Annotated in this window: 51 protein-coding genes and 2 pseudogenes; 29 read left to right on the forward strand and 24 right to left on the reverse strand. The window is 70.8% G+C overall.

The annotated features are described in order from the left end of the window. Window positions 1–431: 431 nt before the first annotated feature. The 3 genes and pseudogenes from ABZ656_RS23000 to ABZ656_RS23010 form a co-directional block, all read right to left on the reverse strand. Window positions 432–800 (reverse strand): annotated as a pseudogene (locus ABZ656_RS23000) (ANTAR domain-containing protein); the annotation flags it as partial. A gap of 78 nt (window positions 801–878) precedes the next feature. After that, a complete protein-coding gene (locus tag ABZ656_RS23005; RefSeq protein ID WP_360270159.1) occupies window positions 879–2189 on the reverse strand; it encodes an ABC transporter permease in 1311 nt (436 codons plus the stop codon). 3 nt (window positions 2190–2192) lie between these two features. After that, entirely contained in the window at window positions 2193–2984 is a 792-nt protein-coding gene (locus ABZ656_RS23010) for an ABC transporter ATP-binding protein (protein WP_360270161.1), read from the reverse strand. A 161-nt stretch (window positions 2985–3145) separates the two neighbouring features. Here ABZ656_RS23010 and ABZ656_RS23015 point away from each other — a divergent pair, with 161 nt between their 5' ends. The 3 genes from ABZ656_RS23015 to ABZ656_RS23025 are packed head-to-tail and all read left to right on the forward strand — an operon-like array spanning window position 3146 to window position 5426. Further along, window positions 3146–3826 (forward strand): ABC transporter permease, encoded by a 681-nt coding sequence (locus ABZ656_RS23015; protein WP_067360371.1) that lies wholly within the window; start codon window positions 3146–3148, stop codon window positions 3824–3826. Beyond that, entirely contained in the window at window positions 3823–4494 is a 672-nt protein-coding gene (locus tag ABZ656_RS23020) for an ABC transporter permease (protein WP_101402478.1), read from the forward strand. The genes ABZ656_RS23015 and ABZ656_RS23020 overlap by 4 nt, the downstream gene beginning before the upstream one ends. Beyond that, complete coding sequence (locus ABZ656_RS23025; RefSeq protein ID WP_360270164.1) at window positions 4491–5426, forward strand: ABC transporter substrate-binding protein; 936 nt, start codon at window positions 4491–4493, stop codon at window positions 5424–5426. The genes ABZ656_RS23020 and ABZ656_RS23025 overlap by 4 nt, the downstream gene beginning before the upstream one ends. Window positions 5427–5441: 15 nt before the next feature. On the opposite strand, the gene ABZ656_RS23030 is transcribed toward ABZ656_RS23025, so the two are convergent. Beyond that, a complete protein-coding gene (locus tag ABZ656_RS23030; protein ID WP_101402480.1) occupies window positions 5442–6281 on the reverse strand; it encodes a DUF1206 domain-containing protein in 840 nt (279 codons plus the stop codon). 337 nt (window positions 6282–6618) lie between these two features. Between ABZ656_RS23030 and ABZ656_RS23035 the strand changes: the two genes are divergently transcribed. The 3 genes from ABZ656_RS23035 to ABZ656_RS23045 are packed head-to-tail and all read left to right on the forward strand — an operon-like array spanning window position 6619 to window position 8236. Next, window positions 6619–7227, forward strand: coding sequence for a hypothetical protein (locus tag ABZ656_RS23035; RefSeq protein ID WP_129592173.1), 609 nt, complete (start codon window positions 6619–6621; stop codon window positions 7225–7227). Then, window positions 7224–7622: a hypothetical protein gene (locus tag ABZ656_RS23040; RefSeq protein WP_101402482.1), complete on the forward strand. Its 399-nt coding sequence runs from the start codon at window positions 7224–7226 to the stop codon at window positions 7620–7622. Before ABZ656_RS23035 ends, ABZ656_RS23040 begins: the two co-directional genes overlap by 4 nt. A gap of 29 nt (window positions 7623–7651) precedes the next feature. After that, window positions 7652–8236 (forward strand): alpha/beta hydrolase, encoded by a 585-nt coding sequence (locus ABZ656_RS23045; protein WP_101402483.1) that lies wholly within the window; start codon window positions 7652–7654, stop codon window positions 8234–8236. A 100-nt stretch (window positions 8237–8336) separates the two neighbouring features. Here the strand turns inward: ABZ656_RS23045 and ABZ656_RS23050 are convergent, their stop codons facing one another. The 7 genes from ABZ656_RS23050 to rhaI all read right to left on the reverse strand — a co-directional run bounded on the left by ABZ656_RS23050 (window position 8337) and on the right by rhaI (window position 17348). Next, window positions 8337–9491, reverse strand: a complete 1155-nt coding sequence (locus ABZ656_RS23050; RefSeq protein WP_360270168.1) for a betaine/proline/choline family ABC transporter ATP-binding protein — start codon at window positions 9489–9491, stop codon at window positions 8337–8339. A 22-nt stretch (window positions 9492–9513) separates the two neighbouring features. After that, the gene (locus tag ABZ656_RS23055) at window positions 9514–10161 is read right to left on the reverse strand and encodes a lactate utilization protein C (RefSeq protein ID WP_360270170.1); all 648 of its coding nucleotides are present in this window, start codon (window positions 10159–10161) and stop codon (window positions 9514–9516) included. After that, the gene (locus ABZ656_RS23060; RefSeq protein ID WP_360270172.1) at window positions 10158–11654 is read right to left on the reverse strand and encodes a LutB/LldF family L-lactate oxidation iron-sulfur protein; all 1497 of its coding nucleotides are present in this window, start codon (window positions 11652–11654) and stop codon (window positions 10158–10160) included. Before ABZ656_RS23060 ends, ABZ656_RS23055 begins: the two co-directional genes overlap by 4 nt. Beyond that, window positions 11651–12406: a (Fe-S)-binding protein gene (locus tag ABZ656_RS23065; protein ID WP_101402486.1), complete on the reverse strand. Its 756-nt coding sequence runs from the start codon at window positions 12404–12406 to the stop codon at window positions 11651–11653. The genes ABZ656_RS23060 and ABZ656_RS23065 overlap by 4 nt, the downstream gene beginning before the upstream one ends. A 141-nt stretch (window positions 12407–12547) precedes the next feature. Further along, window positions 12548–13996 carry a rhamnulokinase family protein gene (locus tag ABZ656_RS23070; protein WP_360270174.1) on the reverse strand — a complete coding sequence of 483 codons (1449 nt, stop codon included), beginning with the start codon at window positions 13994–13996 and terminating at the stop codon, window positions 12548–12550. After that, complete coding sequence (locus ABZ656_RS23075) at window positions 13993–16032, reverse strand: bifunctional aldolase/short-chain dehydrogenase (RefSeq protein ID WP_360270176.1); 2040 nt, start codon at window positions 16030–16032, stop codon at window positions 13993–13995. Before ABZ656_RS23075 ends, ABZ656_RS23070 begins: the two co-directional genes overlap by 4 nt. A gap of 146 nt (window positions 16033–16178) precedes the next feature. Beyond that, the gene (gene rhaI / locus ABZ656_RS23080; RefSeq protein ID WP_101402488.1) at window positions 16179–17348 is read right to left on the reverse strand and encodes an L-rhamnose isomerase; all 1170 of its coding nucleotides are present in this window, start codon (window positions 17346–17348) and stop codon (window positions 16179–16181) included. 329 nt (window positions 17349–17677) lie between these two features. On the opposite strand from rhaI, the gene ABZ656_RS23085 reads away from it, so the two are divergent. From ABZ656_RS23085 to ABZ656_RS23135, 11 genes are all read left to right on the forward strand, one after another. Next, window positions 17678–19195, forward strand: coding sequence for a sugar ABC transporter ATP-binding protein (locus tag ABZ656_RS23085; protein WP_101402489.1), 1518 nt, complete (start codon window positions 17678–17680; stop codon window positions 19193–19195). Beyond that, a complete protein-coding gene (locus ABZ656_RS23090; RefSeq protein ID WP_129592174.1) occupies window positions 19192–19377 on the forward strand; it encodes a hypothetical protein in 186 nt (61 codons plus the stop codon). Before ABZ656_RS23085 ends, ABZ656_RS23090 begins: the two co-directional genes overlap by 4 nt. Continuing rightward, the gene (locus ABZ656_RS23095; protein WP_101402490.1) at window positions 19374–20414 is read left to right on the forward strand and encodes an ABC transporter permease; all 1041 of its coding nucleotides are present in this window, start codon (window positions 19374–19376) and stop codon (window positions 20412–20414) included. The genes ABZ656_RS23090 and ABZ656_RS23095 overlap by 4 nt, the downstream gene beginning before the upstream one ends. After that, window positions 20407–21399 carry an ABC transporter permease gene (locus tag ABZ656_RS23100; RefSeq protein ID WP_101402491.1) on the forward strand — a complete coding sequence of 331 codons (993 nt, stop codon included), beginning with the start codon at window positions 20407–20409 and terminating at the stop codon, window positions 21397–21399. Before ABZ656_RS23095 ends, ABZ656_RS23100 begins: the two co-directional genes overlap by 8 nt. Before the next feature lie 33 nt (window positions 21400–21432). After that, on the forward strand, window positions 21433–22515 hold the full coding sequence (rhaS, locus tag ABZ656_RS23105) for a rhamnose ABC transporter substrate-binding protein (RefSeq protein ID WP_101402492.1): 1083 nt from the start codon (window positions 21433–21435) through the stop codon (window positions 22513–22515). 17 nt (window positions 22516–22532) lie between these two features. Next, complete coding sequence (locus ABZ656_RS23110; RefSeq protein WP_360270209.1) at window positions 22533–22853, forward strand: L-rhamnose mutarotase; 321 nt, start codon at window positions 22533–22535, stop codon at window positions 22851–22853. A 53-nt stretch (window positions 22854–22906) separates the two neighbouring features. Further along, a complete protein-coding gene (locus ABZ656_RS23115; RefSeq protein ID WP_360270180.1) occupies window positions 22907–24331 on the forward strand; it encodes a BNR repeat-containing protein in 1425 nt (474 codons plus the stop codon). A 76-nt stretch (window positions 24332–24407) separates the two neighbouring features. Next, window positions 24408–25433 (forward strand): LacI family DNA-binding transcriptional regulator, encoded by a 1026-nt coding sequence (locus ABZ656_RS23120; protein ID WP_067360334.1) that lies wholly within the window; start codon window positions 24408–24410, stop codon window positions 25431–25433. A gap of 134 nt (window positions 25434–25567) precedes the next feature. Then, window positions 25568–26869, forward strand: coding sequence for an alpha/beta fold hydrolase (locus tag ABZ656_RS23125; RefSeq protein WP_360270182.1), 1302 nt, complete (start codon window positions 25568–25570; stop codon window positions 26867–26869). Between the two features lie 31 nt (window positions 26870–26900). Then, the gene (gene sigJ / locus ABZ656_RS23130; protein WP_360270184.1) at window positions 26901–27788 is read left to right on the forward strand and encodes an RNA polymerase sigma factor SigJ; all 888 of its coding nucleotides are present in this window, start codon (window positions 26901–26903) and stop codon (window positions 27786–27788) included. A gap of 290 nt (window positions 27789–28078) precedes the next feature. Beyond that, on the forward strand, window positions 28079–28927 hold the full coding sequence (locus ABZ656_RS23135; protein ID WP_360270186.1) for a pentapeptide repeat-containing protein: 849 nt from the start codon (window positions 28079–28081) through the stop codon (window positions 28925–28927). Here ABZ656_RS23135 and ABZ656_RS23140 read toward each other — a convergent pair. Then, window positions 28889–30373, reverse strand: coding sequence for a cytochrome P450 (locus tag ABZ656_RS23140; RefSeq protein WP_101402497.1), 1485 nt, complete (start codon window positions 30371–30373; stop codon window positions 28889–28891). The genes ABZ656_RS23135 and ABZ656_RS23140 overlap by 39 nt on opposite strands. 122 nt (window positions 30374–30495) lie before the next feature. Here ABZ656_RS23140 and ABZ656_RS23145 point away from each other — a divergent pair, with 122 nt between their 5' ends. Both ABZ656_RS23145 and ABZ656_RS23150 read left to right on the forward strand, forming a co-directional pair. Beyond that, window positions 30496–31113 carry a TetR/AcrR family transcriptional regulator gene (locus ABZ656_RS23145; RefSeq protein ID WP_101402498.1) on the forward strand — a complete coding sequence of 206 codons (618 nt, stop codon included), beginning with the start codon at window positions 30496–30498 and terminating at the stop codon, window positions 31111–31113. Window positions 31114–31211: 98 nt separating this feature from the next. Next, window positions 31212–31937 (forward strand): DUF2470 domain-containing protein, encoded by a 726-nt coding sequence (locus ABZ656_RS23150; RefSeq protein ID WP_360270211.1) that lies wholly within the window; start codon window positions 31212–31214, stop codon window positions 31935–31937. Here ABZ656_RS23150 and ABZ656_RS23155 read toward each other — a convergent pair. The 3 genes from ABZ656_RS23155 to ABZ656_RS23165 form a co-directional block, all read right to left on the reverse strand. Next, entirely contained in the window at window positions 31905–33134 is a 1230-nt protein-coding gene (locus ABZ656_RS23155) for a lactonase family protein (protein WP_180362217.1), read from the reverse strand. The two genes, ABZ656_RS23150 and ABZ656_RS23155, sit on opposite strands and share 33 nt — an antisense overlap. A 137-nt stretch (window positions 33135–33271) precedes the next feature. Then, window positions 33272–34312, reverse strand: coding sequence for a hypothetical protein (locus ABZ656_RS23160; RefSeq protein WP_101402499.1), 1041 nt, complete (start codon window positions 34310–34312; stop codon window positions 33272–33274). A 51-nt stretch (window positions 34313–34363) separates the two neighbouring features. Next, window positions 34364–35635 carry an aromatic acid exporter family protein gene (locus tag ABZ656_RS23165; protein ID WP_101402500.1) on the reverse strand — a complete coding sequence of 424 codons (1272 nt, stop codon included), beginning with the start codon at window positions 35633–35635 and terminating at the stop codon, window positions 34364–34366. Window positions 35636–35752: 117 nt separating this feature from the next. Here ABZ656_RS23165 and ABZ656_RS23170 point away from each other — a divergent pair, with 117 nt between their 5' ends. Continuing rightward, the gene (locus ABZ656_RS23170) at window positions 35753–36349 is read left to right on the forward strand and encodes a TIGR03086 family metal-binding protein (RefSeq protein ID WP_360270189.1); all 597 of its coding nucleotides are present in this window, start codon (window positions 35753–35755) and stop codon (window positions 36347–36349) included. A 78-nt stretch (window positions 36350–36427) separates the two neighbouring features. Here the strand turns inward: ABZ656_RS23170 and ABZ656_RS23175 are convergent, their stop codons facing one another. Next, a complete protein-coding gene (locus tag ABZ656_RS23175; protein WP_360270191.1) occupies window positions 36428–37054 on the reverse strand; it encodes an ABATE domain-containing protein in 627 nt (208 codons plus the stop codon). A 134-nt stretch (window positions 37055–37188) separates the two neighbouring features. Between ABZ656_RS23175 and ABZ656_RS23180 the strand changes: the two genes are divergently transcribed. The 5 genes and pseudogenes from ABZ656_RS23180 to ABZ656_RS23200 all read left to right on the forward strand — a co-directional run bounded on the left by ABZ656_RS23180 (window position 37189) and on the right by ABZ656_RS23200 (window position 41167). Continuing rightward, window positions 37189–38187 carry a zinc-binding alcohol dehydrogenase family protein gene (locus ABZ656_RS23180; protein ID WP_360270193.1) on the forward strand — a complete coding sequence of 333 codons (999 nt, stop codon included), beginning with the start codon at window positions 37189–37191 and terminating at the stop codon, window positions 38185–38187. A gap of 161 nt (window positions 38188–38348) precedes the next feature. Next, a complete protein-coding gene (locus tag ABZ656_RS23185) occupies window positions 38349–39167 on the forward strand; it encodes a DUF3626 domain-containing protein (RefSeq protein ID WP_101403977.1) in 819 nt (272 codons plus the stop codon). Window positions 39168–39183: 16 nt separating this feature from the next. Further along, a pseudogene (locus tag ABZ656_RS23190) lies at window positions 39184–39474 on the forward strand (hypothetical protein); the annotation flags it as partial. A 268-nt stretch (window positions 39475–39742) separates the two neighbouring features. Then, on the forward strand, window positions 39743–40963 hold the full coding sequence (locus ABZ656_RS23195; protein ID WP_101403978.1) for an RNA-guided endonuclease TnpB family protein: 1221 nt from the start codon (window positions 39743–39745) through the stop codon (window positions 40961–40963). 72 nt (window positions 40964–41035) lie between these two features. Next, on the forward strand, window positions 41036–41167 hold the full coding sequence (locus ABZ656_RS23200; RefSeq protein ID WP_360270195.1) for a hypothetical protein: 132 nt from the start codon (window positions 41036–41038) through the stop codon (window positions 41165–41167). A 78-nt stretch (window positions 41168–41245) separates the two neighbouring features. Here the strand turns inward: ABZ656_RS23200 and ABZ656_RS23205 are convergent, their stop codons facing one another. From ABZ656_RS23205 to ABZ656_RS23220, 4 genes are read right to left on the reverse strand one after another with little or no spacing between them, the layout of a single operon-like run. Continuing rightward, the gene (locus ABZ656_RS23205; protein ID WP_360270197.1) at window positions 41246–42604 is read right to left on the reverse strand and encodes a GH1 family beta-glucosidase; all 1359 of its coding nucleotides are present in this window, start codon (window positions 42602–42604) and stop codon (window positions 41246–41248) included. 29 nt (window positions 42605–42633) lie between these two features. Then, a complete protein-coding gene (locus ABZ656_RS23210) occupies window positions 42634–43527 on the reverse strand; it encodes a carbohydrate ABC transporter permease (RefSeq protein ID WP_101402505.1) in 894 nt (297 codons plus the stop codon). Continuing rightward, window positions 43520–44521: a sugar ABC transporter permease gene (locus ABZ656_RS23215; protein WP_101403979.1), complete on the reverse strand. Its 1002-nt coding sequence runs from the start codon at window positions 44519–44521 to the stop codon at window positions 43520–43522. The genes ABZ656_RS23210 and ABZ656_RS23215 overlap by 8 nt, the downstream gene beginning before the upstream one ends. A 14-nt stretch (window positions 44522–44535) precedes the next feature. Then, the gene (locus ABZ656_RS23220; protein WP_360270200.1) at window positions 44536–45852 is read right to left on the reverse strand and encodes a sugar ABC transporter substrate-binding protein; all 1317 of its coding nucleotides are present in this window, start codon (window positions 45850–45852) and stop codon (window positions 44536–44538) included. Between the two features lie 169 nt (window positions 45853–46021). On the opposite strand from ABZ656_RS23220, the gene ABZ656_RS23225 reads away from it, so the two are divergent. Further along, window positions 46022–47392 carry an ROK family transcriptional regulator gene (locus ABZ656_RS23225; protein WP_360270202.1) on the forward strand — a complete coding sequence of 457 codons (1371 nt, stop codon included), beginning with the start codon at window positions 46022–46024 and terminating at the stop codon, window positions 47390–47392. A gap of 147 nt (window positions 47393–47539) precedes the next feature. On the opposite strand, the gene ABZ656_RS23230 is transcribed toward ABZ656_RS23225, so the two are convergent. Together ABZ656_RS23230 and ABZ656_RS23235 are read right to left on the reverse strand one after the other, a co-directional pair. Continuing rightward, on the reverse strand, window positions 47540–48091 hold the full coding sequence (locus ABZ656_RS23230) for a DUF3455 domain-containing protein (protein WP_101402508.1): 552 nt from the start codon (window positions 48089–48091) through the stop codon (window positions 47540–47542). 370 nt (window positions 48092–48461) lie between these two features. Further along, window positions 48462–48941, reverse strand: coding sequence for a hypothetical protein (locus ABZ656_RS23235; RefSeq protein WP_180362218.1), 480 nt, complete (start codon window positions 48939–48941; stop codon window positions 48462–48464). 143 nt (window positions 48942–49084) lie between these two features. Between ABZ656_RS23235 and ABZ656_RS23240 the strand changes: the two genes are divergently transcribed. Together ABZ656_RS23240 and ABZ656_RS23245 are read left to right on the forward strand one after the other, a co-directional pair. Next, complete coding sequence (locus ABZ656_RS23240) at window positions 49085–49450, forward strand: MerR family transcriptional regulator (protein ID WP_101402509.1); 366 nt, start codon at window positions 49085–49087, stop codon at window positions 49448–49450. Between the two features lie 214 nt (window positions 49451–49664). Further along, window positions 49665–50498 (forward strand): alpha/beta hydrolase, encoded by an 834-nt coding sequence (locus ABZ656_RS23245; protein WP_360270204.1) that lies wholly within the window; start codon window positions 49665–49667, stop codon window positions 50496–50498. Window positions 50499–50511: 13 nt separating this feature from the next. On the opposite strand, the gene ABZ656_RS23250 is transcribed toward ABZ656_RS23245, so the two are convergent. Further along, entirely contained in the window at window positions 50512–51471 is a 960-nt protein-coding gene (locus tag ABZ656_RS23250) for an SDR family NAD(P)-dependent oxidoreductase (RefSeq protein ID WP_101402511.1), read from the reverse strand. Between the two features lie 494 nt (window positions 51472–51965). Then, window positions 51966–53003: a PHP domain-containing protein gene (locus ABZ656_RS23255; RefSeq protein ID WP_360270207.1), complete on the reverse strand. Its 1038-nt coding sequence runs from the start codon at window positions 53001–53003 to the stop codon at window positions 51966–51968. A gap of 127 nt (window positions 53004–53130) precedes the next feature. On the opposite strand from ABZ656_RS23255, the gene ABZ656_RS23260 reads away from it, so the two are divergent. Next, on the forward strand, window positions 53131–53394 hold the full coding sequence (locus ABZ656_RS23260) for a hypothetical protein (protein ID WP_054233491.1): 264 nt from the start codon (window positions 53131–53133) through the stop codon (window positions 53392–53394). The last annotated feature ends 87 nt before the right edge of the window (window positions 53395–53481 follow it).

The following is a 53481-nucleotide window of genomic DNA, read 5'->3' on the forward strand; positions in this document are numbered from 1 at the left end:
AGGGCCTGTGCCCGGCACGCCGAGAGCACGCACCTGACGCCGCAGGGCCCGCCCTCCGGGCGGACGACGGGAATTTGACGACAGGACCTAGGCGTATTGATCACGAGCGTTGTTGACACTGGCCGGCTTGATCATGGCGAAGACCTCCGGTGTGGTGGAGCTGTCCATGACTGCACCGCAAGGAGGTCTGCGTGTCTCACCGTAATGTCCGGCTGACCGTTCGCGGCAGGCGGCTTCCGCCGGACAGGCCTCAGGGCCTGTCCGGGCGGTTGTGGCCGGTGGGCAACACCCGACCGCCCGGGGGGTTGCCCCGTCCGGGCGGTCGGAGGCGAGCTCACTGCCGAACCCTCCCGGGAGCGGTTGGCCAGCGGGCCACCTCTCTCTGAACTACCTGGGTGGATCAGATCCAAACAAATTCCGCGGCTACGGGGCGGGGGACTGTCGGGGATTCGCGCGGGCCCGTACTTGTCGAGCGTGTCCTCCAGGGCCACGCGAATGTCGGGCGGCAGATCTCGGTGCCGCCCCCGGACGAGAATCATTTCCGCGACAGTGCGCAGCTTGATGTTCGTATGCTGTGAGACTTCCCGTAGGACGGTCCAGCCCTGGTCGGGCGACACCCGGCCGCGGGCGGCCATCATGCCGATGGCCTGGTCCACCGTGGCGTGCGAGGTGACGGCTTCCTTCAGCTGGTCGACCTCTTCCCGGAGCTCGACGATCCGGCCCGGGGTGTCGGAGGGGGAGGCCGGCTCCTGCGGGGCCTCGCACGGTTCGGCGCTTCCCGAACAGGCGTCTGACGTCATCGTCCCCTCCGGCGCCGGGATCCTGGCGGCGGAAACCGTCGTCCTTCGAGTGCACCGCCCCCACCGTCCGCCGCCCGCTCACGCGACCAGGGTCACCGCCGCCACGGCCGGCGTCCGCAGGATGCGGCGGGCCGTGAACAGCGCGGTCCCCAGGGTCACCGCCGCCGCGACCGCGACGACGGCGAGCCAGATGCCAGGTCCCTGGCCCGGCCACGGGGAGTCCGTGCGCACGGCGCTGAACGCGAGGACCCCGGAGAGCCCGGCCAGGGTGCCTAAGAAGACGCCCGTCACCGTCAGGATCAGTCCCTCGGTGCCGACCACCCCGAGCACCTGCCCCGGCGTGGCACCCGCCAGCCGCTGCTGCCCGAACTCCCGGCTGCGGTAAGTCGTCGCCGCGTACAGGGAGTTGATCAGCATGACGCAGCAGAAGACCACGATGACGCCGACGACCGTGAGGTTGAGCGTCTCGAGGTTCTTCGCATCGACCGACTTCGGAACACCGGAGGCCTTGATCGCGTCACTCTCGACCGCCTGCATGGTCAGCGTCGCGGACGCCATGCAGGTGAAGAGGATCAGCGGCATCAGGACACCTGACATCTCCGCGGCACGCCGACGCAGGTTCCGTACGGCCAGATACCCGCTCGGGCCCGCCAGGGGCAGCCGGTCGAGCAGGCCCTCCAGCAGCCGCGGCGCCAGCAGCGCGCACCCCACGGACAGCAGGATCGCCCCGTACGCGGGAGGCGCCATCAGCGCGGCGTCCTCGGCCGAGAACGCGAAGGTGGAACAGACCGCCGCACCGCCGACGAGCAGAGCCGTGTACGCGAGGAACGTCCGTGCCCGACTCCTGGGGCGACGGCGGAGCGTCATCCGCCGCACCGCGAGCAACGCCGCGCCCGCAGCGGCCGGCACCGTGATGCCGATGCCCGACCCGAGGGCGACGGGACCGAAGGAGTAGTCGACGGACCGGGCCACCTGGCCGCTGTCCTGGAAGACGCCCAGCAGGGCGCGTCCGCCGAGCATCGCCGGACCGATCGCGAGTACCGCGCCCACCACGGCGATCGCCACCGCCTCCCCCACGACCATCCGCCCGATCTGTGCGGGAGTTGCCCCGGAGCACCTGAGCAGCTCCATCTCGGCGCCGCGCTGACGAACGTTCACCGTCAGGGTCGAGGCGACCGCGAAGAACACCAGCAGCGTGCCGTAGCCGCCGACGACGCTAGCCGCGGTGGACAGCGAACCCGCGCTCACGGAGTCCACGCCCGGCTGCGCCGCCGTGTCGTGCAGGGAGTCGAAGGTCATGACGATCGCCGCGCCGAGGAAGGCGGACAGCAGGGTCGCCGTGGCGCGCCCGGGGCGCTGCCGGAGGGAACGCAGGGCCAGAGCGAACACGGCTCACACCCCCACCCTCGCGTCGTCGCCGAGGTGTGCCAGGCGCTCGGCCACGGCGTCCGCCGTCGGCGTGTGCAGATGGCCGGCCATCCGCCCGTCCGCGAGGAACACGACCGCGTCGGCGTACGAGGCGGCGAGGGGGTCGTGCGTCACCATGACGACGGTCCTGCCGTGCACCCGTACCGCCTCCTGAAGCAGCCGCAGCACATCCCGTGCGCTGCGGCTGTCGAGCGCGCCGGTCGGCTCGTCCGCGAAGATCACCCGAGGCTCGGCGACCAACGCCCGGGCGATCGCCGCCCGCTGCTGCTGCCCGCCGGAGAGCTGGTCCGGGAGGCTGCCGAGCCGGTCGCCCAGACCGACCGCCGTCAGGACCCCCCGCGCCCCGGCCCGGTCGACGCGCCGCCCGGCGAGCTTCAGCGGCAGGATCGTGTTCTGGGCGACGGTGAGCGTCGGAAGCAGGTTGTACTGCTGGAAGACGAAACCGATCCGGCCGCGCCGGAACTTCGTCAACTCGGCCTCACCGCCGCCCGTCAGCTCCACTCCGTCGACCCGCACGACGCCGCTGTCGGGCCGCTCCAGCCCGGCCGCGCACCGCAGCAGCGTGGACTTGCCGGACCCCGAGGGCCCCATGACCGCGGTGAAGCTGCCGCGCGCCAGGCCGAGGCTCACCCCGTCCAGCGCGGTCACGGCGCTCTGCCCGGCGCCGTAGGTCTTCGCGACCTTGACCAGCCGCAGCGCCTCCTGGGCCGGTTCCGATTCGTTCGTACGTCGCGAGGTGCGGCGAAACATCGTCATCACTCTCCGTCCGGCACGCCCTGTGCCTCGCTCACGACGCTACGGAGCGAACGCTCGACCCACAGGGGGCGCAGAACCCGTATCGCGGGGTGTACCCAGTGACACCCCGTACGGGTCACCAGAACGCGCCGACTCCCGCCCGCCCCCGGTGGAATGGACGCGTGACCGCGCCCCCGGACGACTGTCTCGCCCGCAACGAGTGGATCTGCGGTGAGTATCTGAGCACGCGCCGCCAGATCCTCCTGGACGCGGTCGTCCAGCACCTCCAGCTCACGGCGGTCTCCGTACTCGTCGGACTCGTCATCGCGGTGCCGCTGGCCGTCCTCGCCCGTCGCTGGGGCTGGGCGGCCGGACCCGTCCTCGCGGTGACCACGATCCTCTACACCATCCCGTCCCTGGCGATGTTCTCGCTGCTCCTGCCCGTGTACGGGCTGTCGGCCACGCTGGTCGTCTCCGGACTCGTCCTCTACTCGCTGACCCTCCTCGTCCGGAACATCCTCGCGGGCCTGCGCGCCGTCCCCGAGGAGACCCGGCAGGCCGCCCGCGGCATGGGATACGGGCCCATCCGCCTCCTGCTCACCGTGGAACTGCCGCTGGCGGTGCCCGCGTCGATGGCCGGACTGCGCATTGCCACCGTCTCGGCCGTCTCACTGGTGACGGTCGGCGCGATCGTCGGTTTCGGGGGACTCGGCAACCTCATCTACGCGGGCATGAACACCTACTTCAAGGCGCAGGTCCTCACCGCGTCCGTACTCTGCGTCGTCATCGCCGTCGCCGCGGACCTCCTCCTGCTCGCGGTGCAGCGGCTCATCACCCCCTGGACCCGGGCGGCCCGCGGGTGAGCACCCTGACCGGGGCCTGGGACTGGCTCGGCGACCCCGCGCACTGGTCCGGGGACGACGGCGTCTGGCACCGCCTCGCCCAGCACCTCGTCCTGACCGTCGTCTGCCTCGTCATCAGTTGCCTCATCGCGCTGCCCGTCGCCCTCGTCCTGGGCCACCTGGGCAAGGGCGGCGCGCTCGCCGTCAACATCTCCAACATCGGCCGCGCCGTCCCCACCTTCGCGGTGCTGGTCCTCCTGCTGCTCACCCCGCTCGGCAAGTGGGGCGAGGGTCCGACCGTCGTCGCGCTGGTCCTCTTCGCCGTACCACCGTTGCTCACCAACGCCTACGTCGGGATGCGCGAGGTCGACCGGAGCGTGGTGCGCTCGGCGCGAGGGATGGGGATGACCGGGCGACAGATGCTGCTTCACGTGGAGCTGCCCCTTTCGCTCCCGATGGTCATGAACGGCGTACGGATCGCCGCGGTCCAACTCGTCGCGACCGCCACGATCGCCGCGCTCGCGGGCGGCGGCGGACTCGGCCGGATCATCACCGCGGGCTTCAACCTGGCGAGCACCCCGCAGGTCGTCGCCGGCGCGATCCTCGTCGCCGTCTTCGCCCTGATCGTCGAGGGGATCTTCGAGATCGCCGAACGGCTGGCACCTCGCTGGGCGAGGGGCGCCCGATGAGGCGAGGCGGCGCCCTGCTGGGCCTGGTCCTGCTGACCGGCTGCGGCACCGGCCCGTCCCTGGAGAACCGCGGTGCGGTCACCGCGCCGCCCGGCGACAGCAAGCACCTGACCATCGGCTCGGCGGGGTTCACCGAGAGCGACCTGCTGGCCCAGATGTACGCGCTGCTGCTCGGCCAGGCCGGATACAAGACCTCCATGCTGACGGTCGCCAACCGCGAACTCTACGAACCCGCCCTGGAATCCGGTCAGATCGACGTCGTACCGGAGTACGCGGCCACCTTCGCGGACTGGCTGAACGCCAAGACCCACGGTGCGGGCGCGTCACCCGTCGGCTCACCCGACCTCGCCACCACGATGAAGGCGCTCCGGTCGCTCGCCACACCGCGGGGCCTCACCGTCCTCGACCCGGGCAGGGCCGTCGACCAGAACGCCTTCGCGGTGACGGCGGCGTACGCCGGACAGCATCACCTGAAGACGCTCAGCGACCTCGGCGTGTCCCGTCTTCCGGTACGGCTCGCGGCGGGCGACGAGTGCGTCCAACGGCCTTACTGCGAGCCCGGGTTGAAGAAGACGTACGGCATCGACATCACCGGCGTCGACCCGAAGGGGGTGGGCACCACCCAGGCGAAGCGGGCCGTGCAGAGTGGTCAGGACCAGATGGTCCTGACCACGACGACGGACGCGACGCTCGACGAGTTCGGTCTTGTCCTCCTCGCAGACGACAAACATCTGCAGAACGCCGACTACATCGTGCCCGTCGTCAACCGCTCGCGCGCCGGCGGCGAGGGCGTCACCAAGGCACTCGGCAAGCTCAACGACGTGCTCACCACCGCGGACCTCGCATCGATGAACCAGCAGGTGGACAGTTGGCGACGGCTGCCCGAGGACGTGGCGCGGACCTATCTGGAGGACAAGGGCCTGCTGAAGTGACGCCCTCGGATGCCGTCAGACCCGGCGCCAGCGCGCCATCGCGAAGGAGAACAGGCCGAACAGTACGAGTCCGGCGGCGACGCACACCAGCAGCCACGGTCCCGCCGGGGTGTGGGCGAACGAGCGGATCGTGTCGTCCAGCCCCTTAGCCCGGTCGGGTTCGTAGTCGATCGCCGCGCGCACGGCGAAGCAGCCCGCCGCGGCGAACACCAGCCCGCGCGCCGCGCCGCCGCCCACGCCGGTCACATCCACCAGCCGTCGCGTGCGCGCCGACATCTGACCGAGCTTCAGCTTCTTGTGGTACTTGCGCAACACGGCCCGCCCGCCGATCAGCAGACCCGCCACGACGATGCCGACTCCGGCGGCGCCGACGATCCACTGCCCCGCCGGCAGATCCAGCACCTTGGCCGTCACATCCCGCGACTGCCGGTCGCTCGAACCCTGTCCACCACTGCCCGAGCCCGCCGCGAACGAGAGCACCGAGTAGGCGACGAACGCGTAGAACACGAACCGCACGGCCGACAGCAGCCGCTTCTTCGCCGCCCGGCCGTCCGCTCCGGCGGAACCGAAGCACGCCTCGGACAGCCGCCACAGCGCCATGCCGACGAGGCCGACACCCAGCGCCCACAGCAGCACCGCGCCGAAGGGCTGCTGCGCGATCTCCGCGACGGCGCCGTTGCGGTCCGCCTGGCTCTTCCCGTCCCCGAAGGCGATCCGCAGCGCCAGCACACCGACCAGCAGGTAGATCACGCCCCGTGCGGTCAGCCCCGCCCGGGCGGCGTACTCCACCCCCGAGCCCCTCGCCGCGCGTCGAGCCTTGATGCGTCCGGTCCGTGCCGTCGCACTTGCGTTCATGTGGACCTCCCGCGGAACGGGTGCCCTCGCATCGGAGAGACATACGTGTGCGGGAGTGGCCAGATTGCGGTGTTCCGATGCTGGATGAGGCCTTCCTCCTTGCCTTTGGCTCGCTACCCTTCAAGTAGGGGCTTTGCCACGGGGGGTTCACATGGCCAGTGCGGGATTCCGGTACGAGGACGAGCGCCGTGACTCCAGCATTCGGTCCCAGCCCGCGAGGGAGACCGTGCCTGAGGCGGGGGAGTCGATCAGCAGCCGGCGGGCGCCTGAGGCTGAGGTATCGGCAAGGACGCCGCATCGTGAGCCGCCGACGGCTGAGTCGGCACAGACGTCGGCTGTGTCTCCTGAAGTGGGCTCCAGGTTCATCGAGCCCTCAGGCACTGCCGAGGGTTTGTATGAGGCGCTGCGCACCACCGGGCCCCCGCTCATCGACTACCGCGACTACGAGTCCTTGCTGCGCCTGGCCCGTGAGCCGAGTCCCGAGCAGATCAGCCCCCTGCATCCCGACGAGCCGACGACTCCGTTGGTCTATGTCTTCGGCCCGATCACCGGCAGCCAGGTGGCGATCAACTCCCAAGGGAATGTGACCCAGAATCGGACCGACGTACGGCCCGAGCAGTTCTACCGGGCGCAGTTCCGGCCGGCGCGTCGTGCCGACCCGGTACAGGTGGTGGAAACTCTGCGGGTCGAAGTCGATCGGCTGAGGCTGGACCTCTACGCGCAGTACGTGATTCGGCAGGCCGCAGCGGTGATCAAGGTGGAGCTGGCCCGCCCCCCGGTCAACGAGGCACGTGTCCGCGGGGCCGTCGAGGACATCCTCGCCTGCCTGGCCCGGCAACCCGGCGGCTCCCCACTCACAGCCCGTCTGTCGGCCCTGGCCGCTCGCCTGGATGCCGTCCTCCCCAACGCGGCGAAGGGGAACTCCGGTTCAGGAGGCGTACGTTGACGAGTTCGGGCGGTGCCCAGTTCCACGGGCCCATTCACGGCAGCCAGATCGCGATCGGCGGTCACCTCGTCACCCGGCATCAGTACGTGACGGCCGACGAGGGGACGAGCGCCCGGCTCGCCGAGGCCGTGCGGTCGGTGCTCGCGGCGCCGGAGACGCCCGGCCTGGCCGCCGAGGACGAGACGGCCGTGCGCCAGGACGCGCAGGCCGCTCTGGCGGAGGCCGCCCGGTCGCAGCCGGACATGGGACGCCTGCGCGGTCTGCTGGGTCGGATCAGGGCCGTACTCGCATCGGTGGCGGCCGGCGCGGCCACGGGGGCTGCCACAGGCGCCGGCACCGGAGCGGCCGAGCCGGCACACGCCGTGCTCGTCGACCTGCAGAACGCCCTGCCCTGAACCCGGCCCCTCCTGGCCGATAATGAAGGGTGACTTCGAACTCGCGTTCCTTCCTCATCCTGCACGGCTGGCAGAACCACCGCCCCGTGGACCACTGGGAGCACTGGCTGGCGAACGAGCTGACCGCCCGCGGCCACGCCGTCACCTACCCGCAGCTCCCGGACCCCGACCACCCGGACCTGGCGGTGTGGCTCGACCGGCTCCACGCACACCTCGACTCCCTCGGGCACGAGCACGAACGGGTGGTCGTCTGCCACAGCCTCGCCGTCCCGCTGTGGCTGCACGCGGCGGCCCGCGGCCGGGCCCGCGCCGACCGGGTCCTTCTCGTCGCACCGCCGTCCGACGAGGTCATGGCCGGCTACGAGGACATCACCGGGTTCGCCGGTTCCGGCGCCACCGCCGCGCACCTGCGCACCGCCGCCCCCGTGACCCGGCTCGTGGCCGCCGACGACGACCCGTACTGTCCGGGCGGCGCGGCCAAGGAGTACGGCGTACCTCTCGACCTCGACACCGACGTCATCCCCGGCGGCGCCCACCTGGACCTCGACGCGGGCTACGGCCCCTGGCCGTCTGCCCTCGACTGGTGCCTGACCCCCGAGGTACGCCTCACGTGACGGGCGCGCGTCCCAAAGGGGCGCGGGGTACTGCGCGCCCGGCCCCATCGGACCCGCAGCGTCGAACAACCCGCATCCGCCGCCCAACCCAGCGGAGCGCTCACGCATCGGAGATCGAGTCGAACGACACCTGCCCCCGCCGCACCCCCCGCGCATCCGCGTCCACCGACCGCCGCAGCGCCTCGTGCAGTTTCGCCGGGGTGAGTACGCCGAGGAAGCGGGCCCCGTCCAGTACCGCGACCCAGCCCGCGTCGTGCTGGAGCATCACACCGAAGGCCTGCTTCAGCGGGGCGCCCACCGGGACCCATGAGTTCATTCGATGCGCTCGGTCGCCGACGGACCCACCCGCCGCCAACTCGTCGACGCCCGCCCACCCGTGCAGATCACCCTCCGCGTCCAGGACGACCGCCCATCGCGCGCCCTGCGCGTGCAAGCGGTCGACCGCCGTCCCGGCGGGCTCGTCCAGGCGGGCGACGGGCGGCTGTTCCAGGTCGTCGGGCTCGATCTCGGTGACCGACAGCCGCTTCAGCCCGCGGTCGGCGCCGACGAACTCGGCGACGTAGGCGGTGGCCGGGGTGCCGAGGACGGCCCCCGGCGTGTCGAACTGCTCGATGCGGCCCTGCCCGTACACCGCGATGCGGTCGCCGAGCCGTACGGCCTCCTCGATGTCGTGCGTGACCAGCAGTACCGTCTTGCGCACGGCCTCCTGCATGCGCAGGAACTCGTCCTGCAACTGTTCCCGGACCACCGGGTCGACGGCCCCGAAGGGCTCGTCCATCAGCAGCACGGGCGGATCGGCGGCGAGCGCCCGGGCCACTCCGACCCGCTGGCGCTGGCCGCCCGACAACTGTTCCGGATAGCGCGAGCCGTACGTCTTCGGGTCCAGGCCCACCAGATCGAGCAGCTCCGCGGCGCGCGTGCGCGCCCTCGCCTTCTTCCAGCCGATGAGCGTCGGCACGGTCGCCGTGTTGTCGAGGATCGTCCGGTGCGGGAACAGGCCCACCTGCTGGATGACGTACCCGATACGCCTCCGCAGCCGCACCGGGTCGACCGTCGCGATGTCCTCGCCGTTCACGAAGATCTGGCCCGAGGTCGGTTCGATCAGCCGGTTCACCATCATCATGGTCGTCGTCTTGCCGCAGCCCGACGGGCCGACGAGCGTGACGAGTTCGCCCTCCGCGACCTCGAACGAGAGGCCGTCCACGGCCGTCGTGCCGTCCGGATAGCGCTTGGTGACCTGTTCGAACCGGATCATCCCCTCACGCTAACCGCGCAGGTCACTCCCCGCTCACCAGCACCACTTCCAGGGTGCGCGGACCGTGCACCCCCTCGACCCGGTCGAGCTCGATGTCGCTGGTCGCCGACGGGCCGGAGATCCAGGTCAGCGGGCGGGTCGGGTCGAGCCGCTCCAGGGCCTGGGGGACGGAGGAGACGACCTGGTCGGGGACACGGACGACACAGATGTGGTGATCGGGGACCAGCGTGATGCGACGGCGCCCCTGATCCGGGCCGCCGTCCAGGACGAGGGTGCCGGTCTCGGCGATCGCGAGCGCGCACGCGCTCACGACGCTGTCGACGCGGTCCACCTCGCCCGAGGTGTCCTCGGCCCGGTCCGGGACGCGCGTCACCTCCGACGCCGCCAGCCACTGCGCGTCCAGGCCCGCCGGTAGGACCACCGACGTCGAACCGTGTCCGGCGAGCAGCCCGGCGATGGTCGCGGCCAGCTCGTCGGACGCGCAGCGGTGCACCAGCGCACGGTAGTCGGCGAGGTTCTCCGCCAGCAGATCCACCGTCTCCGCGACGCTCCGCTCCCCGTGCTCGCGCAGATACCCGCGCTCAATGGCCTGCTCGTACGGCGTGTCGTCGCGCGGCACGTCGGCGAGTGCGCGCCGCACCCGCCCCAGGATCAGGTCCCTACTGCTCACTTGTCCGTGTCCTTTCCGCCGTGCGTACGCTGCCACCAGTCGCGGAACGGCTCCGCGGGCACTGTCGGGAGATCCCGGGTGCCGCTCCACGCCTTGCCCGGACCGGGCAGCGTGCGTGGGTGGAAGCGGCGCGTCCGGGAGGCGAGCCGCTGGCCGGTGCGCAGCGCGCCGGGGTGGCTGAATGCCCAGCGTGCCGCCCGCATCGCCGCCCGCTCGGCGGCGTGCCCCTTGGCGGGCTTGAGGACGACCTTGTTGCCCTCCCGCGTCACCTGACCGCCCTCGGCGATCCGTTCGCGCAGGTGGACGAGGACCTCCGGGATGTCGATGGCGACCGGACAGACCTCGTAGCAGGCGCCGCAGAGCGAGGAGGCGTACGGGAGCGAGGCGTCGATCTCGCTTGCGGTGCCCCGGAGTTGGGGGCTGAGGATCGCGCCGATCGGGCCGGGGTAGACCGAGCCGTAGGCGTGGCCGCCCGCGCGCTCGTACACCGGGCAGACGTTGAGACACGCCGAGCAGCGGATGCAGCGCAGCGCCTGGCGGCCGACCTCGTCGGCGAGCGTGTCGGTGCGGCCGTTGTCGATGAGGACCAGGTGGAAGGTCTGGGGGCCGTCCCCTTCCCCGGCTCCGCCGTCCCTCGTGCCCGTCCACATCGAGGTGTAGGGGTTCATGCGCTCGGCGGTCGAGGAGCGGGGGAGGGTCTGGAGGAAGACCTCCAGGTCCTGCCAGGTCGGCACGATCTTCTCGATGCCGACGACGGAGATCAGCGTCTCGGGGAGGGTCAGGCACATCCGGCCGTTGCCCTCGGACTCCACGACCATCAGGGTGCCGGTCTCGGCGACCATGAAATTGGCGCCGGAGATGCCGACCTTGGCGCGCAGGAACTTCTCGCGCAGGTGCAGCCGGGCGGCCTCGGCCAGTTCGGCGGGCGTGTCGGTGAGGCCTTCCGGGGCCGGGCGGCCCCACTCGCTCATCTCGCGCGCGAAGATGTCGCGGATCTCGCCGCGGTTGCGGTGGATGGCCGGGACGAGGATGTGGGAGGGCCGGTCCTTGCCCAACTGCACGATGAGCTCGGCGAGATCGGTCTCGTAGGCGTGGATGCCCTCGGCCTCCAGGGCTTCGTTGAGGCCGATCTCCTGCGTGGCCATCGACTTGACCTTGACGACCTCGCTCTCCCCGGTCATCTTCACCAGTTCGGTGACGATCCGGTTGGCCTCGTCGGCGTCGGCGGCCCAGTGCACGATGCCTCCGGCCGCGGTGACCGACTCCTCCAACTGCACGAGGTAGCGGTCGAGATGGCGGAGTGTGTGGTCCTTGATCTGCTTGCCGGCCTCGCGCAGGGCGGCCCAGTCGTCCAGTTCGGCGACGGCGACCGCGCGCTTGGCGCGGATCGTGTGGGTGGCGTGGCGCAGATTGCCGCGCAGGGTCGGGTTGTTGACCGCCTCGTGCGCCGCCTTGGGAAACGCGGGCATACCGACGAACGTGCCACCGCTCATGCGCTCGGCTCCTCTTCCGTACTGGCCAGGATCTCCGCGATGTGCACGGGCCGCATCCGCGTCTCCAGCCGGGCCATCGTGCCGCCGATGTGCATCAGACAGGAGTTGTCGGCGGCGCACAGCACCTCCGCGCCCGTCGACTCGGCGTTGCGCACCTTGTCGGCGCCCATCGCGGCCGAGACATCGGGGTTCTTGACGGCGAACGTGCCGCCGAAGCCGCAGCACTCGTCCGCGCCGGGCAACTCGCGCAGTTCGAGCCCCTTGACGGCCTGGAGGAGCCGGCGTGGCCGGTCGCCGAGCCCGAGACTGCGCAGCCCGTGACAGGTGGGGTGGTAGGTGACGGTGTGCGGGTAGTACGCGCCGACGTCCGTCACGCCGAGCACGTCCACCAGGAACTCGGTGAGCTCGTACGTCTTCGGCACCACCGGAGCGAGGGTGGCCGCGAGGGTGTCCCCGCGGCCCTCCGCCCGCGCCCGCTCACCCATCCGCGGATACAGCTCCCGCACCATCGCGCCGCACGACCCGGAGGGCGTCACGATCGCCTCGTACTCACCGAAGACATCGGAGAAATGCCGGGCCAGTGGCTCGGCCTCATGCCGGTATCCGGTGTTGTAGTGGGCCTGCCCGCAGCAGGTCTGCGCCATCGGGAAGTCGACCTCGACGCCCAGCCTGGTCAGCAGTTTCACCACGGCGCGGCCGGTGTCCGGATAGAGCGTGTCGTTGACACAGGTCAGGAACAGGGCGACACGCATCGCAGCTCCTTGGGATCGATCATCGGATGAGTGCAGGGTACGCGGAGGGCGAGCGGCATGGGAGCCCCCGTTCATGGACACGGGCGAGTCCCCGTCGCGGACGGGTGAAAGGCCCCCGTCACGGCGGGTGGGAGTTCCCTTTCACCCGAGGGTGAGCCGGTCTTCCGCGGCGCGCCAGGCCGCTGGGTCGCCCCGGGGCTCGTACCGCCGCAACGGCTGCGTACGGGCGAGGAGTCGCCGCATCGACGTACGGTCGCCGACCAGACCGTGCGCACGGGCCTGTACGAGGACGTTGCCGAGCGCGGCGGCCTCCGCCGGGCCGGCCACGACCGGCAGTCCGCAGGCGTCGGCCGTCAGTTGGCACAGGAGCTCGTTGCGGGTGCCGCCGCCCACGATGTGGACGACGTCGACCGGGTGGTCGGCGAGAGCCTCGGCTTCGCGGATCGCCCTGCGATGGGCGAGTGCGAGGGAGTCGAGAATGCAGCGGGTGATCTCGGCGCGCGACTCGGGCACGGGCTGTCCCGACTCCCGGCAGGCGTCGGTGATCCGGTCCGGCATCCGGCCGGGGGCCAGGAAGGCGGCGTCGCCCGCGTCCACCACCGACCGCAGCGCGGGCACCTCCGCGGCGGCCCGCAGCAACTCACCCAGGTCGGGCCGGCCCCATTCCCGTACACACTCCTGGAGCAGCCACAGTCCCATGATGTTGCGCAGATAGCGGACCGTGCCGTCCAGGCCCAGTTCATTGGTGAAGTTGGCCGCGCGGCTCGCCTCGGTGAGGACCGGCCGCTCCAGCTCCAGGCCCGCGAGGGACCAGGTGCCGGTGCAGATGTACGCGAACCGCTCACCCGCCGCCGGCACGGCGGCCACCGCGGACGCGGTGTCGTGCGAGCCGACGGTCGTCACCGGGACCGGGCCCCTCAGCCCGGTCTCCTCCAGGACCCGCGGGAGCAGCAGACCGGCCGGGTCGCCCGGCTGCCGCAGCGGCGCGAACAGCGTGAGGTCGATGCCGAGCAGGTCCGCGAGGTCGTGGGACCAGTCACGGGTGCGCGGGTCGATCAGCTGGGTGGTCGAGGCGTTGGTGATCTCCGTGCCCGCCTCGCCCGTGAGCCAGTACGTCAGCAGATCGGGAATGAGCAACAGTCGCTCGGCGGCGGCGAGTTGCGCCGTCGAGCGGGCCGCCGTGAGCTGGTACAGGGTGTTGAAGGGCGCGTACTGGAGCCCGGTCGCCGCGTACAGCTCGGCGGCGGGCACGGTGGCCCACACCTTCTCCGCGACACCCTCGGTGCGGGCGTCGCGGTAGTGCACCGGGTTGCCGAGCAGCGACCCGTCGGCGTCCAGCAGCCCGTAGTCCACGGCCCAGCTGTCGATGCCGACGGAGTCGACCTGCCCGGCCGCCCGCAGTCCCTCGAGCACGCCCGCGTACAGCGAGAGAATGTCCCAGCGCAGCCCCTCCGGAACCCGCACCGGCCGGTTCGGGAAGCGGTGCGCCTCCATCAGCTCCAGCGCCTCCGGGCCGACGCGGCCGACCATGACGCGCCCGCTGGACGCGCCGAGGTCGACCGCGGCGAAGCTCTTCACGTGCTCGCTCATCGCAGGAATGCCGCCGCGACACCCGCGTCGACCGGGACGTGCAGACCGGTGGTGTGGGTCAGGTCCCCGCCCGTCAGGGCGAACACGGCGTTCGCCACGTGCTCGGGCAGCACCTCGCGCTTGAGGATGGTCCGCTGGGCGTAGAACTCGCCGAGCTTCTCCTCCTCGATGCCGTACGTCGCCGCGCGCTGCGCGCCCCAGCCGGCCGCGAAGATGCCCGAACCGCGCACGACCCCGTCGGGGTTGATGCCGTTCACCCGGATGCCGTGCTCGCCCAACTCGGCCGCGAGGAGCCGGACCTGATGCGCCTGGTCGGCCTTGGTCGCGGAGTACGCGATGTTGTTCGGACCGGCGAAGACCGCGTTCTTGGACGCGATGTAGACGATGTCCCCGCCCAGCTTCTGCTGGATCATCACCCGCGCCGCCTCCCTCGACACGAGGAAGGAGCCACGGGCCATGATGTCGTGCTGGAGATCCCAGTCCTTCGCGGTGGTCTCGAGCAGCGGCTTGGAGATGGAGATACCGGCGTTGTTCACCACCAGGTCGACGCCGCCGAAGGCGAGCGCCGCCGCCTTGAAGGCCTCAGCGATCTGCTCCTCGGAGGTCACGTCGACAGTGACGGCGACGGCCTTGTCGGGCCCGCCCAGCGAGGAGGCGACCTCTGCGGCGTTCTCCGCGTTGAGGTCGGCGATCACCACGCACGCGCCTTCGGCGACGAGCCGCCCGGCGATCGCCTTGCCGATCCCGCTGCCCGCCCCCGTCACCAGCGCCACCCGGGTGGCGAGTGGCTTCGGCTTCGGCATCCGCCGGAGCTTGGCCTCCTCCAGCGCCCAGTACTCGATGCGGAACTTCTCCGACTCCTCGATCGGCGCGTACGCCGAGACCGCCTCGGCGCCCCGCATCACGTTGATCGCGTTGACGTAGAACTCGCCGGCGACGCGCGCGGTCTGCTTGTCCTTGCCGAAGGAGAACATGCCGACGCCGGGGATCAGCACGATGGCCGGGTCCGCGCCGCGCATCGCGGGGGAGTCGGCGTCGGCGTGCCGCTGGTAGTAGGCCGCGTACTCCTCGCGGTACTCGCCGTGCAGCTCTTCGAGCCGCGCGATCGCCGCGTCCAGTTCCACGGTCGGCGGCAGGTCGAGGACGAGCGGCCGGACCTTGGTCCGCAGGAAATGATCGGGGCAGGAGGTGCCGAGCGCGGCGAGGCGCGGGTGCTCGGCGCTCGCGAGGAAGTCGAGGACGACCTCGGAGTCGGTGAAGTGGCCGACCTGCGGCTTGTCCTGCGAGGCGATGGCCCGGACGTACGGTGCCAGCGCCGCGGCCCGCTCCCGGCGCCGGGAGGCCTCCAGGGCCGCGTACCCCTCGACGACGGGCCCGAAGGGCTCCGCCTTGCCACGCTCGACCAGGAAGGCCTCGGCGGTGCGGATGATGTGCAGCGAGTTGCGCTCGCACTCCTCCGCAGTGTCGCCCCACGCCGTGATGCCGTGCCCGCCCAGGATGCAGCCGATCGCCCGCGGGTTGGCCTCCTTGACCGCCGCGATGTCCAGACCCAGCTGGAAGCCGGGCCGGCGCCACGGCACCCACACCACGCTGTCGCCGAAACACTCGGCGGTCAGCTTCTCGCCGTCCGCCGCGCAGGCCAGCGCGATTCCGGAGTCGGGGTGCAGATGATCGACGTGGGCCGCGTCCACCAGCCCGTGCATCGCCGTGTCGATGGACGGGGCCGCGCCGCCCTTGCCGTGCAGGCAGTAGTCGAACGCGGCGACCATCTCGTCCTCGCGCTCCACCCCCGGGTAGACCTCCGTCATCGCCCGCAGCCGGTCCAGCCGCAGCACGGCGAGTCCCGCCTCGGTCAGGGTGCCGAGATCCCCACCCGACCCCTTCACCCACATCAGCTCGACATCACCGCCGGTCACAGGGTCGGTGTCGGTGCCCTTCGCGGAGGCATTGCCGCCGGCGTAGTTCGTATTGCGCGGGTCGGCACCGAGCCGGTGCGACCGGGCCAGCAGAGCGGCGGCTTCGGGATGGGGAGCCATGTTCCTAGTCCTTAGAGAAAGAAGAGTGAAGAGAGTGACGTACCTGTGCTGCGGCGCGCCCCTCAGGGGCGCGGGGAACTGCGCGACCAGCCCACTTCGACCCGCAGACCGCGACGAGCCGAACCGGGCGGACGAGACTCAGCCGCTCACGCCCCCCACCCCGCCTGCTGCCCACCGACCCGCTCCGCCGCGATCTTCTCCGCCCACCCGGACCGGCGGTACGCCGAGACGGGATCCGCATCCAGCCCCAGCTCCTCACGCACCTCACCCAGCAACGGCCGTACGTCGGTGTTGTACGCGTCCATGATCACCGCGTTCGCGGCGAGCACATCCCCCGCACGCTGGGCGTCCGCCAGCGCCGCGCCGTCCACGAGCAGCGCCTTCGCCGTCGCCTCCTGCACGTTCATCACGGAACGAATGATCGCCGGGATCTTCGCCTCGATGTTGTGGCACTGGTCGAGCATGAAGGCGACGTCCGGAGTGAAGCCACCGCCCCGGATCACCTCGTACATGATCCGGAACAGCTGGAAGGGATCGGCCGAACCCACCATCAGGTCGTCGTCGGCGTAGAACCGCGAGTTGAAGTCGAACGCGCCGAGCTTCCCCTCGCGCAGCAGCGTCGCGACGATGAACTCGATGTTGGTGCCGGGCGCGTGGTGCCCGGTGTCGACGACGACCTGCGCCTTGGGGCCGAGCTTGAGGCAGTGCGCGTACGCCGTGCCCCAGTCCGGGACGTCCGTCATGTAGAAGGCGGGCTCGAAGAACTTGTACTCCAGCAGCATCCGCTGGTCGTCCCCGAGCCGCTCGTAGACCTGGGCCAGGCCCTCGGCCAGCCGGTCCTGGCGCTCACGGATGTCGTCCTGACCGGGATAGTTCGTACCGTCGGCGAACCAGAGCTTCAGGTCCTTCGAACCCGTCGCGTCCATGATGTCGACGCACTCCAGCAGGTGATCGACAGCCTTCCGGCGGACGGCGGCGTCCGGGTGGCAGATGGAGCCGAGCTTGTAGTCGTCGTCCTGAAAGGTGTTGGAGTTGATCGCGCCCAGCTTCAGACCGCGCTCCTGCGCGTACTTCGCCAGCTCTGCGTAACTGTCGGAGGCGTCGACCTTGTCCCAGGGGATGTGCAGGGCGACGGTCGGCGCGGCCCCCGTGAAGGCGTGCACCTGGGCGGCGTCGTCCAGTTTCTCGCGCGGATTGCGCGGGACTCCAGGCTGCGCGAACACCTTGAAGCGGGTTCCCGAGTTCCCGTACGCCCACGAGGGCGTCTCTACTGCCTGGGTCTTGAGGGCGGTCTTCACCGCGGCAAGCTCGGTCACTTCGGGGCTCCTGTGACTTCGGGTGTGGCTTCGGTTTCGAACGACTTGTGGAGCCGGGTCCGAACTGCACTTCTGCCCGATCGGAACGGCTCTCCCGTCTGAAACGATCTGAAACGATTCAGAACGCCGAAGCTATGAGCCCGCCGAAGGCGTGTCAACCCCTTGGGCGAAGACCGCCGTCCGTGACTCGGTTGTGACCTTCGGCTATCGAAAATTTCGACCCGAACCCATTGACGTGACCTGGGCTACCTGCCTAACGTCCCGGCAACCTAGTTGAAACCTTTCACGACGTCGTGAGGCCTCTCCGCCCGCGTCGTTGAGGAGCTCACATGACCCACCGGTCCGACGCGGGTCCGGCCCCCGTACTGGCGCTGGAGGACATTTCCAAGTCCTTCGGCGCGGTACGCGCCCTGCGGGACGTGTCCCTGGAACTGTTCCCCGGCGAGGTGCACGCTCTCGCCGGTGAGAACGGCGCGGGCAAGTCGACCCTCATCAAGACGCTCGCCGGCGTGCACCGACCGGACGCCGGTCGGGTGCTGCTGGACGGTGAGCCCACCGTCTTCCACGGTCCCGCCGACGCCCGCGACGCGGGCATCGCGGTGATCTACCAGGAGCCCACCCTCTTTCCCGACCTGTCGATCGCGGAAAACATCTTCATGGGCCGCCAGCCCCGGCGCGCCCTCGGCCGTATCGACCACAAGGCCACCCACGAGTCCACCGCCGCCCTGATGAAGCGACTCGGTGTCGAACTCGACCCCGACCGTCCGGCGCGCGGACTGTCCATCGCCGACCAGCAGATCGTCGAGATCGCCAAGGCGCTCTCCTTCGACGCCCGGGTCCTGATCATGGACGAGCCGACCGCCGCCCTCACCGGCAGCGAGGTGGCCCGCCTCTTCGGTGTCGTGCGCACCCTGCGTGAGCAGGGCTCGGCGGTGCTGTTCATCTCGCACCGTCTGGAGGAGATCTTCCAGATCTGCCAGCGGGTCACGACCCTGCGCGACGGCGCCTGGATCTCCAGCGAACCCCTCGACGGCATGACCGAGGACGACCTCGTACGCCGGATGGTCGGCCGCGACCTCGACGAGCTCTACCCCAAACAGGACGTCGAGGCGGGAGAAGTCGCCCTGAGCGTGCGCCGGCTGACCCGCGAGGGCGTCTTCACCGACGTCTCCTTCGACGTGCGGCGCGGCGAGATCGTCGGTCTCGCCGGACTCGTCGGCGCCGGGCGTACGGAGGTCGCCAGGGCCGTCTTCGGCGTCGACCGCTGGGACGCCGGAGAGGTCGAGGTCGACGGGAAGGCGCTGACGAACGGGGCGCCCTCCACGGCCATGGCCGCGGGGCTCGCCCTCGTCCCCGAGGACCGGCGCGCCCAGGGCCTGGTGATGGACATGTCCATCGAGCGCAACATCGGGCTCACCGGGCTGCGTACGACCGTGAAGGCGGGGCTGGTGGACCGCGGCGCCGAGCGCAGCCGCTCCCTCGACTGGGCGGTCAAGCTCCAGGTGAAGTACGCCCGGATCGCCGACACGGTCAACACGCTCTCGGGCGGCAACCAGCAGAAGGTCGTCCTCGCCAAGTGGCTCGCCACCGGCCCCAAGGTGCTGATCGTCGACGAGCCCACCCGGGGCATCGACGTGGGCACGAAGGCCGAAGTGCACCGATTGCTCTCCGAGTTGGCCGCCGACGGGGTGGCCGTCCTGATGATCTCCTCCGACCTGCCCGAGATCCTCGGCATGGCCGACCGCGTGCTGGTGATGCACGAGGGCCGGCTCACCGCCGAGATACCCCGCTCCGAAGCCACCGAGGAGACCGTGATGGCCGCCGCGACGGGGAGGGTTGCCGCATGACAGCCACCAGGCACGCCGCCCTCGGCGCAACACCGGCGGATGTCGAGTGGGCCGCCGGTGAGGAGTCCGCAGTCGCCGGCTCGGCCGCCCGCGCCACGCCCGCCTCCCCGCAGGGGGCCGTTCCCCTCACTCGGACGGCCGACCGCCAGACCCCGAACATCCCCCGGAGGGCCGCCGTATGACGGTGACCGCACCCAATCCCGCGCCCGCCGCCGAGGTGCCCAAGTCGAGTGGCACCCGACTGGTGGACCGTGTCTTCAAGATGCGTGAACTCGCCATCCTGGTCGTCTTCCTGGTGATGATCGCCATCACCCAGATGGGCAACAGCGAGTTCCTGTCCGAACAGGGCATCAAGGACCTGCTGTTGAACGCGACGATCCTGGTGCTGGTCGCCACCGGTCAGTCGCTGGTCGTGATCACCAGGAACGTCGACCTGTCGGTCGGCTCCATCCTCGGCATCAGCGCCTTCGCCGCCGGCACCTATCTGCACGGCGGCGGAAACCCCGTCGTCGCGGTCTTCCTGGCCGTCCTGCTCGGCATCGGCTGCGGACTGGTCAACGGGCTGCTGGTCAGTCTCGGCCAGGTCCCCGCGCTGGTCGTCACCCTCGGCACGCTCTACATCATCCGCGGCGTCGACTCCATCTGGGTCGGCTCCCGCCAGATCACCGCGGCCGACCTCCCCGGCGGTTTCGTCGACTTCGGCTCCGGCGGCATCTCGGCGGTCCCGTACCTCGCCCTGATCGCACTGGCGGTCCTGCTGGTCACCGCGTACTACCTCAAGCACTTCGGCAGCGGCCGCGAGCTGTACGCGCTGGGCTCCAACCCGGAGGCCGCCCGGCTCGCCGGCATCCCCGTCCGCAAGCGGATCCTCACCGCGTACGTCGTGTGCGGCGGCCTCGCCGGACTCGCGGGCGCCCTGTATCTCGCCCGGTTCGGCAACGTCGACTCCGGCACCAGCACCGGCTACGAACTCACCGTCGTCAGCGCGGTGGTGGTCGGCGGTGTCGTCTTCACCGGCGGCTCCGGCAGCGTCTACGGCGCCGCGCTCGGCGCGCTGCTGCTGACCTCCATCAACAGTGTGCTGCCCGCCCTCGGCGTCAGCTCCGTCTGGGTGCTCGCCATCAACGGCATCCTGCTCATCCTCGCCATCGCGGTCGACCGGATCGTCGCGCTGCGCGTGGCCTCCGCACTGAAGAAGAGGAACGCCCGCCATGGCTGACTCGTCCCTCGCGCGCGCCGTCCGCTGGGACACGGTCGTCGGCGCCCTCCTCATCGTCCTGCTGCTGTTCTCCTTCGGCTTCGTCGACGGGTTCGGCAACTCCCTCAACCTGTCGTTCCTGATCGGCAACACCCTGCCCATCGCGCTGATCGCGCTGCCGATGACCCTGCTGGTGGTGGCCGGGGAGATCGACCTCTCGGTCGCCTCCACGGCCGGTCTGTCCGGCTCGGTGATGGGCGCCCTGTGGAACCAGGGCATGTCGATCGAGACGATCATCCCGCTGTGTCTGCTGCTGGGCGTGGTGTGCGGACTGGTCAACGGCCTGCTGGTGACCCGGCTCGGGCTGCCGTCCCTCGCCGTCACCATCGGCACCCTCGCCGCCTACCGGGGCATCGCGCAGATCGTGCTCGGCTCGGACGCGGTGACCGACTTCCCCACCCAGTACCAGGACTTCGCGGCCGGGCGCATCGGGAACACCTTCATCCCGCAGGCCTTCCTGCCCTTCCTCGTACTCCTCGCGATCGCCGTGGTGGTACTGCACGCCACTCCGTTCGGGCGCTCGGCCTTCGCGGTCGGCGCCAACGAGGAGGCCGCCCGGTTCGCCGGCATCCGCGTCAAGCGGCAGAAGCTGATCCTCTTCGTCGCCACCGGTTTCATGGCCTCGCTCACCGGCATCTTCTGGGCCCTGCACTACGCCAGCGCCCGTTACGACAACGCCAACGGCCTCGAACTCTCCGTCGTCGCCGCCGTCCTGCTCGGCGGCATCGACTTCGACGGCGGCAAGGGCACGCTCGGCGGCGCGATCGCGGGAGTCTTCCTGCTCGGCGCACTGCAGAACGTGATGAGCCTTCAGGACGTCTCCGCCCAGTCGCAGATCGTCGTCACCGGCGTTCTGCTCGTCATCTCCGTGCTCGGCCCCCGGGTCGCCCGGCAGATCACCGTAGCGAGGGCGGGCCGCAGAGCCGCCTCGACTCCGACCTCGTAACCCTCCGCTCACCCTCGAAAAGGAACTTCTGCCATGCGCAAGTCATCCCTCCGCCGTACCGGCGCGGCGCTCGCCGCCGTCACTTCCCTCGCCCTGGCCGTCACCGCCTGCGGCGGCACCACCAAGAACGACGTGAAGAGCGGGGGCGGCTCGGCCGCCGCGACCGGCAAGGCCGACCCGAACGCGGCCACGAAGAAGGGCCTCACGGTCGGCTTTCTGCCCAAGGCGGTCAACAACCCGTACTTCACCTCTGCGGACAAGGGCGGCGAGAAGGCGCTGACGGAGCTCGGCTCCAAGTACAAGGAAGTCGGCCCCAGCAGCGCCACCGACACCTCCGGCCAGGTGAGCTACGTCAACACGCTCACCCAGCAGCAGGTCAACGCGATGGCCGTGTCCGCGCAGGACCCGGGCGCCCTGTGCACCGCACTCAAGCAGGCCATGAGCAACAAGATCAAGGTCGTCACCTACGACTCCGACACCAACCCCGAGTGCCGCAACGCCTTCGTCTCGCAGGCCAGTGCCGAGGACCTGGGCCGTACCGAGGTGCAGCTGCTCGCCGAGCAGATCGGTTACAAGGGCGAGATCGCGATCCTGTCCGCCGCGCAGACCGCGACGAACCAGAACACCTGGATCGACTTCATGAAGGAGGAGCTGAAGGATCCCAAGTACAAGGACGTCAAGCTGGTCAAGGTCGCCTACGGCAACGACGACGCCCAGCAGTCCTTCCAGCAGACGCAGGGCCTCCTCCAGGAGCACCCGAACCTCAAGGGGATCATCTCCCCGACCACGGTCGGCATCAAGGCCGCGGCCCAGTACCTCTCCGGCTCCAAGTACAAGGGCAAGGTCAAGCTGACCGGCCTCGGCACCCCCAACGACATGCGCAAGTACGTCAAGAACGGCACCGTCGACGCCTTCGAGCTGTGGGACCCGGCGAAGCTCGGCGAACTCGCCGCGCGTACGGCCGTGGCGCTGTCCTCGGGGCAGATCACCGGAGCCGAGGGCGAGACCTTCAAGGCCGGTGACATGGGCTCGTTCACCATAGGCAAGGACGGCGTGATCAACCTGGGCAAGCCGACCGTCTTCAACGCCAAGAACATCGACCAGTTCAACTTCTAGGATCCGGGGGTCCCTTGATGCAGCGTGTGTGCTTTCTGCTGAGGGTCCGTGCGGACCGCCTCGACGAGTACCGCGAGCGGCATGCCGCCGTGTGGCCCGAGATGCTCGACGCGCTCTCGGCCACCGGCTGGCACAACTACTCGCTCTTCCTGCGCGAGGACGGCCTGCTGGTCGGCTACTTGGAGACCGAGGACTTCGCGGCCGCGCAGGCCGGCATGGAAGCCACCGACATCAATGCCCGTTGGCAGGCGGAGATGGCGCCGTTCTTCGAATCGCTGGACGGCGCCAGACCCGACGAGGCCATGAAGCCCCTCACCGAGGTCTTCCACCTCGCCTGATGCCCGCTGACCCCCTCTGCCACCCGCGCGAAGCCCTACCCAGGAGTCCGGACATGAAGAGACGCACCCTGCTGGCCACCGCCCTGCTGACCGGTGTGGCAGGCCCTGGAATCGGCGCCGGTACGGCGCGCGCGGCTGACCCCGGCCCCTCGGTCACCCTCACCGGCAGCACCCAACTCGACGCCCAGGCACTGTACTTCGTGTCCTACGACGGCCTGGTCAACAACAACTCCTTCCAGAAGAACGGTCTGTTGACCTACAAGGGCTACCAGTACGCCGTCTGGTACACCACCGACCGCAGCGCGGTCGTCGCCCGCCGGGCGCTCGGCGCGTCCGGCTGGTCGACACTCACCCTCGCCCATCGGCTCAAGAGCTCCGACTCGCACAACGTGATCTCCATGGGCGTGTCGAAGACCGACGGCCGGCTGCACCTCAACATGGACTCCCACAGCGACGGCTTCTTCTATGTGAAGTCGGTGGCCGGGCTGCTCGACAACCCCGCCTCCACCGCCTGGACCTCCGCGGGCTTCGGAGCCGTACAGACCTCGCTGGACGGTCTCGCGCTCACCACACAGTTCACCTACCCCCAGTTCATCTCCACACCCGACGGCAAGCTCCAGCTGAGCTACCGCGTGGGCATCTCCGGAAACGGGCGCAACGCCCTCGCGGAGTACGACGGCTCGTCCTGGACCGCTCTCGGGGAATGGTCCGGCTCGACCGGCACGTACACCAGCGAGCACGGCTCCAGCACCGCCCGCAACATGTACCTGCACGGCATCGACTACGACGTCAACGGACGCCTGCACTCCTTCTTCACCTGGCGCGAGCAGAACGGCGCCGTGATGTGCAACAGCGGCGGCATCACCAACCACGACACCGGCTACGTCTACTCGACCGACCGCGGCCGCACCTGGCGCAACAACGCGGGCACCCTCGTCGGCACCACGGGCGGCTCCGACACGGTGGCCGTCACCGACGCCGGACTCGTCGTCGACGCGCTCGATCCCGACCACTCCCTGATGAACCAGGAGAGCCAGGCCACCGACTCCACCGGCCTGCCGCACGCGATCATCAGCTACGTGCCCGGGCGCTTCGGCCAGTGCACCACCAACTACGTCACCGACCGGACGAACAACGGCCGCGCCTTCCACCTCCGCAAGAACGCCTCGGGCAGCTGGACCAAGACCGAGATCCCGATCGCCCTCGGCTCGAGCCAGCGCACGAAGCTGATCCTGGACAAGTACGACAACGCCTACGCGATCATGCCCTTCGGCCGGATCGCGGGCGCCTCGAAGTCCTCCGGCTACACGGACTGGAAGCTCCTGTACGACGGCAGCGGCCTCAACGCCTTCGGTGAGGTGGTGATCGACGAGACGCGCGTCTCGCAGGACGGGACGCTGTCGGTCATGTACCAGGAGAAGTCCAGCGGGACCACGCCCTCGGCGCTCCATGTCGTCGACTTCCGGCTGCCCGCATGATCAGCGAAGTCGGCCGACTCGCGGGTAATGTGAAGGCCCGCCCGCCGCTTCTCGTCCCCCTGGAGGTTCCCGCCTGATGGCACAGTCGGTGGGTATCAAGGACGTCGCCCGCGCCGCCGGAGTCTCCGTGGGCACGGTCTCGAACGTCATCAACCGCCCGGACAGCGTCGCCTCCGAGACCCGGGCCCGTGTCCAGTCGGCGATAGACAGGCTCGGCTATGTCCGCAGCGAGTCCGCGCGCCAGCTGCGGGCCGGACGCAGCCGGATCATGGGCCTGCTCGTCCTCGACATGGGCAACCCCTTCTTCGTGGACGTGGCCCGCGGCGCCGAGCGCGCCGCGCGGGACGCCGGGCTCGGCGTGATGGTCTGCAACAGCGCGCAGAGCGCCAGCGAGGAGGCCGACTATCTGTCGCTCTTCGCCGAACAGCGGGTACGCGGCGTGCTGCTGACGCCCGCCGACGCGACCGGGCGCAACATCGCGACGTTCCGCCGCAACGGCATCCCCTTCGTGCTGGTCGACCGGGTCGCCGAGGGCACCACCGAGTGCTCGGTCTCGGTCGACGACGTGGCGGGCGGCGCGCTGGCCGTACGTCATCTGGTCGACGCGGGCCATCGATCGATCGCGTACGTCAGTGGCCCGCCCGGCCTCAACCAGGTCAGGGACCGCCGCGTGGGCGCCCTGAACGCGCTGGCCGAGGCAGGCCTGGCGCCCACCGCGATGCGGGAGCTGCCCACCCAGCGCCTCGACGTGGCCGCGGGCCGCGACGCGGGCGCCCGGCTGCTGGGCCTCGCCGAGCGCCCGACCGCCGTCTTCTGCGCCAACGACCTGCTCGCGCTCGGCGTACTGCAGGCCATGTACGCGGCGGGCGTCGGCGTCCCCGACGACCTCGCGATCGTCGGCTACGACGACATCGAGTTCGCCGCCGCCGCGGCCGTCCCGCTCACCTCCGTACGGCAGCCCGCCATGACCATGGGCGCCCTCGCCGCCGAACTGCTGCTGGAGGAGACGGAGGCCGAGACGGCACCCACACCGCACGAGCACCGGCGCGTGGTGCTCCAGCCGGAGCTGGTCGTGCGCCGCTCCAGCCTGTCGGCGCGCTGACGCGCGGCACGGTCCGCGCGCCTGGCCTGCTGAGCGACCATTCAGTACGACTTTCTTGATCCCCGGTCTCGGCCGGTCGGGGATCATGTGCTCAACTGGGACGCAGCCTGGATCCGTACGTCTCGGGAGCCCTGTTGACCGTCAGCTACCGTCAGCCCGGTGTCGTCCTCACCGACCACCGTTTCACCGTGCCCCTCGACCACGACGACCCGGCGGGGGAGAGCATCGAACTGTTCGCCCGCGAGGTCGTCGCGAGCGACAAGGCGCCCCAGGACCTCCCCTGGATGGTCTACCTCCAAGGCGGCCCCGGCTTCGGCGCCAACCGCTTCGTCGGCAAGCAGGCCTGGCTCGGCCGCGCGCTGAAGGAGTTCCGGGTGCTGCTGCTCGACCAGCGCGGCACAGGCCACTCCACGCCCGCCAATCGCCAGACGCTGCCGCTGCGCGGCGGCCCCGGCGCGCAGGCCGACTACCTCGCGCACTTCCGCGCCGACTCCATCGTCCGCGACTGCGAGGCCATCCGCCCCCGGCTCACCGGCGGCGACCCCTGGACCGTACTCGGCCAGAGCTTCGGCGGCTTCTGCATCGTGCACTACCTCTCGACCGCCCCCGAAGGTCTGCGCGCGGCCCTCATCACCGGCGGCCTGCCCTCCCTCGACGCGCACGCGGACGACGTCTACCGGGCCGCGTATCCCCGTATCGAACGCAAGGTCGCGGCACACTACGCGCGCTACCCCCAGGACATCGAGCGGGCCCGGCAGATCGCCGAGCACCTCCTCCGCCACGAGGTCGTCCTGAGCAACGGCTACCGCCTGACCGTCGAGGCCTTCCAGTCCCTCGGCATCCTCCTCGGCGGTGGCGAGGGCAGCCACCGTCTGCACTACCTCCTGGAGGAGGCCTTCGTCCGCACCCCGCAGGGCCCGGCCCTCTCCGACGCCTTCCAGGAGGAGGTGCAGGGCCTCCTCTCGTACGCCGGCCACCCCCTGTACGCGCTCGTCCACGAGGCCTGCTACGCCCAGGACGACCGGCCGACCGCCTGGTCCGCCGAGCGGGTGCGCGCCGAGTTCCCGCAGTTCGACGCGGCGAAGGCCCTCGCGGACGACGGACCGCTGCTGTTCACCGGCGAGTCCGTGCACCCCTGGGTGTTCGACACCGACCCCGCGCTGCGTCCCCTGCGCGAGACCGCCGAGGAACTCGCCGCGCGCACCGACTGGCGGCCGCTGTACGACCCCGCCCGCCTCGCCGCCAACGAGGTACCGGTGGCCGCGGCGGTCTACCACGACGACATGTACGTCGACCCGGAGCACTCCCTGCGCACGGCCCGTGCCATCGCTGGTCTGCGGACCTGGGTGACCGACGAGTTCGAGCACGACGGTGTACGGGCCGGGGGGGCGCGCGTCCTGGACCGGTTGCTGGCGCTGACGCGCGACGAGGTCTGACCGGGCGCCGTTCGGGGGAGAGGACAACGCGATGGACGACGACGAACTCCTCGAACACCTAGCGGACCGGTTCCAGGAGCACCGCGGTCGCCTTAGGGCGGTGGCCTACCGGATGCTCGGCTCGCTGAGCGAGGCGGACGACGCGGTCCAGGAGGCGTGGCTGAAGCTCGGCCGCACGGACGCCGGCGAGATCAGGAACCTCGCGGGCTGGCTGACCACGGTGGTCGGCCGGGTCTGCCTGGACATGCTGCGTACGCGTGCCGCGCGCCGCGAGGAGCCGCTGGACACCTATGTCCCCGACCCGCTGGTCAGCCCCCTGGAGCGGATCGACCCCGAGCAGGAGGTGCTGCTCGCCGACTCGGTGGGGCTGGCCCTGCTGGTGGTCCTGGAGACACTGGAACCCGCGGAGCGCCTCGCGTTCGTCCTGCACGACATGTTCGCGGTGCCCTTCGACGACATCGCGCCCGTCGTGGGCCGCTCGTCGGCGGCGACGCGGCAGTTGGCGAGTCGGGCGCGGCGGCGGGTACGGGGCGCTGCCGCGCCGGAGCCCGAGCTCGATCTCGCGCGGCAGAAGCTGGTCCTCGACGCCTTTCTCGCGGCCTCGCGCGCCGGGGACTTCGAGGCGCTGGTGTCCGTCCTCCATCCCGAAGTCGTGCTCCGCGTCGACTCCGGTGCGCTCGTCGGTGGGGCGGCGGTGTCCAAGGTGGTCCACGGTGCGACCGGCGTCGCCCAACAGGCGCTCATGTTCAGACAGTTCGCGGCGTTCTCCCGGCTCGTGCTGGTCAACGGGGCGATCGGCGTCGTCACGGCCCCCGAAGGCCGCCCCCTGTCCGTCATGGGCGTCACCATCACCGACGGCCGCATCGTCGAGATGTACATCCTCGCCGACCCCGAACGCCTGTCCGGCCTAGAGGGCTGAGCCCCCGGTTTCTCGCCCCCGCCGCCCCAACCCGTCCCATCCCTGGAGGCTCCGCCCCCAGACCCCCGGGTGCGTTCTTCGGCTGCGGGTGAGTGGGGGCTGGTCGCGCAGTTCCCCGCGCCCCTGAAGAGGCGCTGTGCGCACCTTTCAGCCCGTCCGGCGTTCGAGGAGGCCGTTCAGGCCGAAGCGGGGGTCTGGGGGCGTCAGCCCCCGGGGACGGGACGGGTAGGGGCGGCGGGGGCGAGAGAACCCCTCACGGAGGGCTCCTGCCGCCTCAGTACGCTGGTGACATGCAAGAAGACAGCGTGACGGCAGTCGATGAACGGCTCCTTGAGTTGCGGGCCGACTGCGGTCGGTGTTTCGGGTTGTGCTGTGTGGCCCTGCCCTTCACCCGCTCGGCGGACTTCGCGATCGACAAGGACGCCGGAAAGCCCTGCCAGAACCTGCGGACGGACTCCCGGTGCGGAATCCACACACAGCTGAGGGAGAAGGGGTTCAACGGGTGCACGGTGTACGACTGTTTCGGCGCCGGCCAGCAGGTCTCCCAGGTCACCTTCGCCGGCCAGGACTGGCGCACAGGCCCGCGGGAACGAGCCCGGCAGATGTTCGACGTGTTCCCGGTCGTCCGTCAGCTTCACGAACTGCTCTGGTACCTGAACGAGGCCCTGGCCCTCCCCCCGGCCCGCCCGATCCACGCCGACATCCGCCGTGCCCTCGCGGAGACGGAGCGGCTGACGAACCAATCCCCCGAGGAGCTGGGGGAGTTGGACGTGAACGCACACCGGCAGCAGGTCAACACCCTCCTGCTGCGGACCAGCGAACTCGTGCGCGCGGGAGTCGGCCGCGGCAAGAAGAAGGAGCGGCGCGGCGCCGACCTCATGGGAGCCCGCCTCAAGGGCGCCGACCTGCGCGGTGCCAACCTGCGCGGCGCCTACCTCATCGCCGCCGATCTCACCGGCGCCGATCTGCGCGGCGCGGACCTGATCGGCGCCGACTTCCGCGACACCGATCTGACGGACGCGGATCTGACCGACGCGTTCTTCCTGACCCAGCCCCAGCTGAACGCGGCCAGGGGCAGTGCCGGGACCAGGCTGCCGCGGTCAGTCACCCGCCCGGGCCACTGGACGGCCGACGAGTGAGGCGGCAGCGGACGCACGGCTGTCGAGGTGCAGCCGCAGCCCCTCCGGCATCAGCGTCAGCCGCTCGGAGACCCGCAGCCGGTAGTCCGGTTCGGGCCGCAGATCGTAGCGGCGCAGCAGCAGCCCCAGGACGAGCGTCGCCTCGTGCAGCGCGAACTGCCGGCCGATGCAGGCCCGAGCCCCGGTGCCGAACGGTTTGAAGGTGTGGGCGGCTCGGGACCGTACGGCCCCCGGGTCGAAGCGGTCCGGGTCGAATTCCTCGGCGTCCGCGCCCCACACCTCGGGGTTGCGGTGCAGCAGCGCCGTCAGTACCAGGGTCCAGGCACCCGTCCGCATCGGGTGGACCCCGCCCAGCACGGTGTCCTCGCGGGCCTCGCGCGCGAAGCCCGGCGCCGTCGGCCACAGTCGTAGCGACTCGTCGAGGACCCGGCGTACGTACCGCAACTTGGCGACCTGGTCGTAGGCGGGCAGGGGAGTGTCGCCCCAGACCCGGTCCACCTCGGCCCGTGCGCGGTCGGCGACGTCCGGGTGCTGGGCGAGGTAGTGCAGGGCGAAGGAGAGCGCGCCCGAGGTCGTCTCGTGGCCGGCGATCAGGAAGGTGATCACCTGGCGGCGGATGTTCTCGGGCGTCAGCCGTTCCCCCGTGTCCGGGTGGGCGGTCTCCAGCATCCGGTCGAGCAGGTCCCCTTCGCCGGAGGAGTGCTGACGGGCGGCCACGACGGCGTCGACCGTCTGGTTCAGGTACGCCATGTGTGCCTCGTTGCGCCGGGTGGCCTCGCGCAGCAGGACCGGGGCCAGCGGCGCGGGGAGCACGTTGAGGCGCTGCGCGTAGGTCAGGGTGCCGACCATCGCGGTGACGAAGGGGTGCGGCCTGGAGCGCTCGAAGGAGCCGAAGTCGTGGCCGAAGCCGGTGCGGGCGATCGTCTCCAGCGTCAGTTTCGTCATGTCGCCGGGTACGTCCACCGCCCGGCCCGCCGCGCGTTCCCCGTCCCAGCGGTCCATCAGCCGCTGGGTCACGGCGAGCATCATCGGGTGGTAGCCCTCCATCGCCTCACGGCTGAAGCCCGGGGCGAGGACGTCGTGGGCCAGCTGCCAGTTCGGTTCGTGGTTGTACGCCGTGAACAGTCCGTCCCCGGCGACCGGCCGGAGGTTGGCGACTCCGAGGCCGACGTGCTTGGCGAACCGTGTCTCGTCCGCCAGCTCGGCCGCGAGCTCGGCGCCCCACACGAAGACGATCTCCTTGCCGAAGCCCTTGCGCCGGAAGATCGGCCCGAGCCTGCGCCCGAATCGCATCGAGTCCTGCACCGGAGAGCGGACGTTCGCGCCGATCACATCCCCGACGAGGGGGAGCCGGTAGGGCGGGCGGGGGATGCGGTGCAGCTCGGGCCAGCCCAGCTCCGCGCTCCGGAACCCTTTGGGCAGTACGGCCCCTGTCGTCTCCGCCATGACGCGATCTCCCTAGTGCCTGCGGCACGTCGACGCTGCTGTCCTGACCATGTTGTACGCGGGTTCAATAGTGGTTTTCAGTGTGATCCCGTTGTTGAACCGACGTCAAGTAAGGTGCGGCCATGATGGGCAAACAGGGGGAGCGAGGAGAGCGGACACGCCGTCGGCTCAGTACCGAGGAGCGCAGGGAGCAGCTGCTGTCCGTCGGGGCGCGGCTGTTCTCGGAGAGCCCGTACGACGAGGTGTGGATCGAGCAGGTCGCCGAGATCGCCGGGGTCTCGCGGGGCCTCCTGTACCACTACTTCCCCACCAAACGGGACTTCTTCGCGGCCGTCGTGGAGCGCGAGAGCGAGCGGATGCTGCGGCTGACGGCCGCGGTGCCCGGCATTCCCGTCCGCGAGCAGCTGAGCGCCGGACTCGACACCTTCCTGGCGTACGTCGAGGCCCACGCGCACGGCTTCCGCGCCTTCCACCGCGCCGACGCGGCCGGTGACCAGGCCGTGCGCAGGGTCTATCAGCGGGCGCTGGCCGCGCAGGAGCAGCAGATCCTGGCGGCGCTCGACGCGGACCCCGACGTCCCCGGGGGGATCGAGGACCGGCCCGAGCTGCGGATCGCCGTCCGTGGCTGGCTCGCCTTCACCACGGCCGTGTGTCTGGAGTGGCTCAGGGGGGCGGAGCTGACCCGGGAGCAGCTGCGGGATCTGTGCGCGCGGGCGCTGCTGGGCGCCATCACGCCGTAACTCGTGCGAGGGACGAAGGTGTGGCGTGGTTGGCGTACCCCCGGATCTCCGATAGGTTAGGCAAGGCTTACCTAAGGGAGGTTGGGATGGGTGACCGCATGGGTGACCGTCATACCTGGACGGCCGCGCCCGCCGCTGCCGAGCGCGCCCGCTCGGTGCTCGCCGCGGCCTGGTCCTGCGCGGTGACCGCGGAAGGCGGCAGGGAGGAACTCGTCGGCGCGCACACCGTCACCACGGACGGCCGGGTTCTCCTGCATGTGCCGGACGACAGCACGCTGACGGCCGCGGCGGTCTGTGGGCCGCGCGCAGAGCCCTCCGCCGTCCTGGAGTTCGCGGACGTCGCGCCCGTGCCGGTGCGCAACCGGATCCGCGCCCGGCTCTGGATGGCCGGCCGGTTCGTCCCGGCGGACGGGCATCTGGGGTTCCAGCCCTCGCGTGTGGTGCTGCGCGAGGCGTCCGGCGCGCTCGTGGTGGACCTCGACGAGTTCGCGGACGCCGTCCCCGATCCGCTCGCGACGGCCGAGGCGAGCCTGCTCACCCACCTGGCCGACGCACACCCCGACGCCGTCGAGCGGCTGACCCGCCTCGTCGAGCCCGAGAGCCTGCACGGCGCGGTCCGCGTCCAGCCGCTCGCCGTCGACCGGCACGGACTGGCACTGCGGGTCGAACGGGCGCGCGGCTACGGTGACGTACGCCTGTCGTTCCACTCGCCCGCCGACGACGTCTCACAGCTCACCGAGCGGATGCATGTGCTGCTCACGCAGGCGAGTTCCGCATCCTGCCCCCGCGCGCTACAGCGGCAGCGCACAGACGGCGACGGGTGAGGCGAAGGGCTCGCCCGCGAGCCGGAGTTCACCGCTTGCGCCCTCGACGTGGAAGACGCTGACCGTGCTCGAGCGCTGGTTCGCCGTGAACAGCAGCCGTTCGTCCGGCGAGAAGGCGAGCTGGCGCGGGAAGTCGCCGCCGACCGGCACGGTGTCCAGGAGCCTCAACCGGGCACCGGCCGCCTCGACGGCGTACCGCGTCAGGCTGTTGTGGCCGCGGTTGGCGAGATAGGCGTACGACCCGTTCGACGTCACCAGGATCTGCGCCGGGTAGTTCGTGCCCGTGCCCGTGCCGGTGGACTGCGGGTCGCCCGGGGTGAGCCGTCCGCTCGCCGGGTCGTACGCGCAGACCACGACCGTGTTGTCGACCTCGTTGGCGAGATAGGCGAAACGGCCGTCGGGGTGGAAGGTGAGATGGCGTGGCCCCGCGCCCGGCCGGGTGTGCGCCTGGGAGATCTCGGTGAGCGTTCCCTTCGACTGGTCCAGGCGGTAGGTGTAGACCGTGTCGGTGCCCAGGTCGACGGCGAGGACATGCCCGCCGTCCGGACTGGTCACGAACTGGTGCGCGTGTGGGCCGTCTTGGCCGGGGCCCGGTGCCGGACTGGAGTGCGTGACCAGGTCGGTGCGTTCGCCGAGTGCACCCGAGGCTTCGACGGGGTGCACGGCCACGCTGCCCGAGGTGTAGTTGGCGCTCAGCAGCCACCGTCCGCTCGGATGCACGGAGAGGTGGCAGGGGCCCGCGCCGCCGGTGCTCCGGGTGCCCAGTACCCGGTTGTCGGCGAGCCGTACGGCCGTCACGGCGCCTTCCGGCCGCTCGTCGACGGCGTACAGCGTGTGGCCCTTGGGATGTGTGGCGAGGTACGACGGGTCGCCGATGCCGGTGAGCGTGCCGGTGGCCGTGACGGCACCTGTCGCCGGGTCGTACGTGGCCAGGCCGATCCCCTTTCCACCGCCCTCGACCGAGGTGTACGTGCCCAGGAACATCCGGCGGACGGTGGGGGAGGAAGAGGTCGGCCCGGGGGCCGAGGTGGCGGGGGAGCCCCCGGCGGGTTGGGTCGTGGTGGCAGCGGGGCGGGTGCGTGGCGCGGCCGGTGCCGGCACCGTCGTCACCGCGGTGATCCCCGCCAGCGCCCCGAGGAACCGGCGCCTGCCCCAGCCGCCGCCAGCGTCCCGCGCCGGATCCGCGCCACTGTTCATACCTGCACCTCGGGTGTCGGTTGCCTCGGTCGTCACAGCCACCTTGGCGTGCGACACCCGAGAAGTGCAAGAACGACAACGCTTGTTGCACCCTGCGCAATGGCGGAGAGGGTTGCCCGGCGACCGGGTGAGGCCGCCTACCAGTCACCGTCCCCGACCGGTTTGCCCGGCGCGTCGCCGAGCTGTTCCACCTGATGGGGCGAGGGCTCCTGCCAGGGCTCGTGGTCGTCGCCGAGCCACTCGCCGACCGGCCGCACCGAGCTCAGCGTGTCGGTGGGGGCGACGTCCTGGGCCGCGTCGTCGTAGTACTCGAACCAGGGCAGCCCGGCCTTTGTGTACGCAGCGCGGTCGACGGGGGACGGCGGGGGAGCCTCGCCCGTGATGCGGCGCCACTCGGGAGGCGTCACGAGATGCACGAACACCCGGCCGGCGGGCTCCCTGGCCCAGGCGCCGCGCGATCGCTCGTCCGCGTAGACCTCCTGGCGCATCGAGCCTCCGACGCCGAGTCCCATGGCCGGGGCGCTCCTCGGGCGGCCCGCGGAGGCGGGCGCGGCGGCCATGGCGGCGCCGGGAGCAGGCGGGGCGGCGCCATAGGCGGACACGCTCTTCACCGACCTCGTGCTCACGGTCCGGCGGCGCTCCAGCTCACGCCACTTCGCGAGCTCCGCGTCATTCAGCCGGAAGGACTGCAGCTGCAGGCCGCCCCACACCTCCTCGCCGGTGACCTGGCCCTCGACCGTGGCGCCGAGCCCCAGCGGCACGGCCACGAACTGGCGGACCGTGCCCTTCCCGGAGTTGATGCCGTCGAGCCAGGGCTGGCGGGGGAGCACCACGTAGTTCTGCGGGTCCTGGGCGAGCAGGGAGCTCCACGGCCTGCCCGAGACCGCGCACACCTTGCCCACGCCGACCTGGAGCGCGGCCGGCTCCGTCGAGCCCGCGAAGCTCAGCCACATAGCCTCGCGCAGATACACCGGCAGCATCACACCGCCGCGCGCACGCCACTCGGCGGGCACGGTGTCCGCGTGGTCCTCGACGCGGCGCACAGGGAACTCGCCGAGCCCCGGTGGCAGTTCGTGCGTACCCGTCTCGGGCAGGCGCAGCGTCCGCATGAAACGGACCCGCACCCCGCCCGGCAGACGCAGTGTGTTCCCGTCGATCCGCACAGCGTCGTCGGCCATCCGTCCGCTCCCCCCGTCGTCGGCCCCGTCCCCGATACGGAACGGCTGTCCTCAGAGAGAACGACCGGAGACGGGGGGACGGTTCCGGTCCGAGCGCGGCTGTCGCGGCCCGCGGGGCATCCGAAGGCGCTGCCTCAGTCGGATGAGGTGGTGACGGCGCTCGCGCTCTTCGCGGGTGCCGCGGTCGAGTTCCTCCATGAGCCGCCGTGAGCGGTGCTCCGTGTCCAGCTCGTCCAGGATGCGGTTGACCTCGGTGAGGACGGCGCCGTGCAGCTGCCACTGCCGGGCGTCCCGCTGCACCTCGTCGAGCAGCAGCTGGGCCAGCTTGTCGCGGGTCGCCGTGGCTGTGGACAGCTCCGCGGCGAGCCGGGCCTCGGCCGACTCGGCGTTCTGACTGATGTCCGTGGTCACCAGGACCGCGAAGCTCACCACGGCGTCGCCCACTTCGGACAGCAGCTGCTCCAGCGTCGCTCCCACCTGCGGCTCGAACAGCGGCTCGGGATCGCGCTCCTTGGCGAGGTCCGTGAGGGTGCGGGCGAGTACCCGCAGCACCACCGTGCAGATCTCCAGCGTGTCCAGGCCGGTGCGCAGCACGATCCGGTGCAGCAGGCCCTCCCGTACGCGCGGATTGAGCTTGAGGCTGTCCTCGGCCTGCCTGAGCGCCGCGTCGACCTGGACGATGTCGTGGTCCAGGCGGCGCGCCTCGTGCAGCCGGGCGGTCGCGTGCTCGACGGGGGTGCGGCCGGCCGCCTCCTCGCCCATGCGCAGCATCAACTGGCGTACCCGGCGCGCCAGATCCTCGATGGACTCGCCGGCCGCACCCACCCACACCGGGGGAGCGAAGAGCAGATTGCAGCCGAGTCCGACCACCGCGCCGATCAGGGTCTCCAGCACCCTGGCCCAGGCCGTGTCCCCGACCCTGGTCACGCCGAGCACGAGCATGGCGCTGATCGCCACCTCGGGCACGAACTCGCTGACCCGGACGAGATGGCCGACGGCCAGCGAGGCGAGGATGAGCAGGGCCAGACTCCACCACGTCAGACCCACGAGAACGCTGAAGGCGATGGCGACGACGACACCCGCCACCACGGAGTTCACCCGGCGGATGCCGGTGGTGAGGGTGGCGTAGAGCGTGACCTGCACGACCAGGAGCGCGGTGAGCGGGGCGGTGAGCGGCGCGGGCTCCGGACTGAGCCGCAGCGCGATCACGTACGCGACGGTCGCGGCCCCCGCCGACCGCACCGACTGGACGACCACGGGTTCCTCGTGCCACTTCCTGAGCTGTGCGCCTGCCACGGCCCACGCACCACGTACGTCTCGCATCCTTTGCCATTTCCCTTTTCGCAGGCGTACCGAACGTGCTGATTGAGGACCGTAACTGTCCGCAAGGGAGCCTAGTTTGTTCTCATCGGCCGGAAGGCACCCAGGAGAGGACCAGGAATGCGTGATCTTGCGGGCTTCGAACTGCTGACCAGGGCACATGTCTACCTGAGTGAGGTGGCCGCCGCCGTACCGGAGCGGGCGTGGGGGGCGCCGACGCCGTGCAGCGAGTGGACGGTGCGCCAGGTCCTCAACCACGCGCGACTGGATCAGCAGGCGTACGGCGCCGCGATCACCGGCGCCGACCGGCCCGACTCCGACCCCTTCCGGCCCGCCGACGCGCTGGACTCCGACGCGCAGACGGCGCTGGAGAAGGTGCTGCGGGGCGTGGCGGACGCCTACGCACAGCTGCCGGCCGACTCCCCGGAGGTCGCGACCCCCCTCGGACCGCTGCCGTTCCCGCTGGCCGCCGCCGCTGCCGCCATGGACGCCGCCGTGCACGCCTGGGACATCGCCGTCGCCACCGGCCAGGACGCACCGCTGGAGGAGGAGCTGGCGGAGGGGATCAGGTTCGCGGCGGACCGGCTCGCCGATCATCTGCGCGACTCGTACGGGGTGTTCGCCGCCGCCCGCGAGGTGCCGGCGACCGCCGGCCGGGCGGAGGCGCTGCTCGCCTTCCTCAGCCGGGACGCGTACTGGACGCCCGCCGTGGCCTGACCTGTGGAACGCGAGGCGGCGGACACCACGGCGTGGTCAACCGGCCGACGCCACGGGCGCGGACGGCGCGGCCCACCGTCACCGGCTGGAGCCGGTGCGGCTGCGGGACCGGTAGCCGGCCACCTTCGCGAGGTTGCCGCAGCGGTCCATGGAGCACCAGCGGCGCCGACGGGCCTGGGAGTCGTCCAGGAAGAGCAGCGAGCACTCGGGGTTCTCGCACTCCTTGACCCTGGCAAGGAGCGGACCGCCGACCAGCAGGACTGCGTCCCGGGCCACGGTCGCGAGGGCCGCGGGTCCGGGATGCCCGGCCGTCCAGCGCAGGGGCTGCCGGGGGCCCGCGCCGTCGTGCCGCGGCTCGGCGAGTTGAGGGGCGAGGTCGGGGCGGGCCGCCGCCTCGTTGGCCCGCGCGACATCGGCCGGGTCGGGTGCCTCCCCGGCCATCGCGGCGCGTACGAGCCGGTAGAGCGCCTCGCGCAGGGTGCGGGCGTGGGCGAGATCGCCCTCGGTGACGTGCACCGGTGTGTCGTCGGCCCCGGCGCTCAGGCCCGCGTCGGCGATCCAGCGGGCGAGGGCGTCGGGGTCGGGGAGCCGCTCCAGGGGGGTGGCGTGCCGCTTCCCGAGCGTGGCCACGAAGTTCAGACAGGGGCGTCCGCCGATGAAGGGGAACGGCGAGGCGGGCTCGGGGACGGCGGGAGCGGAGGGCATGGTCAGAGTCTAGCGCCTTGACACCGGTTGAAGCGGTGTCGCATGGTGACACCACTTCAACCGGTGTCACTGCTCTCGTGGATCTCCTCCGATTCCGCGGTGCTCCGGTGCGTCCACCAGGAAGCAGGTGCGGTATGCGTGCGGTGCGGATCGACGAGTTCGGCGGACCCGAGGTGCTGGTGCCGGTGGAGGTCCCCGACCCGGTCGCGGGCCCCGGCCAGGTGTTGCTGCGGGTCGTGGCGGCGGGGGTGAACCGGGCGGACGCGCTGGTCCGTGCCGGGCGGTACCACCGGGCCGGACGGCCGCCGCTGATCCCGGGCGTGGAGGCGGCCGGAGTCGTCGCCGCGGTGGGGGAGGGGGTGACCGACATCGAGGTCGGACAGCGCGTCATAGCCCTGGACGGGGTGAACGCACCCGGTTTCTACGCCGAGTTGGCCGTCGTGCCCGCCCAGCAGGTCACGGTCGTGCCGGACGGTCTGGAGCTGACGGAGGCCGCCGCCCTGCCTGTCGCCTGGCTCTCCGCCTGGTATTGCCTGCGCCATCTGGCGAAGGTGACCAAGGACGACACCGTGGTGGTGAAGGCCGCCGCGAGCGGGGTGGGCAGTGCGGCCGTCCAGATCGCCGCCGGGGCCGGCGCCCGTGTCGTCGCGCTCGCGGGTTCACCCGACAAGACCGCCTGGGCCGCCGGATTCGGCGCCCACGACACCCTCGACACCTCCGCGCACCCGGGCGACGCGGAGGTCGAGGAGGTGCTGCGGCTGACCGGCGGGCGCGGTGCGGACGTCGTCCTCGACACCGTCGGCGGCCCCGCCTTCGGACGGAGTCTGCGCGAGGTCGGGCACGGCGGGCGGGTGGTCGCCCTCGCCAACGTCGCCCTGGAGCCGAGCACGATCGACACCCGCGACTTCTATCCGAAGAACGCCGCCGTCCTCGGCTTCCAGCTCACCAATCTGCAGATCCACGGCTACGACCCCCGCGAGGACCTGCGCGAGCTGGCCAGGCGGGTCGCGGCGGGTACGTACCACGTGCCGGTCGAGACGGTGGTCCCGCTGGACCAGGCGCGCGCGGCCCACGAACGTCTGGAGCGGCGTGACAACCGGGGCAAGATCGTGCTGGCCGTTCAGGAGAAATGAGTTGCGGATGTTCCGCCCGACGAGTGATCTCCAAGGGTCCCGGAGTGGGGCGAAGACGTGCGGAAACGGGGCGGGGGAGGGGTCGAGTGGACTTCAGGGACGGCCGCACACCCCAGGAGCGGGCGCTGCGCCATGTCGCGGCTCTCTCCCGCGGCCCGGCGATGGACCCGGCGCTGCGCATCACCCTGAACTTCCACCCCGACCGGCTGGTGGGAGGGCTGCCGATCCTGGAGGTGCTGGCCCGGGACGGCGCGTACGTCTCGCAGTTCGTCACCGGCACGAGCAACGGCGGGCTCACCGCACATCCCGGCGGCGACCGCTGGCGCTGGGAGAGCCGGATCTTCGGCGCGGTGTACGACGCCGAACCCGCGCACGAGCGACCCGTGTACGGCGGACTGAACTTCCGGCGCCAGCTCGTCGGGGCGGCGCCCCGCTTCGGCTCCTCGCACTTCCGGCTGACCGGTGCGGCCCTGCGACGGGCCACCTTCTGCTATCCCGACAGCGCGGCCGAGCCGTCCGCGTTCGGGGTCGCCGCCGGGATGTCCCTGATCGAGCTGGCCGAGGCGGACGAGCAGGACGCGCTCGACGACTACATCGAGGCGCAGGTGCACGGCCCCGTCGACCTGGCGAGGGACATGGAGGCCCTGGTCCTGGACGCGAGCTACCGTGGCACGGCCGTCGAGCAGGCGGCCCGGCGGCTCCCGTGCCCCGTGGAGTGGCACCCCGGCTACCGGCTCCCGGTCGAGGAACTGCGGCGCCACCCGGACTTCCGCGGCCCGCAGTTCGTCGCGCTCGGCGTCCGGATCGCCGAGGACGGCCGGCTCGACCCCCGGATCATCGGGGACGCCGCCCGTACCGGCCGCCACGAACTCCAGGACCTGAAGAGGGTCTGGCACTGCCTCGCGCGCTTCGGCGCCCCTCAGGGAGCGGGCACGGCCGCGGGCGGCCACACTCCCGGGGTCAGTACGCCCAGCGCGTAGGCACGCGCGACCAGTTCCCGCGACCGACCCCGGCCACGCCGCCCTGACGGTCTCCTCGCTGGAGGCCCCGGCCCGCTCCGGCCTGGGCACGTACACCGGAGTCGGCTCCGGCCATCTGCACCCGGTCAAGTCCGGCGACACCGTCCTCGCCCGCGTCCAGCCCTGCCGGGAGGCCTTCCGGATCGACGCCTGCGCGCCGGTCGTGATGGTCGCGGCGGGCACCGGACTCGGCCCGTTCCGCGGCGCCGTCGCCGACCGCCGCGCCCGGCTGGCCTCGGGAACCGAACTACCGCCCGCCGTCTGCTACCGGGATTCATTCGCAGTGCATCGGCCTTCAGGCCGGTGGTGAAGCGAATCTGATGGTTGTGGCGCGGAGCGTCACGGATGCTGTCCTGCGGAGCATGAGAGCGTGGGCGTCACCACGGCCGACGCGGAGCGTCACGGGGCCCGATCCGGCGAAGTCGGGCAACGCCTCCTCCTGCGTTCGGCCTGTTCCGCTCCCCGGTTCAAGAGGGGTATCGACCGTTCATATGTTCCCTCTGGTGGTGGTGGGCGCTCGTTCGTACGATCACCGCATGCAGCTTCGGTACGCCTTCAGGGTGTACCCGGACACCGGCCAGCAGACCGCGTTGGCGAAGGCGTTCGGGTGCGCCCGTGTCGTGTTCAACGACGCGGTCCGCGCCCGTGAGGACGCCCGCAAGGCCGAACAGCCGTTCCCGAAGGCCGGGGAGCTGTCCACGCGCCTGATCACCCAGGCCAAGCGGACAGCGGGGCGGTCCTGGCTGGCCGAGGTCTCCGCGGTGGTGCTCCAGCAGTCCCTGCGGGACGCCGAGACCGCGTACCGCAATTTCTTCGCCTCCCTGGGCGGCACCCGCAAGGGCCCCAGGACCGGCCCGCCCCGTTTCAAGTCCCGCAAGGACGCACGGCAGTCGATCCGGTTCACCGCCAACGCCCGCTGGAACATCACAGGCGGCCGTCTGAACCTGCCGAAGATCGGTGCGGTGAAGGTGAAGTGGTCCCGCACGCTGCCCACTACCCCCTCCTCCGTCACCGTCATCAAGGACGCGGCCGGGCGGTACTTCGCCTCCTTCGTCATCGACACCGACCCCGCCGCCGACCAGGCACGGATGCCCGAAACCGACCGCACCATCGGCATCGATCTCGGCCTCACTCACTTCGCGGTCCTGTCCGACGGCACGAAAATCGACTCCCCGCGGTTCCTGCGCCGGGCGGAGAAGAAACTGAAGAAGGCCCAGCGGGAGCTGTCCCGTAAGCAGAAGGGATCCAGGAACCGGGCCAAGGCCCGCCTGAAGGTCGCTCGTGCCCACGCCAAGGTGGCCGACGCACGCCGTGAGTTCCACCACCAGCTCTCCACGAAGCTGATCTTCGAGAACCAAGGGATCGGTGTGGAGGACCTGTCGGTGGCGGGACTGGCCCGTACGAAGCTGGCCAAGTCCGTGCACGACGCCGGATGGTCGGCGTTCCTCAGCATGCTGGAGTACAAGGCCGCCCGGTACGGGCGGAGGCTGGTCAGGATCGGCCGGTTCGAGCCGACCTCCCAGACCTGCTCGACCTGCGGGGTCAAGGACGGCCCCAAGCCCCTGTACGTGCGGGAATGGACGTGTAGTGCCTGCGGCACCGTCCACGACCGGGACCACAATGCCGCGATCAACGTGAAGACGGCCGCCGGACTGGCGGTATCGGCCTGCGGAGCGCCGGTAAGACCAGGAGCAATCCCGGCACAGCGCGAAGAAACAGGAAGCCACGGAATCCCGCCCGAACCCCGTGCCGCGTAGCGGCACAGCAACGGACGAGAAGGCCAGAATCCTCGGGCTTCAGCCCGAGGAGCAAGTCAACTCTACCTGATCATGCTCATCGAGACCGTGCCCCGCGCCGTGGGCGACGACCATGCCGCCTGGACCCGCGAGGCGGTGGCTCCGCAGCTCGTGGCGGCCCTGGACCACATCGGCCGGCATGAAGCCGGCAGGTCGAAGGGGTGACCTCGTCCCTCGCCTTCGGCTGGACGCGTGCTCCGTTCGAGGGAACACGCGCGTCCAGCGCGAAGGCAGCGACGTACGTCAGGCCGCGCTGCGCCTGCGCTCCCCGTGGGCCCGGATGATGTCCGCGTACCGGTGCCCGCTCCCCTTCACCGTGCGCCGCTGCGTCTCGTAGTCGACGTGCACGAGGCCGAAGCGCTTGTCGTAGCCGTAGGCCCACTCGAAGTTGTCCAGCAGCGACCAGGCGAAGTATCCGGCGAGGGGGACGCCCTTGCCGGCCGCCGCGGCACAGGCGGCGAGGTGCTGCTCCAGATACCGCGTGCGCTCGGGGTCCTCGACGGTGCCGTCGGGGCGGACGACGTCGGGATAGGCGGAGCCGTTCTCGGTGACGTACAGCTTGCGGGCGCCGTAGTCGTCGGTGAGGCGCAGCAGCAGGCGCTCGATGCCGGAGGCGTCGACCTCCCAGTCCATGCCGGTGCGGGGAACGCCCAGACGGCGCACCGTGCGCACGCGCGGCGCGGGGCCGGAGGGGTCGTCGGCGACGGAGGACGGGAAGTAGTAGTTGAGGCCCAGCCAGTCCAGGGGCTGCGCGATGGTCTCCAAGTCACCCGGCAGCTCCGGGAGTTCGACGCCGTAGACCTCACGCATGTCCGCAGGGAACCCGCGGCCGTGCACCGGGTCCAGCCACCAGCGGTTGGTGTGTCCGTCCAGTCGGCGGGCCGCCGCGACGTCCTCGGGGCGGTCGGTGGCGGCCTCGATGCTGGAGAGGTTGTTGACGATGCCCACCTGGGCGTCCGGTGCCGCGGCGCGGATGGCCTGTACGGCCAGGCCATGGCCCAGGAGCAGGTGGTACGAGGCGGGGACCGCGACCGCCAGATCCGCGAGGCCGGGAGCCATCCGGCCCTCCAGGTGGCCGATCCAGGCCGAGCACAGCGGCTCGTTCAGCGTCGTCCAGTGCTGGACGCGGTCACCCAGACGCTCCGCGACGACCGACGCGTAAGAGGCGAAGTGGTGTGCCGTGTCGCGGGCCGGCCACCCGCCGCGGTCCTGGAGCACCTGCGGCAGGTCCCAGTGGTAGAGGGTGACCGAGGGGATGATGCCCGCCTCCAGCAGGGCGTCGGTCAACTGGTCGTAGAAGTCGAGCCCCTTCGCGTTGACCGGGCCGTCGCCGCCCGGCACCACCCGGGGCCAGGCGATGGACAACCGGTAGGCGTTGGTGCCCAGTTGGCGCATGAGCGCGATGTCCTCGCGCCAGCGGTGGTAGTGGTCGCAGGCGATGTCACCGTGGTCGCCGTTGTCGATCTTGCCCGGGGTGTGCGAGAACGTGTCCCAGATGGACGGCGAGCGGCCGTCCTCGGCGACGGCTCCCTCGATCTGGTAGGCCGACGTGGCCGTGCCCCACAGGAAGTCCTCGGGGAGTGCGGCAAGGTCGATGGTCACGGAAGTCCCTTCAGGGGATGAGGAGTCGGTCACTTGACGGCTCCTGCCGTCAGGCCGGCGACGAGGTAGCGCTGGAGCAGCAGGAACCCGGCGACCACCGGGACACTCACCACGAGCGAGGCGGCCATGATCTGGTTCCAGTACACGTTGTTGAGCGTGGAGTAGCCCTGGAGCCCGACGGCGAGCGTGCGCGTGGTGTCGTTGGTCATCACCGACGCGAACAGCACCTCGCCCCAGGCGGTCATGAAGGCGTAGACCGCGACGGCGACGATGCCGGGGATCGCGGCGGGCACGACCACCCGCAGCAGCGCGCCGAGCGGCCCGCAGCCGTCCACCAGCGCCGCCTCGTCCAGATCGCGCGGCACCGAGTCGAAGTACCCGATCAGCATCCAGATCGAGAACGGCAGGGAGAAGGTGAGATACGTGAGGATCAGGCCGCCGCGCGAGCCGAACAGCGCGATGCCCGTGGCGTTGCCGATGTTGACGTAGAGAAGGAAGAGCGGGAGGAGGAAGAGGATGCCGGGGAACATCTGCGTCGACAGTACGGTCACCGTGAAGACGCGCTTGCCGCGGAAGCTGTAGCGGCTCACCGCGTAGGCCGCGAAGACGGCGATCACCACCGAGCAGACCGTCGCCGCGCCCGCCACGATCAGCGAGTTCACGAAGTACCTCGCCAGCGGGACCGTCGACCAGATGTCGATGTACGGGCGGATCGTCAGCCCGCTCGGCAGCCAGCGGAACTTCCCGGAGACGTCCGCGAGCGGCTTCAGCGAGCTGGAGACCATGACGTAGACCGGTACCAGGACGAAGCCGGTGAGCAGGGTGAGGAAGATCCTGCGGGACCAGAGGAAGGATCGCGGGGGAGCCATCGGCGAGCGGGGCGCCTTCGAGGCGCCGGACGCCGTCTGCGCGGTGCTAGACATCGGCCGTCTTCCTTCCTCGGGAGGTCAGCAGCAGGTAGACGCCCGTCACGACGAGCAGGAAGAGCAGCAGCAGGACCGACATCGCGGATCCCGTGCCGAAGTTCCAGGTGACGAACGACGCCTGGTAGATGTGCACCGAGATGAGGTCCGCGGCCTCCGGGGCGGTCCTGCCGAACAGGACGAACGGCGTGTTGAAGTCGTTGAACGTCCACAGGAACAGCACCAGCACCAGCACCTGGTTGACCGGCCGCAGTGACGGCAGGGTGATGCGCCGCAGCTGCTGCCACAGACCGGCACCGTCGAGGGCCGCGGCCTCGTACAGCTCCCCGGGGATGTTCTGCAGACCGGCCATGACGATGAGGAACGCGAACGGCCAGCCCTTCCACACCGACACGGTGAGCAGGGCGTAGAAGCTGTTGTCGCCGATGAGCCAGAAGGACGGCTTGTCGGTGAGGTGCAGCTGGTCGTGCAGGACGTGGTTCACCAGGCCGTTGTCGTGCTGGAACATGAACACCCAGGTGATGACCGCCGCGTACACGGGCAGCGCGTACGGGACGAGGAAGAGCGCCCGCAGTAGACCGCGGCCGCGGAAGGTGTCCTGCATGTAGATCGCGGCCGCCGTGCCGATCAGCCAGCACAGGCCCACCGACAGCAGGGTGAAACCGACGGTGACGAGGAACGAGTGCAGCAGCGCCTTGCCGACGGGCGCGCTGAAGTCCACCGACACCTTGTAGTTGTCGAAGCCGGACCAGGGCGCGGTGCCCCAGTCGCGGATGTAGAACTGGGTGAGCTCCTTGAAGCTCATGAAGATGCCGATCACCATCGGCACCAGGTGGACCAGGAGTTCGAGGAGCAGGGCGGGCAGGAGCAGCAGATAGGGCAGTGCGATGCGCCGGACCCGCCCGGGGCGGCGCGGCCCGCGCGCCGCCCCGGGGGAGTCCTTGGGCACCGCCCGTTCGCCGGAATCGGCGGAGGCGGCGGTCGTGGTGGTCATGAGGGAGTCCGCGCTCACTTCGCCGGCATCTGCTGCTGGGCCTTCTCGAGCTCCGCCTTCACCGAATCCGTGGTCACCGCGCGTCCGGCGGCCGCGTCCGCGAACAGCGCCTTGATGGCCGTACCGACCGCCGTCTCGAACTGGGACTCGTCGGCGACCTGCGGAAGCGCGGCGGCGCTCTTGGCCAGGGTGCCCTTGAGGACCGCGTTCGCGGGGGTGTTGAAGGTGGCGTCCGTCTGGGCCGTTTTCACCGGCGGGATCGAGCTGTACGCCGTGTTGAGGACCTTCTGCTCGGCGTCGCTCGTCATGAACTTCACGAACTTGGTGGCGCCGTCGAGGTTGTGGGTGTTCTTGAAGACGGCCAGGTTGATGCCCGCGACCATCGAGTTGACGTTGGTGCCGGTTCCCGGGGTGCCGGACTGCACGGGGACCGGGGCGATGCCGTACGCGTCGTCACTCATGCCCTGGGACTTGAGATTGGCGGACGCCGACTGCCACAGCAGCATCGCGTTCTTGCCCTTGGCGAAGTCGCTCACGGACTGGTTCTGCGCGTACTCGGCGTTGCCGGGCGCGATGATCTTGTCCTTGGCCATCAGGTCGACGTACTGCTTGACCGCCGCGACCGTGCCGTCCGAGGTGAAGTCCGGCTTGCCGTCGGCGGTGAAGAAGTCGTCGCCGTGCTGCTTGGCGAAGACGAAGGCGTGGTGGATGTTCTCCGAGGGGTTCGAACCCTCGGCCCCCAGGCCCCACTTGCCGCCCTTGGACAGCTTCTTGCCGTCGGCGACCAGCTCGTCCCAGGTGACCGGCGGCTTCGACAGCCCCGCGTCGGCGAACATCTTCTTGTTGTAGTAGAGCGCGTACGCCATCGAGTACAGCGGGACCGCGGCCGGGTCCTTGCCCTGCGCGCCCGTCGAGCCGAGCGCCGAGTCGACGAAGCGGTCCTTGCCGCCGATCTTGGCGAAGTTGCTCGCGTCCCACGGCAGCAGCGCGCCGGTGGCCTGCAGAGAGGCGCTCCAGGTGTTGCCTATGTTCAGGACGTCGGGGCCCTGACCCGACGTGGTCGCGGTGAGAATCCGGTTCAGCAGGTCCGACCAGGGGACGACCTCCACCTTCACCTTGATCCCGGACTGCTTCTCGAACTTGTCGAGTTCGGGCTGGAGGACCTTCTTGTCGACCTCGATGCTGGCGCCCTGGTTGGAGGCCCAGTAAGTGAGCGTCTTCGGAGAGTCGTTGGACCCACCGCCCGTCGACGAGCCGCCACCACAGGCGGTCACGGCGGTCAGCAGGGAGACGGTGACCGCACCGGCGGCCGCGGCTCGGATTCTGCGCATGGCTGCGTATGTCCCTTTCCCGGAGGGAGAGCCACGAAGGGCGCCCGCGTTCATTTCCTGAACGACCCTCATGGCTTAATTTAGGACGTGAGTTAAGACCCGGAAGAAAGTCGCGTCAAGGGATCGCGCAGGGGTATCTTGCAGGTCGGGCAGGCCGGAGGGGATTCACATGACGGTGCGGAACGGGCGGACAGTGCGTGACCTGCGACGCGGCAATCGCACCGCTGTGCTGCAACGGTTGTATTTCGACGGCCCCATGAGCCGCTTCGAGCTGGGGCCGGCCACCGGACTGAGTTCCGGTTCCGTCAGCAACGTGGTCGCGGAACTCGTCGCGGACGGTCTGGTGGAGGAGGCCGGAAGCGTCGACTCCGACGGCGGCCGCCCGCGTACGTTGCTGCGGGTCGTACCCGGCAGCGGCCACATGATCGGCGTCGACGTCGGCGAAACCCGCGTCCGTGTCGAGCTCTTCGACCTGACCCTCACCGAACTCGCGCGCACCGAGAGGCCGTTGGAGCGGCAGAGGTACGGGGGTGACTGGGCGTCGGAGGGCGAGGGGGAGGGGCCGTCTCTGGATGGCGGACCGTCGTCGAAGCGTCGGGAATACGACGTCGATGTCATCGTCGGGCACATCCGGGACGGCATCGCCGAGGTGCTGGACGAGGCGGGCATCGCCCCCGAGCGGCTGCTCGGCGTCGGTATCGGCGTTCCGGGAATCGTCGCCCGGACGCCCGAGGCGGGTGCGGTGGTGCACGGTCAGACGATCGGCTGGGACGCCGTCCCGCTGGAGTCCCTGCTCCGCTCGGCCTGCCAACTCCCCGACACCGTCCCGTACTTCGCGGACAACGGCGCCCGGACCCTGGGGCAGGCCGAGATGTGGTTCGGCGCCGGACGCGGCGCGCGCAACGCGGTCGTCGTCCTCTTCGGCTCGGGCGTCGGCGCCTGTCTGGTCACCGAGGACGTGGAGCACGGCCGCTCGGTGGAGTGGGGCCATCTGACGGTACGGGTCAGGGGGCGCCGCTGCCGGTGCGGAGCCCGGGGCTGCCTGGAGGCGTACGCGGGCGCGGAGGCGCTCCTCGACCGCTGGCGCGAGGAGGGCGGACGCCCGCCGGAGGGCACCGACGAGGAGACCGCGCTCACCGCGATGCTCACCGCGGCCTATCCGGACGAGGAGGGCGTCGAGCCCGACCCCGTGGCGCTCGCCGTCCTGGAGGAGACCGCCGAGTACCTGGGCGCGGGCCTGTCCGACCTGATCAACCTCTTCCAGCCCGAGCGGATCCTGATCGGCGGCTGGGCGGGCCTCCAGCTCGGAACCCGCTTCCTGCCCGCCGTCCGCCGGTACGCGGCCTCGTACGCCCTGCGCTACCCGGCCGAGCGCGTCTCCATCGACCTCGGCCGGCTCGGCCCGGACGCGGTCACCGTCGGCGCCGCGATCCTGCCGCTCGCCGACTTCTTCGCGCGGGGCGGCCGACGCGCCGAGCCGGTGAGCGAGGGCCCCTCCCCGGCCTGGCGCACCGCCCTGGAGGAGCGCGCCCCGCACTGACCCACAGCCGGGGTTCACGAAGTCCGTTCCCGCAACGGGGGGCTCAGAAGTTCGCCCGGGCCGTCCGTCCCGGCTCTTGGTGTCGAGCGGTAGGGCAGGGGTCCTTTGAGATCGTCCGGAGGACCCCTGCCGTCGCTCCTTACCGCGTCACTTGGCGGGCTTGTAGAAGGCGTAGGTGGCGGAGTAGCGGACGCTGATCTGGTCGGTGCCGGTGCAGGCGGTGGTGGGGGCGACACCGCCGTGGGTGTTGAGGCGCTGGATGTAGGAGACGCCGGCGAAGACCCCGGTGCCGCGAGTGGCGGTGGACTGCAGGAGAAGCTCGGGGATGGTGCCGGTCTTGGGGGAGTTGGCGATGGCGGTGGCGTTGACGGCGCTGCCGTCCACCGTGGACACCCAGACGGGGCCGCGGGAGTGGAGGGCGACGGGGCGGTGGGAGCGGTCGTTCTTGGCCCACAGGGTGGCGGCGGGTTCCAGCAGTTTCCAGGTGCCGTCGGTGCAGGTGTAGGTCTGGACGCCTTCGGCGGAGAAGACGCCGGAGAGCCGGTTGCCGTCCGGGACCTTCAGCGCGGCGGGAGCGTCGACGCCGGTGCGGGCGGGCTGTGAGGTCGCGGCCTGGCCGACCGTCGCGCCGAAGAGCGTGCCGGCGGTCACTGCGGCGAGAGCTGTCGTGGTGAGGATGAGACGTTTGGCGAGCTTCATCGGGTTTGTCTCCAGAACGTTTTCTGAACGAGGTCGCGGGTGTGGACGCGGACGCCGTGCGTGTCCCGGTGTCGGAACAGCATGGTCCGCCGGGATGGTCCGCCGGGCTTGCGAGGTCCGGTAAAAGGTCATGGCACTCGACCCCGCGCTCTGCCGTGAGGATCGAGAGCGAGAACGAGCGGCACCGCGGTGGCCGCGCAGGCTGTCGTCGGTGCGCACACGGCTAGGCCCTGTTCTTCAGCGGATCATCACGCCGCATGAGTAGGGAGTATCGCCGTACGGGTTCCGGCTCGACGAGGGACTATCGGGCACGCGGACGGGCACGCCGCCGCGTACTTGGGGCGTCGGTGCATGTGCCTCAAGACGGGCGTCACTGGCCCTCCGCGGGGAGCGGATGGCCAACGGCCGGGCCGGCTCCGGTGCTCAACAGGTTCGTGTCCCGGTTTCGCCACCACGGCACAAGCTGGACGAGACCGAACATCACCTCGACGCCGAAGAACAGCCAAAGCAGCCGCGTGGCACCGTGGGCCAGCGCGTACGCCTGCCACGCCGCGAACAGCGTGCGCGCGATGCCGTCGAGCAGTCCGTGCACGGGCAGCGGCCGGACGATGCGCAGGACGGCCCAGACCACCACGACCGAGCCCATCAGATTCGCGTACAGGGTCTGCACCGGGTCGAGTTCGGGCAGGGCACCCAGCCCGAGCGCGTTGCCCGACGACGACAGCGCATCGTGCACCAGCGCGTACGTCCACGGCGTCGCGAAGCCCGCGGTGACGACGAGGTCGTACCAGGCGCTTGCCCGTACGGCGCGAAGATAGGCGGGGCGTTCGGGGGCGAGGGTCCGGATCACGATGAGGCTCCAACTGGTCTTGGGGCGGCGACGCCTCACGGTAAACAGTGGAGTACGGTCCAAGGTCAAGCCCAGGGGTCAAGCCCAGGGGTCAAGCCCAGGGGTCAAGCCCAGGGGTCAAGCGCACCACCCGCTGGAGGGACATGCGTATCGGAGAGCTGGCCGCGCAGGCGGGCATGAGCAGAGACACCATTCGGTTCTACGAGAAGGTCGGCCTCGTCACGGGGCGGCGGCTGGCCAACGGCTATCGCGACTTCCCGCCCGAGGCGGTGCCCTGGCTGCACTACGTCCGCACCGCGCAGACGCTCGGATTCTCTCTGGCGGAGATCGCGCGGCACGGCGAGGAACTGCGGGAGGCGCCGGACTCCGCGGAGGCGCTGTCTGTGCTGTTCGAGCAGAAGATCGAGGTCATTGACGACCGCATGGCCGAACTCGCCGTCCTGCGGGCCGAACTCGCCGCGCGTGTCGACACCGGGTGTCCGTTGCGGGCGGTCGGCCGACCGAGCTGACCACGAGGTCGGGGGCCTCGCGGGCTGCCCGGTAACTGTGCGACCGGGGCCGGGCGTTGTGTCATCTCGTCGGCGAAGTCCGGCACGGGGTCGGGGCGGGACTCTGATGAGCGCGGCCCGGCATGACCTCGGAGGTAATCGACCCCGCCCCGGCCCTCCGGAACCATGAAGGACGTACCCACTCGTCCCGCCACCGGATTCCGGGAGGTTTCCCATGCCGTACTTCGAGAGCCCCGTCGATGGCACCCGACTGCACTTCGTCGACTACGGACCCGCCACCGGGCAGGTCATCGTGTTCGTCAACAGCGCCTACTTCGGTACGGAGATGTGGGAGTACCAGATGCTGCCGCTCGCCGCGGAGGGCTACCGGTGCGTCGGCTTCGACCGGCGTGGCCACGGCCGGTCCGACGACGTGTGGGGCGGGTTCGACCTCGACAGCCTGGCCGACGACGTCGACGGGCTGCTGCGCCACCTCGACCTGTCCGGGGTGACACTCGTCGGGCACTCCATCGGGACCGCGGAAGTCGTACGTTGTCTGACCCGGCACGGCGTCGAGCGGGTGGCGAGGATGGCACTCGTCGCGGGCATGGCGCCCGGCGCCGTCCGGTCCGCGGACCATCCGGAGGGCATCGACCCGGGCGTCGTCGAGGCCGGCAACGAGGTCTTCCGCCGCGACCGGGCCGCCTTCTTCGTGGACGGAGCCCACTCGTTCTTCGCCCTCGGCCTCCCCGGGAACGAACTCTCCCCGGCCTATGTGCAGTCCATGATCAACCGCTGCCACGGAGCCACCGCGCGCGGCGGGGCGGCGTTGGGAGACCTCGCGGCCACCCTGAACGTCGCCCCCGAGCTGCCCAAGCTCGACCTGCCCGCGCTGGTCGTCCACGGCACCCACGACACGTCGGCGCCGCTGGAGCTGACCGGCCGCCGGGCGGCCGAACTGCTCCCCAACGGCACACTCAAGGTCTACGAGCACGGGGGCCACGGCCTCTTCGCCACGCACGCCGAACGGCTCCTCGCGGATCTGCGGGAGTTCATGGCCCGCGACTGACACCCCGGGCACGTCACGCGAACGCGTTCACCCCGGCCAGCTCCGCCGACAGCGTCCACAGCCGCTCGGCCTGCTCGGGGTCGATCGCGTAGTCGCGTACGCCGGTCCGCTCGCCGTCCGCCGGAGCGACCTCGGCGATGTCGCAGTCCTCGCAGTACACCCCGCCCAGGCCGGCCAACTGGGGTGAGGTCGCGGCCCACACCTGGGTCGCCGCACCTTCCTGGGGCGACTTGAAGCCGGACGGGTTCAGCGGGTTGCCGTCCTCGTCGATCCAGCCGCGCTCCACCATCTCCTCCTTGGCGAGGTGGCGCTGCAGCGGGGTGAGGATGCCGCCGGGGTGGAGGGCGAAGGCCCGGACGCCGGACTCCCGGCCGAGCCGGTCGAGGTGGACGGCGAACAGGACGTTCGCGGTCTTCGCCTGTCCGTACGCCTCCCACTTGTCGTAGCCGGTGCGCCAGTGCACGTCGTCCCAGCGGATCCCCGAGTTGTGGTGAGCGCCCGAGGAGACGGAGACGATCCGCGCGCCGCCCGGCTCGATCGCGGGCCACAGACGGTTCACGAGCGCGAAGTGGCCGAGGTGGTTGGTGGCGAACTGGGCCTCCCAGCCGGGACCGACGCGGGTCTCCGGGCAGGCCATGATCCCGGCGTTGTCGATGACGATGTCGATGGTGCGGCCGGAGGCGAGGAAGCGTTCGGCGAAGGCGCGGACACTGTCGAGGTCGCCGAGGTCGAGCTCGTCCACCTCGACCCCGACGATGCCCTCCACCGCCTCCCGTGCCACGTCCGGGCGGCGCGCCGGAACGACGACGCGGGCGCCCGCCTTGCTGAGCGCGCGGGTGGTCTCCAGACCGAGCCCCGAGTACCCGCCGGTGACGATCGCGAGCTTCCCGGTCAGGTCGATGCCCTGGAGGACGTCGTCGGCGGTGCTGTGGGCGCCGAAGCCCGAGCCGATCTTGTGCTGTGCAGTGGTCATGTTCCGACGCTACGGATTCGAGAGCACTCGAAGTCAAGCGGAGGCCGCCGCCCACGACGGGTGCAGCAGCGCGGGGCGGGGCAGCATCGCAGGCCGGGGCGGCAGTGCACGGCGGGGGCCGGGCAGGGCGCCGGACATGAAAAGACCCCGACCGGACGGGGGAATCTCGGTCGGGGTCGTCTGTGGTGGGCACCGATGGCGGTCACCTCTCGGCGAGAGGCTCCACAGGGCTTCAGCCGAACGATCGTCCCTGTGGGCAAAAGGTGAGGCCCGAGGACACTGTCCCATCCGCACCCACGGTTGGTTTAACGGGGAACTACCGATGGGTGTTCCCACGTGACCAGGGCGGGCGCGGTGATCCGCGTCACCCGGAGGGGGCAAGGGGGGCGGACGGTTCTCGGGTCGCCGTACGCCTCACGTCTCGGCTCGCCGTACGACTTCATACGTCCGAGGGGTCGGGCGCGGGTTTGTTCTCGCTCCCCAGCGTACGCCCGTCAGGTGCTGGTGACACGGGTCGGCGCCGTCCGCGACCGGGTCCAGGCCAGCAGTTCGTCCTCGCTCCAGGTGGTGATCACGCGCTCGGCGGGCACCCCGCACTCCTCGGCCCGCGCGCAGCCGTGGATCTGCCAGTCGAGCTGGCCGGGGGCGTGCGCGTCGGTGTCGATCGAGAAGAGCACGCCCGCGTCGAGCGCCCGGCGCAGAAGCGGGCGCGGTGGGTCGAGCCGTTCCGGGCGGCAATTGATCTCGACGGCGGTACCGGCCTCCGCGCAGGCGGCGAAGACCGCGTCCGCGTCGAACTCCGACTCGGGCCGCCGCCGCTCGGTGAGCAGCCGGCCCGTGCAGTGACCGAGCACGTCCGCGAGCGGATTGCGTACGGCGGTGACCATACGGCGGGTCATCGACCTGGCGTCCATGCGCAGCTTGGAGTGCACCGACACCACCACGACGTCCAGCGACTCCAGCAACTCCGGCTCCTGGTCGAGCGATCCGCCGTCGAGGATGTCGCACTCGATGCCGGTGAGCAGCCGGAAGGGGGCCCACCGGCGGTTGAGCTCCGCCACCACCGCCAACTGCTCGCGCAGCCGCTCGGGGGACAGGCCCCGCGCCACGGTCAGCCGTGGCGAGTGGTCCGTGAGCACTGCCCACTCGTGCCCGAGACGCGCGGCGGTCCGGCCCATCTTCTCGATCGGGCTGCCGCCGTCCGACCAGTCGGAGTGCAGATGGCAGTCGCCGCGCAGCAGCGCCCGCAGGCGTTCGCCGCCCTCGGCGAGGGGGCCCGCGGCCTGCTGTTCCAGCGTCTCGAGATAGCCGGGCGGCTGACCGGCCACCGCCTCGCGCACGACCTGCGCCGTCTTCGGCCCGATGCCCTTCAGCGACTCCAGGGTCCCGGCGGCGACACGCCTGTCGACCTCCCCGGCGGGCATCGCGGCCAGCACGGCCTCCGCGGTGCGGAAGGCCCGTACGCGATAGGTGGGGGCCTGGGTGCGCTCCAGCAGGAACGCGATCCGGTCCAGGGCCTCGAAGGGGTCCATCGGCATCACCTTCCGTGAGCTCCCCACCCCTTTCAAGCCCTTCAAGCCTTGCCCAGCCGCCGTCGGCCCGCACGCCGGAGTGCCACTCACCTCGGCCCCCTCGCGGGAATCGATCTACGCTCTAGGCATGACCGAAATCTCGAGCCCCCACATCTCCTACCCGCGGGTCATGGTGCTCGGGGTGCAGCCGTGCGACCCGCCGTTTCGGATCGTGGAGATCGACGGGGAAATGGTCGGCGAGGCGAAGTCGATCACCGATGTCCTGACGTTCGCCGGCTCCCAAGGGATCCACATCCACGATCTCGACGACCCGGACGTGGTGCGCTGGGTGGGCGGCGACAAGTTCACCTGGGCGCCGCGCCAGGGGCGGTCCGGCGGGTCGGGGCGCTAGGTCCTGTCGTCAAATTCCCGTCGTCCGCCCGGAGGGCGGGCCCTGCGGCGTCAGGTGCGTGCTCTCGGCGTGCCGGGCACAGGCCCT

The organism is Streptomyces sp. NPDC007095, from assembly GCF_040634475.1.
Taxonomy (GTDB): Bacteria; Actinomycetota; Actinomycetes; order Streptomycetales; family Streptomycetaceae; genus Streptomyces.

Coding starts and splice junctions, on each gene's coding strand:
- ABZ656_RS23010 (WP_360270161.1), bottom strand. CDS start 2,984: ATGACGATGTTTCGCCGCACCTCGCGACGTACGAACGAATCGGAACCG.
- ABZ656_RS23025 (WP_360270164.1), top strand. CDS start 4,491: ATGAGGCGAGGCGGCGCCCTGCTGGGCCTGGTCCTGCTGACCGGCTGC.
- ABZ656_RS23030 (WP_101402480.1), bottom strand. CDS start 6,281: ATGAACGCAAGTGCGACGGCACGGACCGGACGCATCAAGGCTCGACGC.
- ABZ656_RS23050 (WP_360270168.1), bottom strand. CDS start 9,491: ATGATCCGGTTCGAACAGGTCACCAAGCGCTATCCGGACGGCACGACG.
- ABZ656_RS23060 (WP_360270172.1), bottom strand. CDS start 11,654: ATGAGCGGTGGCACGTTCGTCGGTATGCCCGCGTTTCCCAAGGCGGCG.
- ABZ656_RS23065 (WP_101402486.1), bottom strand. CDS start 12,406: ATGCGTGTCGCCCTGTTCCTGACCTGTGTCAACGACACGCTCTATCCG.
- ABZ656_RS23070 (WP_360270174.1), bottom strand. CDS start 13,996: ATGAGCGAGCACGTGAAGAGCTTCGCCGCGGTCGACCTCGGCGCGTCC.
- ABZ656_RS23075 (WP_360270176.1), bottom strand. CDS start 16,032: ATGGCTCCCCATCCCGAAGCCGCCGCTCTGCTGGCCCGGTCGCACCGG.
- ABZ656_RS23085 (WP_101402489.1), top strand. CDS start 17,678: ATGACCCACCGGTCCGACGCGGGTCCGGCCCCCGTACTGGCGCTGGAG.
- ABZ656_RS23090 (WP_129592174.1), top strand. CDS start 19,192: ATGACAGCCACCAGGCACGCCGCCCTCGGCGCAACACCGGCGGATGTC.
- ABZ656_RS23095 (WP_101402490.1), top strand. CDS start 19,374: ATGACGGTGACCGCACCCAATCCCGCGCCCGCCGCCGAGGTGCCCAAG.
- ABZ656_RS23100 (WP_101402491.1), top strand. CDS start 20,407: ATGGCTGACTCGTCCCTCGCGCGCGCCGTCCGCTGGGACACGGTCGTC.
- rhaS (WP_101402492.1), top strand. CDS start 21,433: ATGCGCAAGTCATCCCTCCGCCGTACCGGCGCGGCGCTCGCCGCCGTC.
- ABZ656_RS23110 (WP_360270209.1), top strand. CDS start 22,533: ATGCAGCGTGTGTGCTTTCTGCTGAGGGTCCGTGCGGACCGCCTCGAC.
- ABZ656_RS23115 (WP_360270180.1), top strand. CDS start 22,907: ATGAAGAGACGCACCCTGCTGGCCACCGCCCTGCTGACCGGTGTGGCA.
- ABZ656_RS23120 (WP_067360334.1), top strand. CDS start 24,408: ATGGCACAGTCGGTGGGTATCAAGGACGTCGCCCGCGCCGCCGGAGTC.
- sigJ (WP_360270184.1), top strand. CDS start 26,901: ATGGACGACGACGAACTCCTCGAACACCTAGCGGACCGGTTCCAGGAG.
- ABZ656_RS23135 (WP_360270186.1), top strand. CDS start 28,079: ATGCAAGAAGACAGCGTGACGGCAGTCGATGAACGGCTCCTTGAGTTG.
- ABZ656_RS23140 (WP_101402497.1), bottom strand. CDS start 30,373: ATGGCGGAGACGACAGGGGCCGTACTGCCCAAAGGGTTCCGGAGCGCG.
- ABZ656_RS23145 (WP_101402498.1), top strand. CDS start 30,496: ATGATGGGCAAACAGGGGGAGCGAGGAGAGCGGACACGCCGTCGGCTC.
- ABZ656_RS23150 (WP_360270211.1), top strand. CDS start 31,212: ATGGGTGACCGTCATACCTGGACGGCCGCGCCCGCCGCTGCCGAGCGC.
- ABZ656_RS23155 (WP_180362217.1), bottom strand. CDS start 33,134: ATGAACAGTGGCGCGGATCCGGCGCGGGACGCTGGCGGCGGCTGGGGC.
- ABZ656_RS23160 (WP_101402499.1), bottom strand. CDS start 34,312: ATGGCCGACGACGCTGTGCGGATCGACGGGAACACACTGCGTCTGCCG.
- ABZ656_RS23165 (WP_101402500.1), bottom strand. CDS start 35,635: ATGCGAGACGTACGTGGTGCGTGGGCCGTGGCAGGCGCACAGCTCAGG.
- ABZ656_RS23170 (WP_360270189.1), top strand. CDS start 35,753: ATGCGTGATCTTGCGGGCTTCGAACTGCTGACCAGGGCACATGTCTAC.
- ABZ656_RS23175 (WP_360270191.1), bottom strand. CDS start 37,054: ATGCCCTCCGCTCCCGCCGTCCCCGAGCCCGCCTCGCCGTTCCCCTTC.
- ABZ656_RS23180 (WP_360270193.1), top strand. CDS start 37,189: ATGCGTGCGGTGCGGATCGACGAGTTCGGCGGACCCGAGGTGCTGGTG.
- ABZ656_RS23185 (WP_101403977.1), top strand. CDS start 38,349: ATGGACCCGGCGCTGCGCATCACCCTGAACTTCCACCCCGACCGGCTG.
- ABZ656_RS23195 (WP_101403978.1), top strand. CDS start 39,743: ATGCAGCTTCGGTACGCCTTCAGGGTGTACCCGGACACCGGCCAGCAG.
- ABZ656_RS23200 (WP_360270195.1), top strand. CDS start 41,036: ATGCTCATCGAGACCGTGCCCCGCGCCGTGGGCGACGACCATGCCGCC.
- ABZ656_RS23210 (WP_101402505.1), bottom strand. CDS start 43,527: ATGTCTAGCACCGCGCAGACGGCGTCCGGCGCCTCGAAGGCGCCCCGC.
- ABZ656_RS23215 (WP_101403979.1), bottom strand. CDS start 44,521: ATGACCACCACGACCGCCGCCTCCGCCGATTCCGGCGAACGGGCGGTG.
- ABZ656_RS23220 (WP_360270200.1), bottom strand. CDS start 45,852: ATGCGCAGAATCCGAGCCGCGGCCGCCGGTGCGGTCACCGTCTCCCTG.
- ABZ656_RS23225 (WP_360270202.1), top strand. CDS start 46,022: ATGACGGTGCGGAACGGGCGGACAGTGCGTGACCTGCGACGCGGCAAT.
- ABZ656_RS23230 (WP_101402508.1), bottom strand. CDS start 48,091: ATGAAGCTCGCCAAACGTCTCATCCTCACCACGACAGCTCTCGCCGCA.
- ABZ656_RS23240 (WP_101402509.1), top strand. CDS start 49,085: ATGCGTATCGGAGAGCTGGCCGCGCAGGCGGGCATGAGCAGAGACACC.
- ABZ656_RS23245 (WP_360270204.1), top strand. CDS start 49,665: ATGCCGTACTTCGAGAGCCCCGTCGATGGCACCCGACTGCACTTCGTC.
- ABZ656_RS23250 (WP_101402511.1), bottom strand. CDS start 51,471: ATGACCACTGCACAGCACAAGATCGGCTCGGGCTTCGGCGCCCACAGC.
- ABZ656_RS23255 (WP_360270207.1), bottom strand. CDS start 53,003: ATGGACCCCTTCGAGGCCCTGGACCGGATCGCGTTCCTGCTGGAGCGC.
- ABZ656_RS23260 (WP_054233491.1), top strand. CDS start 53,131: ATGACCGAAATCTCGAGCCCCCACATCTCCTACCCGCGGGTCATGGTG.